Here is a 57,368-nt window from a genome sequence, read left to right on the forward strand (position 1 = left end):
CGTTGGCGGTTCGATCCCACCCATACGCGCATCGGATTTTCCACCCGCCACGCAATGGTCACCAAAGTTCGTGGAGCTTTCAATGACTTCGAAGGCTTGATCACGGTCGACGCCGATAACCCGGAACGCTCGAAGGTTGAGCTGGCTGTCGAGGTCGGGAGCATTGATACCCGCAATGCCGACCGCGATCAGCACCTGCGGACCAACGATTTCTTTGACGCCCCCCGGTTCCCGGAGATCACCTTCGTGAGCAGCCGGGTAGATCAGGTGGACGAGGGCCACTTCATTGTCAGCGGTGACGTGACCATCCGAGGCGTCACCAAGGAGATTTCCATCCCGATCGACTTCATCGGCGTCGAGCGGGATCCCATGGGCAACCTCCGGGCAGGCTTCGAGGGATCCCGTCGAATCGACCGCCAGGATTTCGGGCTCAAGTGGAACACCGCCTTGGACTCCGGCGGTGTGCTGGTGTCGGACAAGATCACCCTGGAGTTCGAGGTGTCCGCTATCAAGAGCGAGGTTAGTGCCGGAACCCCCGAGGGCTAAGGCAGCACTGGCCCGGCCAACTCAGATGACTCAGAAGGAGTGCTCGGGGCCGGGGAACTGCCCTGAACGCACGTCCTCGCCGTAGGCCTTGGCGGCGTCGCTCAGCGAGGTGCGCAGATCCGCGTACTGCTTGACGAACTTCGCCATCTTGCCGCCGCGCAGACCCGCCATGTCCTGCCACACCAGCACCTGGCCCGTGGTTGCGTTGCCCGCGCCGATGCCGATAGTCGGAACCGCCACCGCCGCGTCCACGGCGGCCGCCGTCTCGGCCGGAACCATTTCCATCAGCACGGAGAAGGCGCCGGCATCGGCCAGCGCGACGGCGTCGTCAATCAGCCGCTGGGCATCATCGCCGCGGCCCTGGACCCGGTAGCCGCCGAGCGCGTGTTCGCTCTGCGGGGTGAAGCCGATGTGCGCCATCACCGGGATGCCGGCCTGGACCATGGCCCGGACAGTCTCGGCGTAGAACGTGCCGCCCTCGATCTTGACGGCGTGCGCGAGGCCTTCCTTGAGGAACCGCACGCCGGTGGCCACCGCCTGCTGGGGGGAGACCTCGTAGCTGCCGAAGGGCAGGTCCGCGACCACCAGGGCGCGCCTGGCCGAGCGCGCGACGGCGCGGCACAGCGGGATCAGCTCGTCCACGGTCACCGGGAGGCTGGTCTCGTTGCCGAAGACGTTGTTGGAGGCCGAATCGCCTACCAGGAGGACTTCAATGCCGGCCTGGTCAAAGATCTCCGCCGTGTACTGGTCGTAGGCGGTCAGCATGGCAAAGCGTTCCCCGTTGAGCTTCGCGTCGCGCAGGTGATGGGTGCGGATCCTGGCGGCAGGCTTCCGGGAGGCGTCCGGCGCCGCGTCCGCTCCTGCGCCGGGCGTCGCGGGACTGATGCCTGCCGGGCCGTTGCCGTAGGGTGCCGCAACTTCTGCGGGCGTGCTTGAATCGGGGCTGATGCTTGTGGCCATGGCACGAGCGTAGTGCGATACCGCGCGTACTAGCTACCGGGTACCAAAGCGGGAACCGGTGAATCGCGTCACAACGGCGCGCGGAAAACGTCCCCGCTCCGGACCGGCCGGGGCGTATTTCCGGTTCCTTGTGTTAACGCTGTGTTACGCGGGGCGGCTGCTCCAGCAATCGGTGGCAATGCTTAGTAAAGTGAACGGTGAGCAGCTGCGGACCCATGCACGAAGGGCCTGGGGCACGGACGAATGAACCGGAAAGAGGCCAGTATGGACCGCCAGCAAGAGTTTGTCCTGCGGACGATCGAAGAGCGCGATGTGCGGTTCGTGCGTTTGTGGTTCACCGACGTCGTGGGATCGCTGAAGTCCGTGGCGCTGGCGCCGGCGGAAGTGGAGGGCGCCTTTGAGGAAGGCCTCGGCTTTGACGGCTCCTCCATCGAGGGACTGGCCCGCGTCTTCGAATCGGACATGCTGGCCCAGCCGGACCCCGCCACCTTCCAGATCCTGCCCTGGCGCGGTGAGACGGAAGCGACGTCGCGGATGTTTTGCGACATCCTGACGCCCGACGGCGAACCCTCCGCCGCGGATCCGCGCAATGTGCTCAAGCGCAACCTGGCCAAGGCCGCGGACATGGGGTTCACCTGCTACACGCATCCCGAGATCGAGTTTTACCTGCTGAAGTCCCAGCAGCCCGGACCCGACGGTTCGCCGGTCCCGGTTGACGAGGGCGGCTACTTCGACCACGTCCCGGGCGGCGTGGCCCAGGATTTCCGCCGCACGGCCGTGACCATGCTCGAGTCGGTCGGCATCTCGGTGGAGTTCAGCCACCACGAGGCTGGCCCCGGGCAGAACGAAATCGACCTTCGCTACGCCGATGCTTTGCAGACCGCGGACAACATCATGACGTTCCGCACCGTGATCAAGGAAGTCGCGCTGCAGCAGGGAACCTACGCCACCTTCATGCCGAAGCCCTTCACGGCGCATCCGGGATCCGGCATGCACACCCACTTCTCGCTCTTCGAGGGCGACACGAATGCGTTCTACGAGGCCGGTGCCGAGTTCCAGCTCTCCGAGACCGCGCGGCAGTTCATCGCCGGCATCCTCAAGCACGCCCCGGAATTCACCGCCGTCACCAACCAGTTTGTGAACTCCTACAAGCGCCTGTGGGGCGGGGGAGAGGCACCGAGCTACCTCAGCTGGGGCCACAACAACCGCTCCGCCCTGGTCCGGGTGCCGCTCTACAAGCCCGGCAAGGGCCAGTCAGCCCGGATCGAGTACCGCGGCATCGACTCCGCCGCCAACCCCTACCTGGCCTACGCCGTGCTCCTGGGCGCCGGGCTCAAGGGCATCGAGGAAGGCTACCAGCTGCCCGCCGCGGCCGAGGACGACATCTGGTCGCTGAGCTCGGCCGAGCGCCGCGCCATGGGCCACGACCCGCTCCCGGCCAGCCTGCACGATGCCATCCGGACCATGGAGGACTCCGAGCTCATGCCGCAGATCCTCGGCGAGCAGGTATTCGAGCACTTCCTGCGCAACAAGCGGGCCGAATGGCAGGACTACCGCCTCCAGGTGACGCCCTACGAACTGCAGCGCAACCTCGGCATCCTTTAGGCGCCCCGGTGAGCCTGGCACGACGCCTCATTGCCGCCGGATTCAGTGATCTGGAGAAAGGCGAACGGTTCCTGGCCGCCCCGGAACTGGAGGGACTGGACCAGGAGGTCCTGTTTGCCGGGCTGCAGCTGGCGGCCAACCCGGACACCGCCCTGCAGTCGCTGGTCCGGCTGATCGAGAAGCACCCGGCGCTGCGGAAGCTGGCCGCGGCGGAGCTGGAGACCAGCGAACCGCTGTACCGGGTGCTGGGCGCCTCCGAGGCGCTGGGTGAATTCCTGATCCGCCACCCCGAGCACCTCGACGCCTTCGAGGTGACGGCCAGCCCGGAGCCCCGCGCGGCCGACACCGCGGTCCTGCGCGCCCGGCTGCTGCAGTCCGTGCGCGCCGATCCGAAATCCGCCCGGCCGGTCGCCGGCCTCTTGGGGCAGGAGGGCTACGAAGCGCTCCGCACGGCCTACCGGCGCGGCCTCGTCGAGCTCGCCGTCAAGGATCTCTGCGCCGCCGATCCGCTGGACTTCCTGCCCGCCGCGGGCGCCGAGCTGGCCGACCTCGCCGGCGCCGCCATCGAGGCGGCCCTCGCCGTTTCCCGGGCCGAGGCCGCCGAGCACTTCAGCGCCGCCGAAGTGGCCGACGTCGGGCTCGCCGTGATCGGCATGGGCAAGTGCGGCGCCCGCGAACTGAACTACATTTCCGACGTCGACGTCATCTACGTGATCGAATCTGAGCTGGAGGATTCCCGCGCCAACACCATCGGCACCGCCCTCGCCTCCGGCATCTCGCGGGCCATCATGTCCACCGGCCGCGAACCCGGGCTGTGGGAGGTCGATGCCAATCTGCGGCCGGAGGGAAAGTCCGGCCCGCTGGTCCGGACGCTGGCCTCGCACGAGAGCTACTACGCCCGCTGGGCCGAGAGCTGGGAGTTCCAGGCCCTGCTCAAGGCGCGGACCATCGCCGGCGACACCGACCTGGGGGCCCGCTACGAGGCGGCAGTCGCACCGCTGATCTGGTCCTCGGCCGGCCGCGAGGGATTCGTGGAATCGGTCCGGTCCATGCGCCGCCGGGTCACCGAGCACATCCCCGCCGAGGAGGAACAGCGCCAGATCAAGCTCGGCCGCGGCGGGCTGCGCGATGTCGAGTTCACCGTCCAGCTGCTGCAGCTGGTACACGGAAAATCCGACGAATCGCTGCGCCGCCGCGACACCACCTCCGCCATCGCCGCGCTGTCAGCCGGCGGCTACATCGGCCGCTCGGACGCCGCCGAGTTTGACCGCGACTACCGGTACCTGCGGCTGCTCGAACACCGGATCCAGCTCTTCCAGCTGCGCCGCACCCACCTGATGCCGGTCCAGGAAGCATCGCTGCGCGCCCTGGCCAAGTCCGTGCTCGGACCATTTTCCAGCGAGCGGCCCAAGCCCGATGCCCTCGTCGACACGTGGCGCAGGACCAAGCGCTCCGTCCGCGAGCTGCACGACCGCATCTTCTACCGGCCGCTGCTCAACACGGCCGCGATGCTCAGCAGCGAAGAGGCCCGGCTGACCCCGGAGGCCGCGCAGGGGCGGCTCGCGGCACTGGGCTATCTTGATCCGCAGGGCGCCATGCGGCACATCGAGGCGCTCACCGCCGGCGTCAGCCGCCGCGCCGCGCTCCAGCGCCAGCTGCTGCCGATCCTGCTGGGCTGGCTCGCGGACGGCGTGGATCCCGATGGCGGGCTGCTGGCCTTCCGCCGGGTCAGCGAGGCGCTGGGCACCACGCACTGGTACCTGGGCCTGCTCCGGGACTCGACCGCCGCGGCCGAGCGCCTCTGCCACGTCCTCGCGAACTCCCGCCTGATTGCCGACCTCCTCGAGGTCTCGCCCGAATCCGTGGCCTGGCTCGGCTCGGACAAGGAACTCGTGCCGCTGAGCTTCGAGGCGCAATGGCAGGAGATCGCCTCCAAGATGTCCCGGCACGCGGAACCGGAAAGCGCCATGCGCCTGATCCGGCTGATCCGACGCCGGGAAATCCTGCGGATCGCCATCGCCGACAGCGCCGGGCTGCTCGACCAGGACCAGGTCGGGACTGCGCTGGCGGACACCGACCGCGCCGCCGTGCTGGGGGCCCTCCGGGTGGCGGAAACCATGGTCACCGCGGAGGAGCCGCTCAAGACGCACGTGCTCGTCGTGGCCATGGGACGCCAGGGCGGACGGGAAATCGGCTACGGCTCCGACGCCGATGTCATGTACGTCCACCGCGGCCTGCCGGGCGTTCCCGACGAAGAAGCCCAGAACCAGGCCGCCCAGATCGTCGGCAGGCTTTCCAACCTCCTCACCCAGCCGCTGAGACCGGCCATCCTCGCCGAACGCGTGCTGGCGGTCGACGCCGACCTGCGGCCCGAGGGCAAGAGCGGGCCCAGGGTGCGATCCCTGGATTCCTACGCCGAGTACTACCGGCGGTGGTCCCTGATCTGGGAGGCCCAGGCGCTGTTGCGTGCCCGGCCGATGGCCGGCGACGACGAGCTGGCCCGCGATTTCGTGGCGCTGATCGACCCCATCCGCTACCCGGCTGAGCTCTCCGAGCACGACGGGCGGGAGGTCCGCCGCGTCAAGGCGAGGGTCGAGTCGGAGCGGCTGCCGCGCGGAGCCGACCCCGCCCGCCACCTGAAGCTTGGCCGCGGCGGCCTGAGCGACGTCGAATGGCTCACCCAGCTGCTGCAGCTCCAGCACGCCGGACGGTACCCGGAGCTGCGGACCACCTCCACCGTGGAAGCCCTCGAGGCGGCGGCCGGCCTGGGGCTGCTGGCGGAGGACGACGTCGACGTCCTGCTCCGGTCGTGGCGGCTGGCCAGCCGGATCCGGTCCGCCAACGTGATCTGGACCGGCCGGGCCTCGGACCTGCTGCCGTCCTCCCGACGGGACCTTGAGGCCGTGGCGCGCTGGTGCGGTTACGGCCAAGGAAATGCCGCCGCGCTCGAGGAGGACTACCTGCGGCTCAGCCGGCGCGCCCGGGGTGTGTTCGAGCGGGTCTTCTACGGCCAGTGAACCCTGTCCAGTGAACCTGGCCGGCGGGGGTGCACGAAGGCGTCCGCTGAAATGCGGGTAGCCTCTATAGGTACTTTGCCGGTCTCCTGAGTCCGGCTGCCGCACCTTATCCGCACATTAGCTCCGCACTTTAAGAAGGAGTGGTTACTCTTGCCCAGAATTCAGCAGACCGGGGCCGCCAGACCGCGGACCGCCCCGGTCATCGGAGCGTTGCTGGCACTTGCCGCAATGTTTTTCGGTGCCGCCGGCGCCGCCGCCGCACCGGACAGCGCACCGCCAGTCACAGCTCCACAAGTCACAGCAGCGCAGGCCGGCCCGGCGCCGTCGAGCCTTTCCGGAAAGACTTACGTCATCGGCACGGACACCACGTTCGCGCCTTTTGAATTCCGCGACGCCGGCGGTGAACTGACCGGCATCGACATGGACATCATCCGTGAGATTGCCAAGAGCCAGGGCTTCGCCGTCGAGATCAAGTCGCTCGGCTTCAACGCCGCCCTGCAGGCGCTGTCCTCCAACCAGGTGGACGGCGTCATTGCCGGGATGTCCATCACGGAACCGCGCAAACAGATCTACGACTTCTCCGATCCGTACTTCGAGTCGGGCGTACAGATGGCAGTGGCCAAGTCCAACACGGACATCAAGGGCTACGGGGACCTCAGGGGAAGGACCGTCACCGCCAAAACCGGCAGCGAGGGCGAGACGTTCGCCAAGTCGATCTCCGGGCAGTATGGCTTCACGGTCAAGTCCCTGGACCAGTCGGCCACGATGTATGAGCTGGTCAAGTCCGGCAACGCCGTCGCGGTGTTCGACGACTACCCCGTGCTGGCCTACGGGATCAGCCAGAACAACGGGCTGAAGGCCGTCTCCGAGAAGGAGAAGGGCGGCTCCTACGGCTTCGCCGTCAACAAGGGCCAGAATCCCGAGCTGCTGCAGGCGTTCAACACCGGACTAGCGGAGCTGAAGTCCAGCGGCAAATACCAGGAAATCCTCGACAAATACCTGAAAGACCCCACCCAGGTGGCCCAGCCCAGCTTCTGGGACCTGCTGGTCAACAGCTTTCCCGCCCTCCTGAAGGGCCTGGGCAACACCGTGCTGGTGACCGCCATTTCGTTCGCCGCCGCCATGGTGATCGGCCTCTTCATGGGCTTCCTCAAGATCTCCACCAACGTGGTGCTGCGCGGAACCGCCACCACCTATGTCAGCATCTTCCGCGGCACGCCGCTGCTGGTCTGGGCTTTCTTCTTTTACTTCGGCATCCCACAGCTGACCGGCCAGCCGATCGACATCTGGGTGGCAGGCGTGCTGACGCTGAGCCTCAACGCCGGCGCCTACATCACCGAGATAGTCCGCGGCTCGATTCAGTCCGTGGACCCCGGCCAGCTCGAAGCCAGCCGGAGCCTGGGCCTGGGCTACGCCAAGTCCATGGAGAAGGTGGTGGTCCCGCAGGCCTTCAAGATCATGACGCCCTCGCTGATCAACCAGCTGATCATCATGCTCAAGGACAGCTCGCTGCTGCTCGCCATCGGATTCGCCGAACTGCTCTACCAGGGCCAGCAGATCTACGCAGGGAACTTCCGGATCACCGAAACCCTGCTGATCGTCGCCGTCCTGTACTTCGTGGTCATCATGCTGCTGACCAAGCTGGCCAACGTCGCAGATAAGAGGTTCAACAAATGAGTACGGCAATCACGGCACCCAGCAAGATCTCCGTCAAAGGCCTGAAGAAGTCCTTCGGAGCCAACGAGGTCCTCAAGGGCATCAATGCCGAAGTCGCCGAAGGCGAGGTGGTCTGCGTGATCGGTCCCTCCGGTTCCGGCAAGTCGACCTTCCTGCGCTGCCTCAACAAGCTTGAGGACATCACCGCCGGGCACGTGACGGTGGACGGCTTCGACGTCACGGACCCCAAGGTGGACATCAACGAGGTCCGCCGGCACATCGGCATGGTGTTCCAGCACTTCAATCTGTTCCCGCACATGAGCGTGATCGAAAACATCATGCTCGCCCCGGTCGAGTCCAAGAAACAGAGCACGGACGAGGCCCGCGCCAACGCCGTGAAGCTGCTGGCGCGCGTGGGGCTGGCAGAGAAGGCGGACGCCCGCCCGGCGTCGCTCTCCGGCGGACAGAAACAGCGCGTCGCGATCGCCCGGGCGCTGGCCATGAGCCCCGACATCATGCTTTTCGACGAGGCGACGTCGGCTCTGGACCCGGAAATGGTGGGCGAGGTGCTGCAGGTCATCAAGGACCTGGCCGGCGAAGGCATGACCATGGTGCTGGTCACCCACGAGATGGGCTTCGCCCGCGAAGTCGCAGACCGGGTGCTGTTCATGGCGGACGGCGTCATCTGCGAGGAAGGCCGCCCGGAGGAGCTGTTCGGCAGCCCGCAGCAGCAGCGGACCCAGGATTTCCTCTCCAAGGTTCTCTGACCGGGAAACACTGACCGGGAAACACTGCCCGGAATCACCGCCGGGACTCACTCCGGGGATTGACTCCCTGGAGTGGCTGCCGGGATCGACGGGGAGCGTTGGGTGCTGACAGGCGCCGGGCCCGGTGCTATTTTGGGCCCATGGCCAAGCAAATGTTCCTCAACCTCCCCGTCCAGGACCTCGACAAATCCGTCGCGTTCTTCACCGCGCTCGGTTTCTCCTTCAACCTCGACTTCACCGATGAGAACGCCACGTCCATGATCATCAACGACGACGCGTTCGTGATGCTGCTGGTGGAGGGCTACTTCAAGACCTTCACCTCCAAGCCGATCGCCGACGCCAGGAGCACCACCGAGTCCATCATGTCCTTCTCCCTGGACAGCCGCGAGGCCGTCGACGAGATGGTAAGGAAGGCACTCACCGCCGGCGGCACACCTTCCGAGGAAGCCCAGGACTACGGTTTCATGTATACCCACGGCTTCCAGGACCCGGACGGGCACCTCTGGGAAGTCTTCTGGATGGATCCTGCCGGACCGCCCAAGGACGCCGCCCTCTAGCGCGATCCACGCGCCCGACGACGCAGCGCACCTCCCGCTTGGGTACGCTTCTGTCATGTCTGAAAATGTGTGGCTGCTTCCGCTGAAGAACCTCGACGACGACGCCCGCGCCATCAAACTGGGGGAGATCGCGGAGCTTGAACTCGGAGAGGACCAGCGGAACTTCGTCGGGGATCCGCTGCGGATGGTGCTGATTGCGCTGGAAGAGGAATCACGCTACCCGTTTGCAGTCGACTCCAACGGTGCCGCCGTGGGGGTGCTGACGCTGCAGGCCGGTGCCGCGACCCTCGCGGGGTGGCCGGATGACGATTCCGTCTGGCTGCTCCGCGGCTTCCTGATCGACCGCCGGCATCAGGGAATGGGTCTCGGCACCCTGGCCGCCGAGGCTGCCGTCCGGGAGGCCGCCAAACTGACGGCAGCGCTCGGCGGCGACCAGACCGGCGTCGTGCTTTCCGTCAACGAACTCAACCCGGCCGGGCAGTCCGCCTACCGCAAGGCCGGCTTCGAGGACCGCGGACTGTACGTCGGCGGCAACGCCGGCCCGCAGTGGACCAAGTACCGGGCGTTCTGAACCGCCGGGCCGGGGACGGGCGGGCACAGTAACACCACCGCCCGCGCCGGGACCAGGTCCCACGGGTGGTTGCGCGCGCCCTATGCGCGCGAGTTTCGCTGCGGTGTCGTCGCCGTGGCCTCGCCGGCGCGGCGCGCCCATGTATGCGCGGCCCAGATGACCAGCAGCAGGGCCACGAGGGCGAGCCCGGCGTGGCCGAGGTCGAGCTCGGCCAGGAAGGTCGTCACCGGGTCGGTGAGCCCGAGAACCCGGTGCAGAATCCCGGAGATCGTGATCGCCGAGATGAACAGGGCAGAGGCCGCGGAGACGCCCGTGATGACCATGTTGAAGCCGATACGGCGCGCTGGGTCGACAACGGCGCTTCGGTACATCTTCATCATCGCGACGCCGTTCACCGTGTCGCACAGTGTCATCGCCGCCATGAATCCGAGGGGAAGGGTCATCAGCGCGGCCGGGGAGATGCCGGCGAGGGCGGCCGTCGCCGTGAGCAGCAGGAAAGCGATCGTCGAGGCCGTGTCGAAGCCGAGGCCGAAGAGGAACCCCAGCACGAAGATGTCGCGTGGGCGCTTGACTCGGGAGAGAGGTTTGTCCAGGATGCGCGCTATGAGACCGGTCGGCGCGAGCCCCTCGCGAGTGACATGCGCGCCGCCCTTAACCCGGCGATACAACACGACGGTACGGCGGAACGCGGCGGCGTTGTAAACACCGATGGTGAGCAGGAACAGCGCCGATACGGATGCCCCGGTGAGGCTCAGGACAAAATTCGCCGCCGATCCGTCGTTCAGCAGGTTCTTCATTATTCCGGCGCCGCTGACCACGAATACCCCGGCGAGCACGACGACCATGCTGTGGCCCATGCTGAAGGCGAACCCGACACTCACCGGGGCGCGGCCCTGGGCGGCGAAGCGGCGGGTGGAATTATCGATCGCGGCGATATGGTCCCAGTCGTAGCTGTGTTTCACTCCGGCCAGGTACGCGGTGATGAGCAGGCCGAGGGCGAGAGGGCTGGTATTGGTGCTGAGCGAAAAGGCCAGCAGCGCGAGCACGACGCCGTGGAGGGCGGCGACGGCCGAAAAGGTCACCGCCAGACGGCGGACTGCCGGGAGGGTTTCCCGCTCTCGGTAGTTCAAGACGGCCTTCATCAGTACTTCCGAAGGTTGAGGCAGGGCTGGCCGAACCAGCGAACTCGCAGAAAGTCGATCCCGGCGCGGATCACCGCATCCAGCGGCTCGGTGGCGTGGGACAGCGCCCGCACCACCAGGCCGCCGTCGAGAAGTGACATGCCCAGGTTGCAGCCGCCGGCAAGCGGCAGGAGCAGGTCATGCAGTTCGTTGAGTAGGGCGGCATCGACGCGGGCGTCCATCACCAGGAGGGAACCGAGGTGGGTGTAGTCCTCGAGAAAGGCCATGCCGACGGCCGGGGCGCCGCCGGACCCTGGGCGGATCAGCAGGTTGTCGAGCACTACCAGCCGACCGTCAACAGCGATCTCGTTCCGCAAGCGAATCTCGTCGTAGCGGAACAGGGTGCCGTCCGGCGACCAACCCGGGGTGACCACCTCGGCCATAACGAGCGAGGCGCTCGGGTGCATCTCAATCACCGTGGCCTGCCGGTAGGTTGCCCCGCGATACGCGATCAACTGGTCAGGCACGGATTCCAGGCTGGCGTGGGGCCCGAGCCGAATGTGCATCCTTTGTTCGGCTCGAGTGCCGGGAGTGCGGTAGACCTTCGTTGCGGCCTGTGTGGTCAGCAGGAGTCGGGCGTCCGCTTCGACGGTGATATCGATTTCGTACTCGTCGCCGCCGACGTACCCGCCACCGGGATTGACCACCACGTAGCAGACCTGGCCGGTGTCATCCAGGTAGTGCGGGCGCAGGATGCGGAGCGCTCCCTGATGGTACTGGCTCGTGGCGACGCAGCGTTCGCCACGCACGCCCACCACAAGTGAGAGAACTCCGGCGAGTTCGACAGCGGCGCCAGGCACAGGGAAAACAGTCGCAGGCGCCCCCGTCACTGGGAGAGGTCAAGCATGAGCACGTCGCGCCTGATCCAGTTGATGACGTGCTCCAAGCCCTCGTCGGTCTTGAGGTTCGTGAAGCAGAAAGGCTTGTCGCCGCGGAATTCGAGGGAGTCGGCCTCCATCACGGAGAGGTCCGCGCCCACATACGGGGCCAGGTCCATCTTATTGATGATGAAGAAGTCGGACTTGATCATTCCCTGGCCGGCCTTGCGCGGGATCTTCTCGCCCTGCGCCACATCAATGATGTAGATCGAGAAGTCCACGAGCTCCGGGCTGAACGTGGCGGAAAGGTTGTCTCCGCCGCTTTCGATGAAGACGATCTCGAGGCCGGGGTGCCGCTGCCGAAGCTCCTCCACCGCGGCCGAATTCATCGAGGTGTCTTCCCGGATCGCCGTGTGCGGGCAGCCGCCGGTTTCGATTCCGATGATGCGGTCGAGGGGCAGGATCCCGTTGGCAGCGAGGATCTTGGCGTCTTCGATGGTGTAGATGTCGTTCGTGATCGCGGCCATCGAAACTTCGCCGCTGAGGTGGCGGGTGAGGCGTTCCACGAGCTGGGTCTTGCCTGCTCCGACGGGACCGCCGACGCCGATCTTGATGAGTTCCATGGTGCTCCTTGCTGGGTGTGGGGGTGCGGCGGACCGCGGACGTCTAAGACATGAACATGCGGACGCGCTGGCGTTCGTGGCGCATCTGGGCGATTTCAAGGCCAGGGGCCGCAACCCCGAAGTCATCGGGTTCGAGCAACTGGATGCGACGGACGGCATCTATAACCTCGTGGTGGGCGCCCAGAAGCACGCGCTGCCCGGCGTTCTGCCCAATCGGGATAGCGCGAATGGCGTTCTGGGTCAGTGACGTTACCGTGGCGAAGAGGTAGCTCGCGAGCAGTTCCCCGAGTGGCACGCCCAGGTGCCGGCCTGCCACGGCGAACGCCACAGCCGGATGCCCAGTGCAGCGCTCCGACACCACATCGGCCGCGTACGCCGCGAGTTGGGCACTCGGCGCCACCGTGCCCGCGATGGCGAGCATCCGCGCGCCCATCTTGGTTCCTGCCTCGCGAACTTCACGGGGCAACGCCGCCGCGGCGAGCATTCGGTCGACCCGGGCGAGCTCGTCGGCCGAAGTCGCCTCGAACGCCAGGCGCAGGGCGAACCCGTCGCTGTGGGTCAGTTGGACACGCACAAACTGGCACAACCAGACGGCGAAGCTCGCTTCGCCATCGACGAGCCCACGTTCCAGGAACGTCTCCATTCCGAAAGAATGGCTGAAGCCCCCGGTCGGGAGCGCGGAGTCAGACAGCTGCAACAGCGGCAGCAGGTACGACGGCGCCTGGCTCACGGGGTCAGTGGGCGTGCTCGGCGTGGCGGAACGGCACGGGCATGACGCGCTCCTGGCGTGAGTACGGCACGGCAGCGTGGATCAGGTAATCCTCGATCGTGTGGTCGTACTGCACCACCATCACCTCGGCCGCGTACTCGCTGTCGGCTCCGAAAAACTGCGCCTGCATGTGCCGGTTGCCGAGGTTGTGCGCCACAACTCCCATTTCACGGATGCTGCGCGCGGCAATAACGAGAACGTCCGTTGCGATGACTGACACCACGATGGCCGACACGTCGTCGCGGAACAGGATGTCGCCGTCGCGGAGATCCCGCACCGGTCCCGCCACGCTGCTGAGCCGGATGCCCAGCTCACGACCGTGGTCGGTCGTCACTCGCTGGATTCTTTTGACGAGCTCCGCACTCGGCAGGACGACCCGTTCCTCGTGAAGGCCGGCGAGCTCGTCGGCGGGGAGATCATGCCGGTTGGCGATGACGTGGTCGATGATCATGCGTACCCCCTTGGGGAATCGTGTCTAAAAGAGGAAGTAGCGCTGCGCCATGGGCAGCACCGTCGAGGGCTCCGCCGTGATCCGTTCGCCGTCGACGGTCACCGAGTAGGTTTCCGGGTCGACCTGGATGTCAGGGGTCGCGCCGTTGTGTTTCATGTCGGCCTTGGTGAGGGTGCGGATACCGCTCACCGGCCGGATCACTCGGCGCAGGCCCAGCTGACCGGGGACGCCTGCAGCGATCGCGGCCTGGGAGAGGAAGGTGATAGATGAGGAGTGCACGGCCGTGCCGAGTGCCCCGAAGTTGCCTCGCAGGAGGCGTGGCTGCGGGGTGGGGATCGATGCGTTCGGATCGCCCATGACGCTCATGACGGCCTGGCCGCCTTTGAGCACGAGCTCGGGTTTGACGCCGAAGAACATCGGGTCCCACAGCACAAGGTCCGCGAATTTCCCTTCCTCGATACTTCCGACCGAGTCCGAGATGCCATGGGCGATCGCCGGGTTGATCGTGTATTTGGCCACATAACGCTTGAGCCGGAAGTTGTCGCCCACCTCGGGGTCGCCCTCGAGCTTGCCTCGCTGGCGCTTCATGGCATCCGCCACCTGCCACGTTCGCAGTACCACCTCGCCCACCCGGCCCATGGCCTGGGAATCGGAGCTGGTGATGGAGAAGATGCCCATGTCGTGCAGCACGTCCTCCGCTGCGATGGTCTCCGTGCGGATACGCGAATCCGCGAAGGCCACATCTTCGGGGATGTCGGGGCTCAGGTGGTGGCAGACCATGAGCATGTCGAGGTGTTCGTCGATGGTGTTGACCGTGTACGGCAACGTCGGGTTGGTCGACGCCGGCAGCACGTTGGGAAGCGCCGCTATCTTGATGATGTCGGGAGCGTGGCCGCCCCCGGCGCCCTCGGTGTGGAAAGTGTGGATGACGCGGCCCGCGATGGCCCGCACGGTGTCTTCGACGAAGCCGCACTCGTTGAGCGTGTCGGAGTGGATGGCCACCTGCACGTCGTACTCGTCGGCAACACGCAACGACATGTCGATCGAAGACGTGGTCGCGCCCCAGTCCTCGTGAACCTTCAGCCCGATGGCGCCGGCCCGGATCTGCTCGGCGAGGGGCTCGATCGCGCTCGCGTGCCCCTTGCCAAGCAGGCCGATGTTGATGGGCAGGTTGTCCGTGGCCTGCAGCATGCGTGAAATGTGCCAGGCGCCCGGCGTCACGGTGGTGGCCTTGCTCGCGTCGCTCGGTCCAGTACCGCCACCGATCAGGGTGGTCACTCCCGAAGCCAGCGCCACCGGCACCTGGTCCGGACTCACGAAGTGCACGTGCGTATCGATGCCGCCAGCGGTGAGGATCTTTCCCTCTCCCGCGATGATGTCGGTTGCGACGCCGATGACGATGTTGACCCCCCGGGAAATCTGGGGGTTTCCCGCCTTGCCGATCTTGAAGATGTGCCCGTCGCGCAGGGCCACATCTGCCTTGTAGATGCCGGTGTAGTCAAGCACGATCACGTTCGTGATCACCGTGTCGGGAATGTCATCGTCGCGAACCAGCTGCCCGTTCTGGCCCATGCCGTCACGGATGACCTTGCCGCCGCCAAACACGACCTCCTCACCGTAGTTGGTGTGGTCGTGCTCAATCTCGAGGAACAGATCAGTGTCAGCAAGGCGCACGGCGTCTCCCGTGGTGGGACCGTAGAGGTCCGAGTATTGCTTGCGACTCAGCTGGAAACTCATTTGGTGTCATCCTGAAGCGAAATGAGACCGCGACTGTGCTCGAGCGGGCCGTTCACACGGTCCCTCAACCCGTAGACCTCCCGCTCGCCCGACAGGGCGAGCAGATTGACCGTCTTGGCGTCGCCCGGCTCGAAGCGCACTGCGGTGCCCGACGGGATGTCCAGCCGGAAGCCGTAGGCCGCCTCCCGGTCGAACTCGAGGGCATCGTTCACCTCGAAGAAATGGTAATGGGATCCCACCTGGATGGGGCGGTCACCGCGGTTGATCACGGCCAGTGCGCGGGGAATGCGGCCCGCATTGCAGGTGATGGGCTCCGGGCGGAGGATGTATTCGCCGGGTTTCAAGGGGTGTCTCCTTCGCCTAGCGAATGGGGTTGTGCACGGTGACGAGCTTTGTGCCGTCGGGGAACGTCGCTTCGACCTGGACGTCCCGGATCATGTCAGCGACACCCTCCATCACGTCTTCCCTGGTAAGGATGGTCGTACCGTAGCTCATGAGGTCGGCGACCCGGCGTCCATCGCGGGCGCCCTCGACGAGCTCATACGTGAGAATCGCGACGGATTCCGGATGGTTGAGCTTCAGCCCGCGTTTCTGCCGGCGCCGTGCAAGATCGGCGGCAACCACGATCATCAGCTTTTCGTTTTCCCTGGGCGACAAATGCATAGAGAACTCCTTGGTTCGCGATACTTCGCGAGTCCCCACCCGTTATCTACAACCGGCCTAAGGAGTGGCCGGGAGGACCGTGGATTACCGAACACTATCAGAGTCTCACCGGCAATCAACTCAAACTCAACACCCGCTGGGAGAGCCGGAGCCGGGGCTGGGAGCGCCCGCCGTCAGGCCTCGTACCGCAAGCTCAGGATGTGGTCGAACGTGCGGTCAGGAAGGCGCGGTTCTATAGAACCTTTTCGAGAAAGGACTGGATGCGCGGATTCGTGTTCAGGTCCGAGAAGAACTCCTCAGGAGGGAGATCGGAGGCGATCTTCCCGCCGTCGATGAATAGCACGCGGTCGGCCACTTTACGGGCGAAACCCATTTCGTGGGTGACAACGACCATCGTCATGCCGTCGGCGGCGAGCCCAGCCATGACCTCCAGGACGTCGCTGACAACCTCCGGGTCCAGAGCGCTCGTTGGCTCATCGAACAGCATCACCTTGGGGTTCATGGCTACCGCGCGGGCAATGGCGATCCGCTGCTTTTGGCCGCCGGAGAGCCTGTTCGGATAGACGTGGGCGCGATGGCTCATACCCACCTTGTCCAAGAGTTCCATAGCCCGGGTTTCCGCTTCCTTCTTGCTGACCTTGAGGACGTCCATCTGCGGAAGCATGACGTTCTTCAGGGCCGTCATGTTGGGAAACAGGTTGAATTGCTGAAATACCATGCCCATGCGGGAGCGGAGGCGGTCCAGATCCACCTTCGGCGATAGGAGGTCCTCGCCGTCGAATATTACGTGGCCGGAGCTGGGCGTCTCCAGCAGGTTCAGGCACCGCAGAAACGTGGATTTGCCGCCGCCGCTTGGACCGATGACGGCAACTACTTCCCCGGGCTCGATGCTGAAGTTGATGCCCTTGAGCACATGGTGGTCACCGTAGGACTTGGTGATCTCTTTTGTTTCCAGGAGAGCCATTAGATGTAAACCGCCATCTTCTTCTCGAGTGTGTTTGCGGCCAGGCCGATGATGTTGGTGAGGATGTAGTAGACCGCGCCGATGAATACGTAAACGGTCAGGGCGTCAAAGGTGCGGGCGATGATTGTCTGGCCCACGAGGAACAGTTCGCTGATCGTCACGAAGGAAACCAGCGCCGAGTTTTTGGTGAGGGAAACGAATTCGTTGGCAAGCGGGGGGAGCATGCGCAGGAAGGCCTGCGGGATGACCACATGGCGGAGCGCGGAAGTGGAGCTCATGCCGCAGGAGCGGGCGGCCTCCATCTGGCCAATATCGACGGACTGGATGGCGCCGCGGACGATTTCCGTGACGTAGGAACCGCTGTAGAGGCCAAGTGCCAGAATGCCCGCCACCATCGGCGAGAGCTGCACGCCCAGCTGAGGCAAGCCGAAGTAGATGAAGAACAGCTGGACGATGAACGGTGTACCGCGGATAACGGAAACGTATGCCTTGCCGATCCAGCGGAGGGGGCGGATGTGGGAGAGCTTGGCGAAGCCGCCCAGCATGCCAAATGCGAGACTCAGGCACAGTGACAGCCCGATGATTTGCAGCGTAGTGGCCAGGCCATTCATGAGCGGACCCCAGGAATTGGTGATCGAACCGATGTTGAACAGGCTGTGTTCCTTGCCCGACGACGTCGCGGCCTGGGTTTCATCGCCGAACCACTGGCTGGAGAGCTTCGTGAATTCGCCCGAACCCTGGATGTCTTTCAGAGCGGTGTTGAAGGCATCGCGGATATCGGAATCGCTCTTCTGGAAAGCGAACCCGTAGTTCTCGTTGGTGAGGCGTTCGCCCACCTGCTTCAAACCGCCCTGCTCATGAATGAAATAGCGTCCACCAGGCTGGCCGGTCACCACGGCATCTGCCTGGCCGAGCTTCACGGAGGAGAACATCTGATCGTTCGTCTGGACCTGCACCAGTTCGGCCTTGGGCTGGTTCTGCTGCAGCCACTCCACGGATTTGGTACCCACCTGGACAGCGACCTTCTTACCGGCCAGGTCCGCAAGGGATGTCACGGAGTCGTTTGATTCGCCAACGAAGAGGCCCAGGCCGCCGGGATAGTAGATCTCCGAGAAATCGACAACCTTGGCGCGGGCCTCGCTGATGTAGATGGCGGAAGCCCCGACGTCGATCTGGTTCGCCTGGAGCGCCGGAACGATGTTGCCGAACGGCATCTGGACGAACTCGACATTCTTTATGCCGGCTTTGGCGGCCAGAGTGCGGACGACGTCAATGTCGAAGCCGATCTTCGTACCGTTGGCGTCAGTGAACTCGAACGGCGGGAAGGAAGCATCGGTGCCGACCTTGAGTGTGGTCTTGCCGGAGCGCAAATCGGCCATCTTGTTGACCGAGGGGGACGGCGGCGTCGTTGCAGCTTGGGCCGGTGCGGAGAGTCCCAACAGGGCGATCAGAACGGCCAGCCCCGTGGCTGCCCATCCGATGCGCGGGATTCGGTTCTTCATGTGTGCTCGTTTCAGGGAGGTGGGGAGGAGGGGAGCGCGCGGCGGCTATGCCGGCACCTGCCCGGATGCTTCGCGGAAGGCGGTTCCGGACTCCAGACGTTCGGAAGCAATCGTGTGGATCAGGCGGGCGGCTGCGCGCGCTGTCCGGGAGTCGACGTCGAACCGTGGGTTAAGTTCCACGACGTCGACGAGCGCCAGCTTGGGGGAGCGGGCGAGCTGCCGGCACACAGCCAGCAGGACGCTGAGCGGTACGCCGTACGACGCCGGGGCGCTGACGCCGGGAGCGACGTGGGCAGGGAGGACGTCGAGGTCGATGGTCAGGTAGGCAGCGTCCACGGTGTCCGTGAACGCCCCCGTGAACGCGAGGACCTGGTCAAGACGGGCTTCGGAGCAGTCCTCATCCAGCATGTAGGTCACACCGAGGTCTCGCGCCGTCTGGAACAAGGCCTGGGTGTTGCCGGGCTTGCTGATGCCCACCACGGAGTAGTTGAAATCGTGGCCGTTGGTCCGCTCGGACTCGGCCACCTGCCGGAACGGGGTCCCTGAGGACGCTACGGATTCGGCGCGGAGATCGAAATGGGCGTCCAGGTTGATGATGCCCAGGCGCTTGCCGACGGTCACGGGGCTGGATCGCAGCCCGATGTACCCGCCGAAGGCGGTCTCGTGCCCGCCGCCCAGAACGATCGGCAGGTGGCCTTCGTCCAAGGCGCTTGAGACGGCCTGCCCCAGACGGAGCTGCCCATCCTCCAGCCGCCCGTCCAGAACCTCGGTGTCACCGAGGTCATGGACAACCAGTGCCGCCTCGGCGGCCAGGGGGGCCAGCGCGGAGCGGATGCTGGCGGGGCCGTCGACTGCGCCCACGCGGCCCTTGTTGCGGCGCACGCCTTCATCGCTGCGGAAGCCGAGAAGGGCGACGCCAGGCGTTCCGGGAACAGCCGATTTCACCGCGTGGTGCCAGCGGCGGTGTTCAGCACCGGGGCCTTCGTCGCGGGCTGTCCAAGGGTTCGGGGCGGTTGCGTTGGTCATCGGGGTCCTGTCCCTTCTTGGGCAAGTGCGGCGGCGGCGTCCCGTGTGCTGGCGATGAGTTGCTTTTCGCGGCCGACGGCGCGCCCGGCCGGGGCCATGGAGCTGACCGCCCCCAGCAGATGCCCGTCGTGATCGAAAACCGGAAAGCTCACACCCCACACGCCGGCGTCCACCGCGCCGTAGCTGAGGGCAAAACCGCGCCCCTGGATCAGCTGGAGCTCCCGCCCCAAGGACGCCGTGGCGTCGGCATCAAGCCCCAGGCCGGAAATCACCGCGGCGCGTTCCTCGGCGCCGATGTAGGCCAGCAGAGCCAATGCGCTTGCTCCCCTGTGCAGCGGCTGGGAGCGGCCGGGCGAGTAACTGCAGCGCAGCATCTGCGGGCCTTCGACGGCTTCGAGGCACAGGGCCTCGGAGCCGCTGATCACCAGATAGGCAGCCAATTCCTGCGTCTCGTCAGAGAGCAGCTGGAGCTGCCGGGTGATGCGGCCCTTCAGCATCGCTTCCTGCCGGAAATTGGCGGCGAGCCTGAGGGATTCCGCGCCCGCACTGTACTGGCCGCGACGCTTGGTCTGCGTTACCAGGCCGGACTGCACCAACGTCGTCAGATGACGGTAGACGGCGCTGGCCGGGATGCCCGTCACGGTGGTGATCTGCGCCGCGGTCAGGGTCCGGTGAGAGGCGAAGGTCAACAAGATCTCCACGACACGCGAGGCGTTGTTGTCCCCTATCACGTTGGTCGACTCTGCATTCATGGATTTCACGTTAGTGGCTGGAATCACAGACAGGCGAAACTTTTTCCCGATGACTGGGAAAATATTTTCCGTGACGTGGGAACAAGCGTGCCACCGCTTCTGCCTCAGCGCCCTGACAGGGCCACAAGCAGCCTTCGTTTCCGCAAGAAACTATGGGAGGACCTCCCGCAACCGAAAGGGACTAGTGCGTGTCCACGGCCTCGATCGAGGTCGCGCTGGCCCTGGATCAGGGCGGCCGGGAGGCGCTTGCGGCGCAGGCCGTCGTAGTAGGCCAGCGAGGAGGAGAACACCGGCACCGGGATGCCGAGCTGGACAGCCGTGGAAACAACCCGGCGCCAGGCCGGAAGGACCTCGGCGATCGCCTTGGTGAAGGCGGGCGCGAAGAGCAGGTTGGCCGGCTTCTCCGTTGCGGCGTAGGCCTTGGTGATCTCCTTGAGCAGCTCCGCCCGGATGATGCAGCCGCCGCGCCACAGCGAGGCGATCTCGTCCAGCTTCAGGTCCCAGCCGTATTCCTTCGCGGCCGAGGTGAGCATGTCCAGTCCCTGCGCGTAGGAGACCAGCTTGGAGGCGTACAGCGCCTGGCGCACGTCTTCGACGAAGGTCCCGGGGACCTCGACGTCGGCCCCTGCGCCGGCCAGGAGTTCCTGGGCCAGCACACGCTGCTCCGTCTGGGAGGACAGGGCCCGGGCGAAGACCGATTCGGCGATGCCCGACGTCGGCGATCCCAGTTCGAGCGCGGAGATGACCGTCCAGCGGCCGGTGCCCTTCTGGCCCGCGGCGTCCACCACGACGTCGACGAACGGCTTGCCGGTCCTGGCGTCGACGTGGCCGAGGACCTCGGCGGAGATTTCGATCAGGAAGGAGGCGAGCTCGCCCTGGTTCCACTCCTCGAAGATCTTGGCCTGTTCCGCCGGTTCGATCCCCGCGCCGGAGCGCAGCAGGTCGAAGGCTTCGCCGATGACCTGCATGTCCGCGTATTCGATGCCGTTGTGGACCATCTTGACGAAGTGGCCGGCGCCGTCGGTGCCGATCCAGGCGCAGCACGGCTTGCCGTCCACGTGGGCGGCAATTTTTTCCAGCAGCGGGCCGAGGGCGTCGTAGGACTCCCTGGAGCCGCCGGGCATGATCGAGGGGCCGTTCAGGGCGCCCTCCTCGCCGCCGGAGACGCCGATGCCGACGAAGTGCAGGTCCTTCTTGGCCAGCGCGGCCTCGCGGCGGCGGGTGTCCTCGTAGTGCGAGTTGCCGGTGTCGATGATGATGTCGCCCGCCTCCAGGAGCGGCTCGAGCTGCTCGATCACGGAGTCCACCGGCTTGCCGGCCTTGACCATGATCAGCACGCGGCGCGGCTTCTCCAGCGAGTCGACGAGTTCCTGGAGCGTCTCCGTGCGGACGAAGTCTCCGTCCTGGCCGTGCTTTTCCAGGAGCGCGTCGGTTTTCTCCACGGACCGGTTGTGCAGGGCAACGGTGAAGCCGTTCCGGGCCAGGTTGCGGGCGAGGTTGGCCCCCATCACCGCAAGGCCGGTGACACCGATGTGTGCTGACATCAAAACTCCAATTCATTTCTGTGCAACGAGTGCATTGAGTCCCGCACATCCTGCGGAAGGATGCCTCCCGGTCAGGCCGCGTTCTCTTCCAGAGTCAGGTCGCGGTCCTTCGTCTCCGGAGTCTTCAGGGCTTGGACGAGGGAGATCCCGACTATGACCATCATGTAGAGCGCGATTGGCCAGTAAGAATTTGTCGCCCAGACCAGAAGTGCGGAACAGATGATGGGAGCAATACCCCCGCCGAAGATGGCTGAGAACTCACGTGCGATGGCGACACCGGCATAACGGTACTTGGAGCCGAAGAGCTCGGCGTACATGGCGGACTGCGCTGAGATTCCGCCTTCCACGGCGAATGTGAACCCTACGGCATAGACCAGTGCGATCAGCCAGACGTTACCGGTGCTGCTGAGCCAGAACGCAGGAAAAGAGAACAGGAACAGGAAGGACAGGATGAAAACGTTAACTGGTTTACGGCCCCAGCGGTCGGTGGCCCGCCCGGCGATCAGCGCGGCCGGGATGGCGAAAAGCCCGCCGATGGCCAGCATCTGAGGGATCAGTGCCTTGTCGATGTTGACGACGGAGATCAGGAACGTGCCAAGGAAAGCCTGGTAAATGTAGGAGTGGGCATGTGTTCCCATGTTGATGAGGAAAACCTGGCGCAGCGGACGGCGGCCCTTCTGCAGAACTTCCTTGATCGGTGAGGCAGCCTGGACCTGCTCACGTTTCAGCTCCGCAAAGACCGGGGACTCTTTCATGTGCCGACGGATAAAGTAGGCGGCGACCGTGACCACGGCGCTGGAGAGGAAGACGAGGCGCCAGCCCCAGGATTCCAGGTCTTCACGAGGCAGGAGCTGGACCAGGATCCAGGCGAGTGAACCGAAGACGGAGCCGACGGCGGCTCCTGCCCACACGAGGGACGTCATGGCGCCACGTTTGCCTCTGGGCGCGAATTCGGCAAGAAGTACCACTGCGCTTGCCATTTCCGCCCCCGCGCCGAAGCCCTGGATGAACCGGAGCACGGTCAGCAGGATCGGCGCCAAAATGCCGGCTGTCTCGTAGGTAGGGAGCAGGCCCATGGCGAATGTGGCGGTCCCCATCAGGGCGAGGGTGGCCACGAGAACAAACTTCCGCCCGATCTTGTCGCCGAAGCGTGAGAAGAACAGGCCGCCCATGGGGCGGGCAATGAATCCGACGGCGTATGCGCCGAAGCTGGCGATGAAGCCTACTGCGGGGGAGACATTCGGGAAGAAGAGGGTGTTGAAGATGATGGCTGTTCCGACACCGTAGACAACCATGTCGTAGTTTTCCAGGACAGTACCGATGAAGCCGGCCCACCCGGCACGGCGCAACTCCTTGCTGGAAGGTTCGGGAGGGGAGCCAATCGCAGACCGCACCGGCTGAGCTGAGGAAATTGAGGACATTGCATTCCTAATCTGGAGAAAGCGGACCACTGCGTCCGCGACCCTGCAAGTCTAGTGACTATGGCCACAAATGGCAACCGATTGCCGCACTAGAGCCAGTACGTCGCCTCTGAGTCATTTGTCGGTAAGGGTCGTCGGTAGGATGGGGCTGTGACCGAACTCGCGAAGCCTGACTCTGCCCCAACACCCCGAGACGCCAAGAATGGCGCCCGCGAGGGCAGAGGCAACGCCACGATTTACGACATTGCCAAGGTTGCAGGGGTTAATCCGTCCACGGTGTCCCGGGCTCTGAGCAAGCCCGGCCGGGTAAGCCCCAAGACGCAGAAACTGATCGAGGACGCGGCCGCCGGACTCAATTACCATGTCAATCCGTTTGCGCGCGCGCTGCCGACCGGCCGCACCAGCACCCTGGGGCTGATCGTCGCGGATATCACCAATCCGACGTTCTTTGACATCATCCGGGGGACAGAGAGTACAGCTGCCGTGCGCGACTACACCTTGGTCCTCGCCGAATCGGCCGAATCCGCGGTAACCGAATTGATGACAGCCCGGCGATTAATGGCAACCGTGGACGGCCTCATCCTCGCCAGCCCGCGGATGGATGATGACAACATCCGGGCGTTGGCCCGGGACAAGCCCGTGGTTGTCATCAACCGCGAGGTCGAGGGAGTGCCGTGCGTAGTCCCTGATGTCAACAAGGGCATCGGTGAGGCGGTCCGCAGCCTGGCCGCCCACGGCCACCAGAAGATTGCCTTCGTCGCCGGGCCGCCGCAGTCCTGGATGTCTGGCCGCCGCTGGGAGGGCGTCCAGGCCGCCTGTGACTGGTCCCGGCTCGAGGCCGTGCGGCTGGAATCCACAAAACCAACGATCGAGGGGGGCAGGCAGGCCGCGCGCGCTGTCCGCGCCAGCGGCGCCACGGCGGTCCTGACCTACAACGACCTCCTGGCGATCGGACTCATGCAGGAGCTCCAGGCGGCAGGCATCGAGGTGCCCGGGCAGATCAGCATTGTCGGCTTTGACGACATCTTCGGGGCCAACTTCACGACGCCGCCCCTCACCACGGTGCGGGCACCGTTGCGCCAGAGCGGTTCAGATGCCGCAAAACTCCTCTTGCAGATACTGCACGGCGGGACGGAGGATTCCTTTGTGGTGCAAGCAGAAAGCGAACTGGTCATCCGCGGCTCCAGCGGACCGCTCTTCACCCGCTGACGCTGCTCCAGCACCTCCGTCCGCAGCCGTGCGGACCAAAACCCGCAAAGGGTAAAGCACTCAGAGCCGCCCTGGTTGGCAACCGATTGACAAAAATTGCCAAAGGAAGGACTATTGCTTTATGTCAGAGTCGATTGCCGCTAATCCCGACCGGCTCCTCCCCGCGGATCCCGGAACGCGCAGTATTGCCCGCGCGCTTCTGGAGCGGGTGCAGGACCTTCCCATCATTTCTCCGCACGGCCACGTTGACGCCGCCGTCATCGAACACAACACGCCGTTCCCGGACCCGGCCGCGCTGCTGGTCAGCCCGGACCACTACGTCACTCGCCTGATCCATGCCAGCGGAGTGCCACTGGACCGGCTGCGCGCACCCAAGCCGGGGCATACCGCGGCTCCAGTACTGAAGCCCCGCGGTGTCTGGCGCGAGTTCTGCAACTCGTGGCCGCTCTTCGAAGGAACGGCGTCCGGCTACTGGCTCCGCCACCAGTTCGAGAGCGTGTTCGGCCTCCACCAGGAGCTCAGTGCCGAGACCGCTGATGCAACGTATGACGCCATCAGCGCCAGGCTGCAGGAGCCCGGCTTCCGCCCCCGCCAGCTGTTCAAGGACTTCAACATCGAGGTCCTGGCCACCACCGACGACCCGCTCGATGACCTCGCCAGCCACAGGGCCATCGACGAGGATCCCACCTTCCATGGCCGGGTCCTGCCCACGTTCCGCCCGGACCAGTACCTGAACATCGCGCACCCGCAGTGGCAGGCGAACGTCGAGCGACTCATGGCGGCAGCGGCCGACGGCGGAACCGGCTATGCCGGGTACATCAGCGCGCTGGAGAACCGGCGTCGTTATTTCGTGGACCACGGGGCCGTATCGGCGGACCACGGCGTCCGCACGCCCGCAACGCTGAAGCTTGACGACGCCGAGGCGGCCAGGCTGTTCGAGCGGGCCCGCGCCGGCCAGGCCACGGCGCAGGACCGCGAAAACTTTGAAGCCCACATGATGTACCAGATGGCGCGGATGTCGGTCGAGGACGGGCTGGTGATGACCATCCACCCGGGTTCGTACCGCGACCACCACGGGCCTACGTTCAACGCCTACGGCGCGGACACCGGCCACGACATTCCCTTCGCGGTGAACTACACCGAGGCCATCCGCCCCCTCCTGCAGGACTTTGGTACCGCCAAGGACTTCCACCTCGTGCTCTTCACGTTGGATGAGACTGTATTTTCCCGCGAGCTGGCGCCCTTGGCCGGCTTCTACCCGTCTGTGTACCTCGGTGCCCCGTGGTGGTTCCTGGACGCACCGGATGCCATGCTCCGCTTCCGTGCCGCCGTGACTGAAACGGCCGGCTTCTCAAGGTCGTCGGGCTTCATCGACGACACGCGTGCGTTCTGCTCGATCCCGGCCCGGCATGACGCCTCGCGCCGGATCGAGGCCGCCTTCCTGGCGCGCCTTGTCGCCGAGCACCGGGTCAGCGAGGACCGCGCGCACGAGATCATCGTCGACGTCGTCGATTCCGCTCCGAGAAGGGTCTTCAAGCTGTGACCATCGAGCTGCAAATCGGCGAGCAGGCGCCTGTGCCGGCAGCGCTGCCCCGGTTGAACAGGTCCCTCCGGCCCAGCGCCAAGGCGCCGGTCCGGATTGTCCACCTTGGACTGGGCGCCTTCCACCGGTCCCACCAGGCCTGGTACACCCATCAGGCAGGCGACGCCGCCGAGTGGGGCATCGCCTCCTTCACGGGCCGCAGGCCGGACGCCGCGCTGGCGCTTGCCGGGCAGGACGGTCTGTACACCGTGGTGGAGCGTGCCGACGGCGGTGATTCGTTCGAGATTGTTAGCAGCATTGTTGAGGCCGTGGACGGCGCCAACGTGGGCCGCCTCGCCGAGCTGGTTGCCGCCCCTGCCACGGCGGTCATCACCCTGACCATCACCGAGGCCGCCTACCGCCTTGACTCGGACGGCCAGCTCGACCGCACGGCTCCCGACGTCGTCGCAGACCTTGCGCTTTTGGCCGGTACTGCGGCTGGCGGCGGCACACCGACGACGCCGCTGGGCCGGCTGGTCTTCGCCCTCGCTGCCCGCAGGACCGCCGACGGCGGCCCACTAGCCGTCGTCTGCTGCGACAACCTCTCCAACAACGGAAGCGTTGCCCGCAGCGCGGTGCTTGGCCTGGCCGCGGCATGGGACGCTGGACTGGCTGCCTGGGTTGACGCCAACGTCAGCTTTGTCAGCACCTCCGTGGACCGCATCACGCCGCGGACCACCGACGCCGACCTCGAGGCCGTGGAGGCCGCATGCGGCTACCGCGACAACTCACCGGTAGTGGCCGAGCCCTTCCGCAGTTGGGTACTGAGCGGGGCCTTCCCGGCCGGCCGGCCGCGCTGGGAAGACGCAGGCGCGGTTTTCGTGGACGAGATCGAACCGTTCGAGAACCGCAAGCTCTGGCTGCTTAACGGTGCCCACTCGCTGCTTGCATACGCAGGGCAGCTGCGCGGCCATGCCACTGTGGCCGAGGCATTGGCGGATCCCGCGTGCCTGCACGCCGTCGAGGCTTTCTGGGACGAAGCCGAGGCCAATCTGGCAAGTGCCGGGCTCAAAGGTGCCGAGCTGCGGATTCCGGAGTACCGTGCCGAACTCCTGGACCGCTTTAGGAACGCACGCATCGCCCACCACCTCGCCCAGATCGCCATGGACGGCAGCACAAAACTGAGGATGCGCGCTGTACCGGTGCTCTTGGCCGAACGCTCCCACGGCAGGTCCGGCGCCGCCGCCGCGCTCATGATTGCCGCATGGATGGACTTCAGTGTCCACGCCGGAACCTTGCAGGATCCGCTCGCAGACGAAGTGGATGCCGCCAACGCGTTGACCGGCACCGGGCGCATCCGCACCCTGTTGGCTCTCCTCAACCCGCAATTGGCAGAGGACCATGCCATCACCGAACTCATTGAAGGCCTGAGCGGCACGTTCACGGAACCAGCAATCGGCCCCTAGTTTTCCCTCATCAGCACGGCCGTATTCAGAGGGTCGGAGCCTGGAGCAACGGTCGTCCCCGTTGCTCCAGCCATGTAGCCACCGCCGGCGCGCCGACCGGTAATTACAAAACACCGAGACTTACTCGGATTGGAAGGATCTGCCATGAAAATCATTGCCGCGGAAGTCTTCGTGACGAGCCCGTCCCGTAACTTCGTCACCCTGCGCATCACCACCGAGGACGGTGTCACCGGGATCGGGGATGCGACCCTGAACGGCCGGGAGCTGGCCGTGGCCGCGTATCTGAAGGAGCATGTCGCGCAGCTGCTGATCGGGAAGGACCCGCACCGGATCGAGGACACCTGGCAGTTCCTCTACCGGTCCTCCTACTGGCGCCGGGGTCCGGTCACGATGGCCGCGATTGCCGCGGTGGACATGGCGTTGTGGGACATCAAGGGCAAGGTCGCGGGGATGCCGGTGTACCAGCTGCTGGGCGGGGCGTCCCGGAACGGGCTGCGCGCCTACGGCCACGCCTCGGGGGCGGATCTGCCCTCGCTGTTCGATTCGGTCCGGGAGCACCTGGAGCTGGGCTACAAGTCGGTCCGGATCCAGACCGCGGTGCCGGGCATCAAGGCCGTCTACGGGGTCGCGGCGCAGGCGCAGGCCTCGGGGGAGCGCTACGACTACGAGCCGGCCGGCCGGGGCGCGTTCCCGGTCGAGGAGGACTGGGACACCCGGGCGTACCTGCGGCACCTGCCCTCGGTGTTTGAGGCGGTCCGGAACGAGTTCGGCCCGGAGCTGCCGCTGTTGCACGACGGGCACCACCGGATGACCCCGATCCAGGCCGCGAAGCTGGGCAAGGCCCTGGAGCCCTATGACCTGTTCTGGCTGGAGGACTGCACGCCGGCGGAGAACCAGGAGGCGCTGCGCCTGGTCCGCCAGCACACCACGACGCCGCTGGCGATCGGGGAGATCTTCAACACCGTGTTCGACTACCAGACCCTGATCAAGGAACAGCTGATCGACTACGTCCGGGCCGCGTCGACGCACTTCGGCGGGATCTCGCCGCTGAAGAAGGTGATGGACTTCGCCGCGCAGTACCAGATCAAGTCCGGCTTCCACGGGCCCACGGACATCTCCCCGGTGGGCTTCGCCGCGCAGCTGCACGTGGGCCTGGCGATCCACAACTACGGGATCCAGGAGTACATGCAGCACTCGGACGCCACCAACGAGGTCTTCGAGCAGTCCATGACCTTCGTCGACGGCTACCTGCACCCGGGGGAGGCGCCCGGCATCGGCGTCGAGTTCAACGAGCAAGCCGCCGCGGCCTACCCCTACCAGCAGGCCTACCTGCCCTACAACCGCCTCGTCGACGGAACGGTCCACGACTGGTGACGAACAATCAATCCCCCACTCCGAAAGCCGGCGTCACACCTGGCGCCGCGCCCGCCCGCCGCGTTGTTGTCATGGGTGTCTCCGGCTGCGGCAAGACCACCATCGGTGACCTCGTGGCGCGCGAACTCGGCGTCCCGTTCCTCGACGGCGATTCGCTCCACCCGGTGGAAAACGTCGCCAAGATGGCTGCCGGCAGCCCGCTGACGGATGAGGACCGCTGGCCCTGGCTCGCCACCGTCGGCAACGCACTGGCCGGTGCCGGTGCGGGCGGCCTGGTCCTGGCCTGCTCCGCGCTTCGCCGCAGCTACCGGGACGCCATCCGGGAGCAGGCGCCGGACACCGTGTTCCTGCACCTCGACGGCAGCAAGGACGTCCTCGGCGCCCGGCTGGAGGGCCGCAGCGGACACTTCATGCCGGCCACGCTGCTTGACTCCCAGCTGGCAACCCTGGAACCGCTGGGGGCGGATGAGGCCGGGGTTGTCATGGACATCGCGTCCCCGGTCGAGCGGGTGGTCCGTGATGCTGTGGCCGGCATCAACGGCGAAGAGCAAGACCTACGGGCACGTCTACCGTGATTGATCGGCCACATCGGCGCGCCGGAGCTTTCCCGGCATATCCGTCCCGGCATCGCTGAACAGAACCTCCTGCCGGCTACCCTTGCGCCAGAACTGCTCCAGGACCTGCTGCTCCAGGAACTGCTCCGCGGCGAGCTGGCCATCCACGGCATGATCCCACCGACGCCTCCCTGATGATTGGCGCCAGTTGCAGTGCTGGGCGCCAGTTGCAGTGCTGGGCGCCATTGGAAGCGAAGCCCACCGTACAATCGCCGCCCGGATCGCGGACAAGACAGTCACGCTGGTCAAGGACACCGCGAACAACCTGCCTACTAAGCCGGAGCCGCACAGACGCAGGTGCAGCGGTGAACTTCTACATCCAGATTGTGCTTGGCTTCGCACCGTTCCTCGCCGGGCTTGCGTCCCTGCCCATGACCGTGGTGCTGATCATCCAGGCGGGATCGTGGCGAAGAACCTGCCGAAACTGGGTGCGAAGATCCCGACGGCCGTGGGGCCGGTCTTCATGGCGGCTGCGATGCTGTGGCTCACGCAGGTCAGCGCCGAGGGCAGCTACCTCGTCAACATGCTGCCGGCGTTGCTTCTCATGGGCGTCGGGCTGGGCATGGTCTTCGTGCCGATGCAGAACCTCGCACTGTTCGGCGTGGACAAGGATGATTCCGGTGTCGCCGGCGCTTTGGTCAACGCCTCGCAGCAGATCGGTGGTTCCCTGGGCATCGCCCTGTTCAGCACCATCGCTGCCGCAGCCACAGCCGGTGGTGTGTCGCTGGCGTCCCTCTCCGCGGGCTACTCCATGGTCTTCCTCTGGGCCGTGGGAGTTGCGATCCTGATCGCACCGATTGCTCTGCTTCTCATCAACATCGACCGCAAGAAGTTCACCGGAACCGACGGTGACGCCCCCATCGTCCATCTGGGATGAACCCGTCCTAACGGAGATAAAGGATCACTGGCCTGCCGAATGACGACGGCGGCACTCAGCGAGTGCCGCCGTCAGCAAGTCCCGGTGGACCCAGCGCCGTGGTTCACGCAGCTTCCCATTGACCGGCCGCAGTCGCTTGTAGGCGTCGGTGTCGTTGAAGGAATGCAGATGCGAATCCCGCCACCCGACGGCCGCTTGGATGATGTCGTGGATCCTGTCCAGCGTCAGGGAAGAGTCGACCTCGAGGAGCCGCCAGATGACAGGTTCGCTGCCCACTATCGACACCTTCACCCGCAGTAACGCTGAACCAGGATCTCCATCTACATCGCGTATCGTCACAGCACCATCCTGCCAATTCCGGGTCTCTAAGAGGCGGCCGCTACTCTGGCTAGGCGCTGTCCGAGGCCGTGAGGAACAGGAGGCATTCCGGGACGGGGTCGTCGAGGGGCGCTGGCCAGCCCGGATCGTCCGTGTCTGCCGCGGGCAATGAGTCCCAGGCCGTGAATGAGTCCCAGGCCGTGAATTGGTGCCAGTCCGGGAAGGGGTCCGGGGGCAGTTCCGGTTCGGGATCCCGGCCGGGTTCCTGGCCGGGGTCCTGGCCGGGATCCGGGCCGGGGTGCCCGGTTGGCGCCGGGTCCGGCTGGTGTCCCGGATCCGCGGGCAGGCCTTGGTGCGTGCCGGTGTTCGTGGCCAGGATGTGGTGTGGCCAGCGGGGTGGTTCCCAGTCCTGGTGTTCGCTGGGGTGGTGCCGGCCTGAGGGTGCGGTCCACCCTGGTGGGTTGTCTTTGCTGGCTCCGGTTGGTGTCCAGGCGGAGCTGTGTTTGAGGCGGTGGTGTCGGGGGCAGGGCTGGCCGAGGTTGGAGATGCCGGTGTTGCCTCCGTCGGCCCAGGCCAGGAGGTGGTCTGCTTCGTTGTCCAGGGAGTGGTTGCTGCAGCCGGGGAAGGGGCACTTGCCGTCGCGGAGCCGGAGCCATTGACGCTGGGCCTTCGTGACGCGGTAGCTGGTCCGTCCGATTTCCAAGGGTGCGCCGTCGCGGGGGTCGGTCAGGACGCGGTGGAAGGAGTCGGCGCCGTCGGCGATCAGGCGGCGGGCCATCGACGGCGGGATCGGCCCGTACCCGTCCAGGGTGGCTGGTTCGTCGGTGGCGCCCAGGAGGGACAGGACCGGGACGGTGATCAGGACCTGCGCCCGCGGGGACGGGACACCCCCGGCCACACCCGCGCCCGTGCCGGTTCCGCCGCCGGCCGTTCCGCCGCCGGCCGTTCCGCCGGTGGTGCCGGTGCCGGTGGTGTGGCTGGTGAGGAGCCAGGTGGCGGTGATGTCGGCGCGGAGCTGGGCCAGGGGCCGGGTCTCGGCCGGGCCCTGGAGGGCGCGGGCGGCGGCGGTGGTCCGTTCCCAGATCCCTGCGGCGGTAGCTGCCGGGAGGTAGGCGGAGAGCCAGGCCATGCCGTCCCGGTCCGGATGTAGTCGACCCGGCGGTCCTCGGCGCTTTTGGTGTGGCGTTTTTCGATGCTGACCGGGTGGTGGCGTTCCCGCCAGGCGCGTGCCTTGGCGCGGAACCGGGACGGGACGAGGTCCCCGGCCTGGCACCCGCGGGCGGGGTTCGGGGCGCCGGGGTCCAGGAAGTGGGCTTCCAGCGCGGCCGCTCCGGCGGGATCCAGGCTGGTGGTTTCGTCGACGATGATCCGTGCGTGCTGCCAGGAGATCGTCCCGGCCTGAAGGGCCGTCAGGGTCAGCGGCAGCGCCGTCGTCAGGGCCTGGCATTCGGACAGGAGGGCTCCGGCGGTCCGTTCGCTGACGGTCAGGACACAGGCGACCTCCGCGACCAGGGCCATCTCCTGGGCGGTGCGTTCCTGCGGGGACGCCGCCGGTGAGGCCAGGGCCCTGGCCGCCTGCACGTATTCGGCGGCCAGCCTCACCTTCAGCGCGGCGGTCCGGGCTTCCAGCCGGGCCACCTCGGCGAGACCGTCCAGGCAAGCATCCGCCAGATTCCGCAGCGGATCGGTGTCTCGCAGCGGATCGGCGGCGGGCGGATCAGGGCGGTCCGCGCCGGCGCCGGTGAAGGCAGCAAGCACAGCAGCGGACGCGGCGACGGCCGCCAGGGCCTCCCTGCTTTCCGCACTCCAGGCTGTTCTGCTTTCCATACCCAAAGCATCTCAGGAGGCACCGACTTTAATGATGGAATGAGTGGTACCGCGGTGTGACTCAGGCACCGACTGACGGCTTCTGGCCTGTCTTCTAAATGATCAGTCCACCGCGGTACCACCGCAGGAAACGCGGCGGCCAGGTGGACATGACTTAATAGAATGGTTCCAAAAGACCCATTACCGTCTTGTCTGCCCACCCGGCACTACCGACGCACGCACCCAGGATTCAGATCCACTTGGGTGCTGCCGGTACCTGGCCGAGGGCTGCGCCGTTCTCTGCGGTGACGCCGCCGCTGCCACGGCCTGCGGCCCATTCGACCACTGCGGCCAACGATCCGGATACCACTGTGGGGGACGCCGACGTGGAGTCCCCGAACGTGAGATCGCGGTCAGTTACCTTAACCACGAGGCCCTCGTCCGTGCCGCGGGCCTGCCAGGCGCCGGTGATATCCCGGAGGAGCCGCTCCAGCACGGGTACCGGGATGTCCCCGAAGGCGGCGCCGTTGGCCAGGTCGACGGCGTGCATCCAGACTTCTCGGCTGCGCATCCAGACCGTTTCCGTGGCAGGCACTTCCCGGCCCTGGATCGTCCGCACTTTGTGGCGCCAGGCGTCCTCCAGCAGGTCGCGCCATTCGACGTTCAGGTGCACGGCGGAGTGGTCAAACAGGTTCCGCAGCGCGATCGGGCTCAGCGTGGCGCCGAAGTCGATCTCGTGGTCACGGACCGCGGTGGACGGGTACATCGGGGATTCCACTCCGGTGGCCGCCCACTCGATGAGCCGGGCGATGGCCCGGGCGTTGTAGCCGATGTGCGCCGTGATGTGGCGGCGGGTCCAGCCCGGCAGCAGCGAATCGCCGTCGAGCTCCGCGTCACTGAGTTCGTTGAGCTTGCGGGCGAAGAACGCCGTGCCCCGGCGCGCCTGCAGCAGTGCCGCAAGCAGCTCTGGGTCCGTGGTCTGGTCGTGGCGGGCAACCATCAGGCTTCCTTGACCACACGGTTCTTCAGCTGGCCCAGTCCCTCGATGGTGGTAACCAGGAGCTGGCCTTCCTGCAGGTAGCGCTTGGGGTCCTGGGCGTGGCCAACACCGCCGGGGGTGCCGGTGGCGATCACGTCGCCCGGGTTCAGCGTGATGATGGTGGAGATGTAGGAGACCAGGTACTCGGGAGTGAAGACGAGGTCGCCGGTGGGGGTCTGCTGCTGGACTTCGCCGTCGACCTCGGAGGTCATCAACGGGCCGGCGGTGAATTCGTCCTTGGTGACAAGTGCGGGCCCGAACGGGGTGGACTTTTCCCAGGTCTTGCCCTGCAGCCACTGGATGGTGCGGAACTGGTAGTCCCGCATGCTCACGTCGTTCAGCACGGCGTAGCCGGCGATGTGGTCCGCGGCGTCGGCTTCGCTGATCCGGCGGCCTTTCTTGCCGATGACGACGGCGAGTTCGGCCTCCCAGTCGACGGCGTCGGATTCCTGCGGGAGGGCCAGGTCATCGTTCGGGCCGATCAGGGATTCCTGGTACTTGGCGAACAAGGTGGGGAACTCGGGGACTTCCCGGCCCATTTCCTTGATGTGGTTGCGGTAGTTGTGGCCCACGCAGATGATCTTGCCGGGGGAGGGGACGACGGCGTCGAGGTCCGCGCCGTCGAGCGGGTGCGTGGCGCCGTTGGCTGCCTTCGCGGTCGCCTCCCAGCCTGCTGAGCGGAGCAGCTCTCCGACGTCGGCAAAGCCGTTGATCTCGGTCAGGGTGTCGCCGTCCTGGCGGACGGCCTGGGTTACTGTTTTGTCCCCCTGGGGGAGGCGGAGGGTGAGGAGTCTCATTTGTTGCGTCCTTCGATGTAGGTGCGGTTGAAGTTCAGCCGTTCGAAAATGGGGGCGTCACTGAAGCGGAAGAGATCGAACCCGGTGTCCGCCTGCAGGTCCGCCTGCAGCTCGGCCCGGAGGGACCATTCTGTCCAGGACGGGACGACGAAGAGGTCGCCCTTTTCCAGGGTCCTGGTTTCGCCGTTCAGGACCACGGAGCCGGAGCCTTCGAAGACCTGCCAGACGCTGGAGCCGACTTCGCGGACGGCTTCGGTGGAGGCGCCGGCGCGGAGGCGGTGGAATTCGGCCCTGATGGTCGGCATCACGTCGCCGCCGGTGGTGGGGTTGGTGTAGCGGACGGCGGCGTGGCCCTGGGACACAGTGGCCGGGTGGCCCTCGTCCTCGAGCAGCAGCTGCTCGCGCAATGCCCGGTCCGTGTGTTCCCAGCGGTAGGCCGCGATGGGGGAGCTGGTGGTGTCATCCAGGCCGGAGAGCGGACGCAGGCCCGGGTGGGCCCAGAGCCGCTCGGCCCGGGAGATGTCCGGGGTGGCCTCGTCCGTGACGCGCTCGGTGCCGAACTCGAAGAAGCCGGCGTCGGCGTAGTGCACAAAGGGGATGTCCAGGCCGTCGATCCAGGCCATGGGCTCATCGGTGTCGTTGTGGTGGCCGTGGAAGTTCCAGCCCGGGGTCAGCAGGAAGTCGCCGCGGGACATCCGCACCGGGTCCCCGTTCACCACCGTCCAGACGCCTTCGCCCTCGACGACGAAGCGGAACGCGTTCTGGGAGTGGCGGTGCTCGGGCGCGGTCTCGCGGGCGCCGAGGTACTGGATGGCTGCCCACAGCGTGGGGGTCGCGTAGGGCGTGTTCGCCAGGCCCGGGTTGGCCAGGGCAATGGCGCGGCGTTCGCCGCCGCGGCCCACCGGGACAAGATCGCCCGCCCGGGCAGCCAGCGGGTACAGGTCGCTCCACCGCCAGACGTGGGGCACCGCCTTGGGGGTCGGGACCATCGGCATCAGGTCGGCGATCCCGGTCCAGAGCGGGATCAGGTTCTCGCGGTCAAAATCCCGGTACAGCTCCTTCAGCTGGGCAGCCTCTTCGGGCGTCGGCTCCGGAGCAGTGTGCCCCGCGGCCACTGATTCATGAGTCGTGTTCTCGGCGCTGATGGACACGTGGGCCTCCTCGGTAGGTCAGAACAGTTCTTTGGCGTAGTTCGACTCTACGGACGCAGGTATGTGATCCCGAGCATATTCTGCTGGTCAGAATTGATTGACTGTTCCTGCTGGGTGGCCAGCCAGGTGCTCAGTCCGGCCCGGCCGGATTCGCCGCGATATCGATCTCCAGCTGCCGGCAGGTTTCCCGCAGGGCGGGGACGAGCCCGGCGTCGAACACCCGGCGGAAGCGGGTCGCGGGAGTGGCGACGCTGAGCGCGCCGACCACCTGCCCGTGCCGGTTGTGCAGGGCCATCCCGAGGGCGCTCACACCCTCCTCCGTGCCTTCGAAATTGGCCGCGAAGCCGTTGCTGCGGACGGACTCCAGCTCGCGCAGGAACGCCGGGTAATCCGTCGCCGGAATGGTGTCCCCGCCAATCTCGGCATTGTTGCTGCGGAAGAGCTGGTCGATCATGTGGAGTTCCAGTTCGGCGAGCATGGCCTTGCCTCCGGAGGTCTTGTTGGCTGGCATCACCGTCCCCTGCCGGTCACCAACCCGTAACACATTGTCCCCTTCCACCGTGGCCAGGAACCGCACTTTCGTACCCACCCGCACCATGAGGTTGACGGTCTCGTTGAGTTGCGCGGAGAGCAGCTCCATGTGCGGCTGGGCGAGCGAGCGGAGCAGCCTGGTCCAGCTCAGCCCGGCCGGCCCGACGCCCATTGCCGGGCCGGGGACATAGCGGCGGGTTTCATCCTGTACGGCGAAACCCCGGTAGACCAGCATCGCCAAGAGGCGGTGGGCGGTGGACGGGGCCACGCCCAGCTCCTCGGCGGCGTCCTTGAGCCGCAGTGCGCCGCCGTCGCGGAGCAACTGGAGGAGCTGCAAGGCGTTGTCGACTGCCTCGATGGAATAGGTGGGCCGCTTCTGTACGGGCATCCGGGCGGACTTGGCTGATGGGTTGTTCTGCACATCAGAATTGTATTGTGGTTCACCTGTGACCGCTACGACAGTAGTGGGATGAATCACACACCTTCCGCCGTAGCACCGCAACGGTCCTCGCCGGGGGCTCCCGCCCCCACTACCGCCGATGGGCCTGCATCAGGGTTCTCCAAAGGCTCGGCAGCAGCCGTCCTCGTCTGCTGGCTATTGGTGGTCTTCGATGGCTACGACCTCATCGTCTACGGCACCGTCCAGTCCTCCCTGATCTCCGAGACCGGCTGGGGCCTGAGCAAGGCCACCGCCGGGACCATTGGATCCATGGCCTTCCTCGGCATGATGATCGGTGCCATCTTTGCCGGCCGGATGGCCGACTCCTGGGGCCGCCGCCGCACCATCCTCGGCTGCGCCATCATCTTCTCGATCTTCACCATCCTCTGCGCCTTCGCCCCCAACGCCGCCGTCTTCGGGGCACTGCGGCTCCTCGCCGGCGTCGGGCTTGGCGGACTGGTGCCCTCGGCGAATGCACTCGTTGCCGAGCTGGTCCCCACCAAATGGCGGTCCACCATCGCTACCCTGATGATGTCCGGCGTCCCGATCGGCGGATCCATTGCGGCCCTCGTCGGCATCCAGCTGATCCCCGCCTTCGGCTGGGGGTCCATGTTCCTCGTGGCCGTGCTCGCACTGATGATCGTGGTGCCGCTCGGACTGAAATACCTTCCGGAGACGCTGGCCCCGGTCCGCGCCACAGGCAGTGCAACAGGCAAAGCTGCACGCAAGGCAGCCGGCAGCGGTCGCAAGATCATGGAGCCGTCAGGCTTCAAGTCCCTGCTCCGCGCCCCGTACCTGGGGGTCAGCGTGCTTTTCGCCCTGGCGACGCTCGCCACACTGTTTGCTTGGTACGGGCTGGGCACCTGGCTGCCCAACCTCATGCAGCTGGCCGGGTACAACCTGGGCTCCGCCCTGACCTTCGCCCTTGCCCTTAACCTCGGGGCGGTGGCCGGCTCGGTCATCACGGCCTGGGCAGGCACCCGCTTCGGTCCGATTCCGACCGCCATCGCCGCGGCCGCCGTCGCCGCCGGCGCGCTGGTGGTCCTGGTCGCGGGACCGCCGGTCAGCGTCGTGTACCTCATGCTGGTCCTCGCCGGCGTCGGCACCCACGGCACGCAGTGCCTCATCATCGCCGCCGTCGCGAGCCACTATCCCGGACACCTGCGGGGGACCGCGCTGGGCTGGGCGCTGGGGACCGGCCGCATCGGCGCCGTCGCCGCACCGCAGGTAGGTGGCCTCCTGCTGGCCGCCGGGCTGGGTGTCAGTTCCAATTTCCTCGCATTCGCCGGTGCCGCCGCGATCGCCGCGGTCCTGCTGGCCGCTGTCGGCCTCAAACTGAAGTCAAAACTCTCCATCTCACCCTCACCAACAGGAGCAAGCAATGTCTGAGCACGCCACGTCCACCGATGTCCTCGTCATCGGAGGGGGAATGGCCGGACTGGCCGGAGCCCTCGCGCTGCGGGAAAACGGCGCCAACGTCACCCTCGTGGAGCGGGCCCCTGAATTCGGCGAGGTCGGCGCGGGGCTGCAGATGGCCCCCAACGCGTCCCGAGTCCTCAAACGCTGGGGCCTGCTGGAAAAGGCACTGGAAATCGGCGTCCAGCCCAAACACCTGGTCTTCCGCGACGCCGTCACCGGCGAGGAGCTCACCCGCCAGAGCCTCGGCGGGGAATTCGCGGAACGCTACGGCGCACCGTACGTTGTGATCCACCGCAGCGACCTGCACCGGGTCCTGCTCGAAGGCTGTGAGGCGGCCGGCGTCAAGCTCGTCAACGACGTCCTAGTCGAAAGTGTTGAGACCGTGAACGGCCGGGGTGTGGCCCACACCGCCGCAGGCGTGGACTACGAGGCCGACGTCGTGATCGGCGCCGACGGACTCAAGTCCACCCTGCGCCCGCTCGTCGCCACCGACCAGCCGGTCCCCTCGGCCTACGTGGCCTACCGAGGCACCGTGCCGATCACCGAAAACACGCCCAAGGCCGACCTCGAGGACGTGATCGTCTACCTCGGACCGGACTGCCACCTCGTGCAGTACCCGCTGCGCAAGGGCGAGCTGCTGAACACCGTGGCCGTTTTCAAGTCCGCCTCCTTCGAACGCGGCGAAGAGCAGTACGGGGGAGTGGACGAGCTTGAGGCCGCCTACAAGGATTGCGTCCCGGCCGTTCAGGAAGCGCTGAGGAACCTGGGCACCGGCATCCGCTGGCCCATGTACGACCGCGACCCGATCGAAAACTGGGTCGCCGGCCGGATGGTGCTGATGGGCGACGCCGCCCATCCCATGCTCCAGTACCTCGCCCAGGGCGCCTGCCAGGCGCTCGAGGACGCAGCCGTGCTGCAGGACGTCAGCAACGGCACCGTGTTCACCCCGGACGGCGTCAACCAGGAAGCCTGGGACGACGCCATCAAGGAATTCAACAACCTCCGCGCCGGGCGAACCGCCCGGGTCCAGCGCACCGCCCGCATCTGGGGCGAATCCTGGCACGTCTCCGGACTGGCCCGGACGCTGCGCAACCTGCTCTTCAAGAGCCGGAAGGACAACGACTTCCAGTACAACGACTGGCTGTACGGCCAGACCGGCGATGGCGTGCCGGCCGTTGACGCGACTCACTCCAGTCTGGCGAACCGGATTTCTGCCTGACCTGGCGACGGGTCCCCGGTCTGGAGTACGGTCCGAGCCACACTTGGGCCCACGATTCCCCCTCGACAGCCCTCCGGAAGTCTGGGCACGTGCTGTATCTAGCGCAGTAGGACAACTAGCGCAGTACGACGGTCCGGTTGCCTTGGAGGAAAACGCGTCCCTCGCAGTGCCAGCGGACGGCGTTGGACAGTGCTTTGCACTCGGTGTCCCGTCCGGCGGCCACGAGATCGTCGGGCCCGTAAGTGTGGTCCACCTCCACCACCTGCTGGGAGATGATGGGCCCTTCATCGAGCTCCGCGTTGACATAGTGGGCGGTGGCGCCGACGGTCTTCACGCCGCGGGCGTGCGCCTGGTGGTAGGGCTTGGCGCCCTTGAAGCTGGGCAGGAAGGAGTGATGGATGTTGATGGCGCGGCCGTCCAAGCGGCGGGTGAGTTCGTCGCTGAGGACCTGCATGTACCGGGCCAGCACCACCAGTTCGACATCCAGCCGGTCGACGAGCTCCAGGAGGCGTTCCTCGGCTGCCGGCTTGGTGTCTGCCGTGACGGGCACATGAAAGAAAGGGATGCCGTGCCATTCCACGATCCCCCGGTGGTCCGGATGGTTCGAGACGACTCCGACAGTATCGATGGGCAGTTCACCGATGCGGGCGCGGAACAGCAGATCGTTGAGGCAGTGCTCGAATTTCGAGACCATGATCAGGACCCGGCGTTTCGTCCCGTGGGCGCGCAGTTGCCACTGCATGCCAAATTTTTCGGCTACGGGCACGAAGGCATCCCGGAGCGTATCAGTGATGGCAGGTTTGCCGGCCGGGTCTCCGTCCGAAGCAAAGTGGATCCGCATGAAGAAGTGGCCGTCCACCTCTGAGTCGAATTGCTTGCTTTCCAGGATGTCGCAGCCTTGTTCCATCAGGAACCCGGACACGGCATGGACGATTCCCCGTGTTTCCGGGCAATCGAGTGTCAGAACGTATTCAGGGGCGCTGCTATTCGGGGTGTCCACGGTTCAGCACTCGATCACGTTCACGGCGAGGCCTCCGCGGGAGGTTTCTTTGTACTTGGTTTTCATGTCCGCTCCTGTTTCACGCATGGTCTTGATGGCTTTGTCCAGCGACACTTTGTGGCTGCCGTCCCCGTGGAGGCACAGGCGGGCGGCGTTGATCGCTTTCACGCTGGCGATGGCGTTGCGTTCGATGCAGGGGATCTGCACCAGTCCGCCGACGGGGTCGCAGGTCAGCCCGAGGTTGTGTTCGATTCCGACTTCAGCGGCGTTTTCCACCTGTGCAGGGGTGCCGCCCAGGACTTCGCACAGCCCGGCTGCCGCCATGGAACAGGCCGATCCCACCTCGCCCTGGCACCCGACTTCCGCGCCGGAGATGGAGGCGTTGATCTTGAAGAGAATTCCGACGGCGGCGGCCGCCAGCAGGAAGCGGATGACGCCGTCGTCGTTGGCTCCGGGGACGAACTTGACGTAATAGTGCAGGACGGCCGGCACGATGCCCGCGGCGCCGTTGGTGGGAGCGGTGACAATCCTGCCCCCTGCGGCGTTTTCCTCATTGACGGCCAGTGCGAACAGGTTCACCCATTCCATGGCCCGGAGTGGGTCGGTAACGCCGGTATCCGCCGTCAGCGTGCGGAACAACGACGGCGCGCGGCGCCTGACGTTCAATCCGCCGGGCAGGATCCCTTCCGCGGCGCAGCCGTTCTCCACGCATTGGCGCATGACCGCCCACAGTGCCAGGAGCTCCTCGCGGAGTTCCGCTTCGCTGCGCCAGACGAGTTCGTTGGCCAGCATGACGTCGGAGATGGACATGCTCTCGCGGTCACAGATTTCCAGGAGCCCGTCGGCTGTCGTGAAGGGGTAGGGCAACACCGTGTCGTCTGCCACCACCTGGTCAGCGCCCTGTGCGGTGCCGTCAACGACGAAGCCGCCGCCGATCGAGTAGTAGCTGCGTTCCCGGAGCACTGTCCCGGCGTGGTCCAGGGCCCGGAAGGTCATGCCGTTGGGATGGGCGGGCAGGGACTTGCGGCGGTGCAGCACCACGTCTTCGTCCCAGTTGAAGTCCACGCGGTGGTGGCCGCCGATCCGGAGCTCGGCATCCAGGGCGGCGGCCGCCACCTGGTCATCGGCGGTTCCCGTGTCCACAGTCTCGGGGTCCTGGCCCTGGAGGCCCAGGACCACGGCCTTGTCCGAACCGTGGCCCCGGCCGGTGGCGCCGAGGGAACCGAAAAGCTCGGCCTGGATCCTGGCCGTGGCCGGAAGCTGGCCAGCGTCGCTGAGCCCGTCGGCGAAGCGTTTTGCCGCTCGCATCGGGCCGACCGTGTGGGAGGAGGACGGCCCGATGCCAACAGAGAACAGGTCCAGGACGCTGAGCGCCATCAGGTGACCTCAGGGGACGCAAATTCACGCATGGCATCGAGGAGCCAGCGGCCGAGGAACTCCGCAAAGGATGCACGCGGGAAGATCCGGTAGTTCTCTTCTGCGGTCTTCCAAAGAATGGCCGGGATGCCGCCGATTTCAGTCGACAATGCCGTCCCGGGCTTCAGGACGCGGGGGTGCAGGTCCAGGGAGCAGCCCTTCTCCAAAACGGCCCGCGCCCGCGGACCGGAGAGTTCGAGCGTGGTGCGGTTGGCGGAGAGATCCACCACCTGGCCCTCGCCGGCCCCCAGTGCTTCAATGAGCGTCCTGGGAAGGTCGCCGCCCAGACTTTCGTGGGATTCCGCGGGGGCCACGAGCAGGAATTCTGCCGGACCCAGCCACAGCACTGCGGTGTCGCCGCTGCTGCGGACGTCCCCTGAAGCGGATGGCAGGCCTCCCGTCAGGGTTCCCAGCCGCGCCCCGGCTTCGCCGGCCGGATTGACCCGGATTCCCGCCATGGTCAGAAACGGCACTTCCCGCAGCTCCACGGCGCCGGCCGCCGATCCGGAGACAAATGCTTCCCGCAGGTGCGATGCCGGGCTTTGCCGGAGAGTCCGGATCTTCTTGGAATTATCGAGTGCTGCTGTTTCAGCCATCTTTACGGGTCCCTTCAGAGTCAAAAAGTACGGTTTCTGCCACAACAACGTCCACCAGCTGGTCGCCGGCGGCAGCCACCAGGGTTTCGCCGATGCGGTTCCGGCCGTTCTTGATCAGCGCGAGGGCGAACGATCTGCCCAGTGCCGCGCTGTGGTAGCTCGAGGTCACGAACCCCTGCATGGGCACGGGGCCGTAGGCGGGGTTGACGGTGATGCCCTGCTCCACCAGCTGGGTACCTTCCGGCAACCGGAACGTACGGTCCACCGGTAGGACACTGACCAGGTGTTTCCGGTCGGTCCGGCCGGCGTCCTTGCGCGCATAAGAGCGTTTGCCGATGAACTCCTTGGCCTTGGACACCACCCATTCCATCCCGGCGTCCTGCGGGGTGACGGTCCCGTCGGTGTCCTGGCCGACGATCGGGTAGCCCTTCTCGGCACGCAGAACGTGCATGGTTTCGGTGCCGTACGGGGTGATGTTGAACTCCGCACCCGCGGCTGCCACGGCTTCCCAGGTGCTCAGCCCGTACCAGGAGGGGACGTTGATCTCGAAGGCCAGTTCACCGGAGAACGAGATCCTGCAGATCCGTGCCTGGACACCGGAGGCAAGGGTCGTTTCCCGGAAGGTCATGAAGGGGAAAGCCTCGGCGTCGAGCCCGCCGTTTGCCGCCAGTTCCGGAGCCAGTTTCGCCACAACTGCGCGGGACTTCGGCCCGACGACGGCGATGGTGGACCACTGTTCCGTCACGGAGGTGCAGTGCACGTCCAGGTCCGGCCATTCGGTCTGCAGCCATTCCTCCAGCCAGTCCAGCACCTTGGCGGCGCCGCCGGTGGTGGTGGTCATGAAGAACCGGTCCTCATCGAGACGCAGCGTGACGCCGTCGTCGAAGATCATTCCGTCCGGCGTGCACATGACGCCGTACCGGGCCGAGCCCGGCGCCAGTTTCTTGAATGCGTTGGTGTAGATGCGGTTCAGGAACTCGCCCGCGTCCTTGCCGCGGATCTCGATCTTGCCCAGCGTGGTGGCGTCCATGAAGCCCACGGAGTCACGGACGGCGGCGCATTCACGCAGCACCGCGGTGTCCATATCCTCCCCGTCCTGCGGGTAGTACCAGGGCCGCTTCCACTGCCCCACGTCTTCGAAGAGCGCCCCCCTCGCGACGTGCCAGGCGTGGATGGAGGTGAGGCGGGCAGGGTCGAAGAGTTCGCCGCGCTGGCGTCCGGCCAGGGCAGCGAACGCCACCGGGGTGAAGGGGGCGCGGTACGCGGTGGTGCCGATTTCCCCGATGCCGCGGGAGGCTTCGCCGGCCTGCCGGAGCGCCGCGGCAATGACGCCGATCGCATTCACCCCGGAGGTCTTGCCCTGGTCGTTGGCGGTGCTGATCGAGGTATAGCGCTTGACGTGTTCCACCGAGCGCATGCCGGCCCCGGTGGAGCGGAGGACGTCGGCCACGGACTGGTCCCGCTGGAAGTCGACGAAGTGGTGGTGCCAGTCCTCCGGGCCGCCTTTCTGCCCGGGGACCAGCCAGAGCTGGCGGGTCGGGGCAGACGCTTTCGGCTCGTCCAGGACGGAGGTCGGGACGGGTGCAGAGTTTTCGGTGTCGAAACCGGCTGCGCCAACGGCGGCCGCGCCGGCGGAGATGCCCTCGGACACGCAGTCCTCGAGCGCAAAGCTGCCGCGGCCCGCACCTGGCACGTACTGGTTGGGGACCACGCTGCTGGGGACGAACGCCGCCAGGTCATCGTCCCAGCGGATCTTGCCCTGGCGTTGGGAGTGCAGGTGCACCACGGGTGACCAGCCGCCGGAGACGGCCAGCAGGTCGCAGGCCAGCTGCTCGACGCCGGAGGTGAGTTCGCCGTCGTCGTTGATGCTCCGGACGGTGACGCCGGTGAGCTGGCCGCCTGTTCCGGCAGTGTCGGTTCCGGCGGTGGTGTTGGCGACGGCGCTGCCGACCAGGACACGGGTGCCGGCCGCGGCTGCGGCGGCGGTTTCGCTCAGCTGCGGACGGGCGTCCACGACGGCTTCGACGCGGATGCCGGCGGCCTTCAGGTCCGCGGCCAGGGCGTAGGCGCTGTCGTTGGTTGTGCTGATGACCACGCGGGATCCGGCGGCCACGGCGTAGCGGTTGAGGTAGCTGCGGACCGCGGAGGCGAGCATGATGCCGGGGCGGTCGTTGTTTTCGAAGACCAGCGGGCGTTCGTGGGCGCCGGGGGCCAGGATGACCTGGGCGGCGCGGATGTGCCAGATCCGCTGGCGGGACACGCCGGGCGCGGCGGGACTGGACAGGTGGTCGGTCCGGTTCTGGGCCGCGATGACGTAGTTGGAGTCGTAGGAACCGAACGCGGAAGTGCGGTTCAGGACCGTGCACTCGGCCGCGGAGATCAGTTCGGCTTCAACATTGGACACCCAGTCCAGGGCGGGCACACCTTCGATGGTCTCGGCGAGGGCCGGATCGGTGGATCCGGAGAGCAGCGAGCCACCCAGCTCGGGCTGGTCGTCCATGAGGATGACGCGGGCGCCGCTGCGGACGGCTTCGCGTGCCGCGGCCAGGCCGGCGGGTCCGCCGCCGACCACGAGGACGTCGGTGTGGACGTACTTCTTGTCGTACTCGGCGTGGTCCTCCTCGGGGTCAAGCTTTCCGAGCCCGTTGAGCAGTTCGGCGCTGAGCCCGTCCACCAGGGTCACCGTGGTGGCGGGGAGCATGGACTCGGCCACGTGGCCCGGGAAGCGGGCGGCGACCTTGACGAGGGCGTTGGATTCCTCGACGCCGGCGGACATGATGCCGCGGGGCCGGTCCTCGTACAGCGAGTTGCCGGCGGCGATCCGGCCGTTCGCCAGCAGGGCCGAAGCGAGGGTGTCGCCGGGGTGGCCGGTGAATTCCTCGCCGTCCAGGGTGAAGCGCCAGGTGACGCTGCGGTCAATGCGTCCGCCGGTGGACAGACGCGCGGGCTGCGGCTGAGCGGTCATTTGACTGCTCCTTCCGGGGAGACGGGGCTGGGAACGGTGGGGGCTGTGGTTCCCGTGGCTGCGTTTTCCTTGTCAGGGCGCGGCTGGCCCATCGGGTAGACGGCCTGGATGTCGTAGGTGACGGTGTCGCGGAGCATGTTGAACCATTGCCGGCAGCCGGTGCTGTGCAGCCAGCGTTCGGCGAACGCGCCTTTGGTGTTGTCGCGGTAGAACAGGTACTCGGCCCATTCGCGGTCGGTGAGTTCTGCCGGGTTTTCGGGGTAGGCAATGTGGGCCTGGCCGCCGTACTGGAATTCGGTTTCGTCCCGGGGGCCGCAGTTGGGGCAGGGGATCAGGAGCATGTCCATACCTCTTTCTAGTGGGCCACGGCGGCGGCGCCGTGTTCGTCGATCAGGGCGCCGGTTTCGAAGCGTTCCAGGGCGAAGGGTTGGTTGAGTTTGTGCGGCGTTCCGGTGGCGATGGTGTGCGCGAACGTCAGCCCGGCCGCCGGGGTTCCCTTGAATCCGCCGGTTCCCCAGCCGCAGTTGACGAACATGTTCTCCACCGGGGTGGTGCCGACGATGGGGGAGGCATCGAGGGTGGTGTCCACGATTCCGCCCCAGGTCCGGAGCACATGGGCCCTGGCGAAGATCGGGAAGAGTTCGACGGCGGCTGCCATCTGGTGCTCGATCACGTGGAAGGATCCGCGCTGGCCGTAGCCGTTGTAGGAATCCACGCCGGCGCCCATGACCAGTTCGCCCTTGTGCGCCTGGGAGACATAGACGTGGACGTGGTTGGACATGACCACGGTGGGGTGGACGGGCTCGTGGAGCTCGGACACGAGCGCCTGGAGGGGGTGGGACTGGATGGGGAGCCGGAACCCGGCCATTTCCGCCAGCACCGAGCTGTGTCCTGCCGCGCAGAGGCCGACCTTTTCGGTGTGGATGGTGCCGCGGTTGGTCTTGACGCCCACCACGCGGTTGCCGTCCTTGACGAAGCCGGTGACTTCGCAGTTCTGGATGATGTCCACGCCGAGCTCATCGCATTTACGGGCGAACGCCCAGGCGACGTGGTCGTGCTTGGCGATGCCGGCGCGGGGCTGGTAGGTGGCGCCCATCACCGGGTAGCGGATGTTGTCGTTGATGTTCAGGATGGGGCAGAGTTCCTTGACCTGCTGCGGGTCCAGCCACTCCGCGTCCACGCCGTTGAGCTTGTTGGCCCCGACACGGCGGATGCTCTCGCGCACGTCGCCGAGGGTGTGGGCCAGGTTCATCACGCCGCGCTGGCTGAACAGGAAGTCGTATTCGAGTTCCTCCGGCAGGATTTCCCAGAGCTTCAGGGCGTGCTCATAGATCGCCGCGCTCTCGTCCCAGAGGTAGTTGGAACGGATGATGGTGGTGTTCCGGGCCATGTTGCCGCCCGCGAGCCAGCCTTTTTCGAGGATGGCGATGTTGGTCATCCCGTGGTTCTTGGCCAGGTAATAGGCGGTGGCCAGTCCGTGGCCGCCGCCGCCGACAATCACGGCGTCATAGGATGACTTGGGCTCGGGGTTGCGCCAAAGGAAGTCCGGGTGTTCCGGAAGGTGTTCCGTGGTCATTGTGCTGCTCCAATCAGTTCTGCCTCAAGCCCGGATGCCGCTGCCTTGCCGCCAAGGTGCGGGTACAGAGGGAATCGTGCCGCCAGGGAGGCCACGCGCCTGCGGAGGCCGGCGGCGGTTTCGTCGCTGAGTTCGTTGTCTGTTGCCGGTGAAATGAGTGCGGAGGCGATGATGTCAGCCACCTCCGTGAATTCCGGGGCGCCGAAGCCGCGGGTGGCCAGGGCGGGGGTGCCGATCCGCAGTCCGGAGGAGACCATGGGCGGGCGGGGGTCAAACGGAACGGCGTTGCGGTTGACGGTGATGCCGATCCGGTGCAACCTGTCCTCGGCCTGCTGTCCGTCCAGCTCCGAGTGCCGCAGGTCCACGAGGACCAGGTGAACATCGGTGCCGCCGTTGACCACGGAGATCCCGGCTGCGGCGACGTCATCGCGCAGGAGCCTTGACGCGAGAATGCGGGCACCCTCGAGGGTGCGCTCCTGGCGTTCCTTGAACTCGGCCGAGGCGGCGATTTTGAAGGCAACGGCTTTGGCCGCGATCACGTGTTCCAGCGGACCGCCCTGCTGGCCGGGGAACACGGCGCTGTTGATCTTGCGCGCATACTCCTCTTTGCTCAGGATCACCCCGCCGCGCGGGCCGCCGAGGGTTTTGTGCGTGGTGGTGGTGACGACGTCGGCATACGGCACCGGGTTCGGGTGCAGCCCGGCGGCGACGAGTCCGGCGAAGTGCGCCATGTCCACCATCAGGTAGGCGCCCACGAGATCCGCGATCCGGCGGAACTCCGCGAAGTCCAACTGCCGGGAGTACGCCGACCAGCCGGCCACGATCATCTTGGGGCGGTGCTCGAGGGCCAGGGCCTCCACTTCCGCCATGTCCACCACGTGGTCGTGCTCGCTCACATGGTACGGGACAACGTTGTACAGCTTGCCGGAAAAGTTCAGGCGCATGCCATGGGTGAGGTGTCCGCCGTGTGCCAGCGAGAGTCCCATGATCGTGTCGCCCGGATCAAGCAGAGCAAACATGGCGGCTGCGTTGGCCTGGGCGCCCGAATGCGGCTGCACGTTCGCGGCTTCGGCGCCGAACAGGGCCTTGACCCGGTCGATGGCCAGTTGTTCGATCACGTCCACGTGCTCGCAGCCGCCGTAGTAGCGCTTGCCCGGGTAGCCCTCGGCGTACTTGTTCGTGAGGACCGAGCCCTGCGCCTCCATGACCGAGGCAGGGGCGAAATTCTCGGACGCGATCATCTCCAGGGTGGACTGCTGGCGTTCCAATTCAGCGGTTATGGCGGCGGCAATGTCGGCGTCCACCTCGGCGAGGGAACCTGTGAGTGCTTCCAGCATCATTTCTCCTTTGAAGAGTTTGCCCTCGGGCTGATCAACAACTGATCTCTAACTGATATATTAGCTGTCGTGCAATAGTATGTTGAACGTCACAGCACGTCAATAGCAGTGTTTGTCCCAGCCGAATGCCCTACCGGGCCAGAATTAAGGAGCCCTGATGACCTTGACGCTGGAGAATCAGCTCATCGCAGGAAATCCGGACCTCTCGCTGGCCGAGCGGGCTTACCGGCATCTGCGGGACAGGCTCATAATGCTTGAGATCCGGCCGGGCGAGGCCATCAATGACGGCCAGCTGGCCGCCGAACTCGGCATTGGCCGCACACCCGTGCGGGAGGCGTTGAAGCGGCTGGAAAGCGACCACCTGGTGGTCTCCTATCCCCGCAGGGGAACGTTCGCCACGATCGTGGATATCACCGAACTTGCCGACGTCTCGGATGTCCGTGAGTTATTGGAACCACTGGCGGCCCGCCGCGCCGCAACCAACGCCAGCGCAGACATGCGCGCGGAACTCCGCAACGTGGCCCGCACCATCTCCGGCATCGATGCCAAGCCCGATGACAAGCGCGAGCTCATGCGCTACGACCTCACCGTGCATCGGCTGATCTACCGTGCCGCAGGCAATCCCCACCTGGAAGACACCTTAATCCGCTACGACAACCTGGCCACCCGGATCTGGTGCCTCGTCCTGGACAAGGTGCCCTCCGTGACGGGGCACATCACCGAACATGTGGAATTACTGGAAGCAATTGCCGACGGGGATGCGGACCGCGCCGGTCAGCTGGCCCTGGCGCACGTCAGCAGTTTTGAGCAGGCCGTCCGCAGCGTGCTTTAGCGCGTGCTTGTCTGAGGACCGGCGGGGCCGATGGCCAAGACGGGCCGAGACGTTACGAGCGGTTGCCAGCACACTGCCGGAGAGTGCGGTGATGCGGTCCGGCCCTGTCCTGGACCGTGGTGCCGACATCGTAATGCAACCCGCCACCTCCTTCCGCCCTCCAGCAGTCCTCTACCTTGGCAAACGGAAGCTGGGCCAGGAATACGCGCACCGGAGAGCTTTCACAAAGGTTGTACCGCGTCCCGATGGCAGCTGTGTGTTTCACCTCCCGCCACATACCTCACGGTGATTGCCGCCGCGGCGTTGCTGGCCGCTTTCCTCCTGCCGGAAACCAGCGGCCGTTCGATGCGGACGTCATCAGCCGCAGATTTCGGGCCAACGCTGCGGCAGCTCCCGGCAACGAGACCGCGCACAGGGGCTGAGCTCCGACAACACAGTACTGCAACGGTGTTGTGCTTATCGCAACCCGAAATGGTTTCGGCTGTACGGGCTCATCCTGCCCGACTCACGGCCAGCCTGGTCGTTCTCCCAGCTTTCACAGCACAGATATTTACTGCCGCCACCAAAAAACCATTGACTGTGGTCCGCATCACTCTTAGTCTGGTGCAACAGCGTTGCGTTCATTGCAACCCCAAAAATCATTGGTGGATCTATGAGTAACGAAACAACTTCCATGGCTGCATCGGCGTCATCGCCGCTCGGCGGCCAGCCCGTACCCGTCAACGGCGACGACATCAGCAAGGACACCCGGCGCAGAGTCATCGCTGCCAGCTTCATCGGCAACTTCGTCGAATGGTTCGACTACGCCGTTTACGGCTATCTGGCCGCAACAATCGCCGTGGTCTTCTTCCCCGGATCCAACCCCCAGACCGGGCTTCTGCTGACTTTCGCACTGTTCGCAATATCGTTCCTGGTGCGGCCGCTCGGCGGTTTCGTCTGGGGCCATATCGGCGACAAGGTCGGCCGGCGGACCGCACTCTCCCTGTCAATCCTGATCATGTCCGGGGCGACCTTCTGCATAGCACTGATCCCCGGATACAACACGATCGGCATCTGGGCTCCGATCCTGCTCCTGGTCGTCAGGGTCGCGCAGGGCTTCTCCGCCTCCGGTGAATACGCCGGAGCGTCGGCCTTCCTGGTGGAGTACGCCCCGGCCAACAAGCGCGGCCTGTACGCCGCGGTCGTTCCCGCCAGCACCGCCGCGGGCCTGCTCCTCGGCTCCCTGATTGCGGGCCTGCTGACAGTCCTGCTCAGTCCCGAGGCAATGCAAAGCTGGGGTTGGCGCCTGCCGTTCCTGCTGGCCGCCCCGATGGGACTGATCGGACGCTACATCCGGACCAAGCTGGAGGACACCCCGGTGTTCCGCGAACTGGCAGCGGAGGGCGAGGCCGTCAAGGCTCCCGTGTCCAGCCTGTTCCGGACCCACTGGCGGCAGCTGCTGCAGGCCGTCGGAGCAGTGCTGCTCAACGCCGTCGGCTTTTACGTGATTCTCAGCTACATGCCGACCTACCTGTCCTCGGAACTGGGCCTCGGCGAAACCGAGTCCTTCCTGGCCACCACCATCGCCCTGCTGACGTACATCGGGTTCATCTTCCTGACCGGAATGCTCTCGGACCGCTACGGCCGCAAGAAGGTGCTCATCAGCGCATCCATCACCTTCATCGTGCTGACGGTGCCCGCCTTCGCGCTGCTGGGCACCGGGAACTTCCTGGTGATCGTCCTCGTCCAGATCCTGCTGGGCGCCATGCTCACCCTCAATGACGGCACACTGCCGAGCTTCCTGGCGGAAATGTTTCCAACCCGCGTCCGCTACAGCGGCTTCGCGGTCAGCTTCAACCTCTCCAACGCGCTCTTCGGCGGCACGGCTCCGTTCATGGCCACCCTGCTGATAGCGGCCACTGCCAACGATCTGGCTCCGGCCTGGTACCTCGTCGGCGCAGCGATCATCTCCCTGATCGCCGTCGCCCTCTCCCGCGAAACCTGTAAAGAACCGCTCCGCCACGAATAGTCCGGCCTGCTCCAAAATTCTTCATCTACGGAACCGCACCAAAGAAAGGCATCACCACAATGACCACCACAGCATCCGAGAACGCCACGTCCATCGCCGAACTGGAGCGCCTGAAGGTCCTGCACAATGGCCAGAAGGAAAAGCTGACGTTCTCCACCGCCGAATTTGAGCGCCGGCTCGCCGGCCTCCGCCGGATCATGGCCGAGAAGAACCTGGACGCCGTCGTCCTGACCAGCTACCACTCCATCAAGTACTACTCCGACTTCCTCTTCACCTACTTCGGCCGCTCCTACGCCATGGTGGTCACCAAAGACGACACCGTGACCGTCACCGCCAACATCGACGCCGGCATGCCGTGGCGCCGCAGCTACGGCGACAACGTCGTCTACACGGACTGGCGCCGGGACAACTATATCTTCGCCATCCAGGAGGCGCTGCGCACGCGGGGCATTTCCGTCCGCCGGCTGGGCGTCGAAGACGACTCACTGCCGCTGGACAACCGGAACAAGATCCAGTCGGCCTTCGAATCGGCCACCCTGGTGGACGTCGCCCAGGCAGCCATGCGCCAGCGGATGATCAAGTCGGCCGAAGAGATCGAGGTCATCAAGCACGGTGCCCGCATCGGCGACCTGGGCGGAGAAGCCATCCGCAACGCCATCACCGCCGGGATCACCGAATACGAGGTCGCCCTGATCGGTACCGAAGCCATGGTCCACGAAATCGCTAGGACCTTCCCGGACTCGGAAATCCGGGACACCTGGGTCTGGTTCCAATCCGGCATCAATACCGACGGCGCCCACAACTGGGCTACCACCCGCAAGATCCAGGAACACGACATCCTGTCCCTGAACTGCTTCCCCATGACCTCCGGCTACTACACCGCCCTGGAACGCACCCTGTTCTACGGCGAACCCGACGCCCGCTCCCTGGAGCTGTGGAACATCAACGTGGAAGTCCACAAACGCGGCCTCGAACTCATCAAGCCGGGAGCTGTCTGCAAGGACATCGCCGCCGAACTGAACGAGATCTATGTGGGCCACGGGCTGCTGGCCAACCGGACCTTCGGCTACGGACACTCCTTCGGCGTCCTCAGCCACTACTACGGCCGGGAAGCCGGACTCGAGCTCCGCGAGGACATCGACACCGTGCTGGAACCGGGCATGGTTGTCTCCATGGAGCCGATGATCACCGTCCTGGACGGCCAGCCGGGCGCCGGCGGCTACCGTGAGCACGACATCCTGGTGGTCGGTGAGGACGGAGCCGAGAACATCACGAAGTTCCCCTTCGGCCCCGAATACAACATCGTGGGCGCCTGACCGGCCCACGCCCCCTGAAAGGGACGGACAGCAGAAGCGGCGCCACGTCCACCGTGGCGCCGCTTTTCGGCCCTCATACGGAATGATGGTAAACACCATGACCCCAGCAGAATCTCCCGACACCAACGGAAACGGCGACACCAAAGGCACCTCCGTCATCGTCAACGCCATCGCCGTCCTGCGGACGTTCACCGCCGATGAACCACTGCTCGGAGTCACCGAGATCGCCAACCGTGTCGGCCTGCACAAAAGTACCGTTTCCCGGATCCTTTCCACCTTCGAACAGGAACACCTCGTGGAACGGGACCCGGAAACGCGCCGTTTCCGCCTGGGCCTAGGGCTGATCGCGGTTGCCGGCCCGTTGCTCGCGGAACTCGAGGAACGGCGCGTGGCATACCCGGTCCTGCGGGAACTCACCGAACAGACCGGCGAAACCAGCGCACTCATGGTGTGGAACGGCACAGAATCGATGTGCGTGGAACAGATCGCCAGCCACCAGCAGATCAAACACACCACCCCGCTGGGAGCCCGGTACAAGGACGCTATGAGCGCGTCCGTTCAGGTCTTCCTTTCCGCCGAACCCGCCGAGCGTGTCCGCGCCCTGCTCCGCAGCGGAGCCATCACCTATCCGGGGCTGGATGATGCCAGCCTTGACGGCTACCAGATCAAACTCGGCGACGCAATCCGCCGAGGTTGGGCTATCAACTACGGTGAATCATCCATCGACGAAGTCGGCGTGGCCGCGCCCGTCCATGACCACCGCGGCGATATCGTAGCCGCCGTCCTCATCCCGGCCCCCCGGTTTCGAGTTTCCCGCGAGCGACTGCAGGGTCTGGGCGAGGCATGCGCCGCTGCTGCGCACCTGGTCACCACCCGTCTGGGCGGACGTCCGCCCGGGAGCTCAGAATAAGCGGGCCAAGGCTAGGGCTCAGGCGAGTCTGGCAAGCCGGGTGGCCAGATGCAATGCTGCCAGCCGGCCCGTACTCCGGGGGTCACCGTCGCACAGTTCGAAGATCCGCCGCAGCCGTTGGTGCATCGACTGCCGCTCCACATGGAGCTCTCTGGCCGCGTATGCGGTGTTGCATCCGCATTCCATCCACATTGCCAGCGTATCGAGTAGCCGCGAATTGCGTTGCTCATCATGATCCAGGAGCGCTCCCAGTTGCTGGCCCACGAAGATCCGTCGTTGATCGGGGTCCAGAGATTGAACGGCGAGACGTTCCACTGCAAATGCCTCCGCGTCGACGACGGGATGGTGCGCACCGCCGGTTCCCGGCCGGGATCGCCCCGGGGAGTCCGCCAATTCCAGGGTGAGCTTGGCTTCGGACAGCGACCAGGGAGCTTCCGCCGACCACTCCCGCTTCGTCAGCACCGAAGTGCCCAAGCGAAAGGTCTACTTCGCCTCGGTCCTGGGCCAGTTCATCCCCGTCGTCTGGCTGGGTATCCTGGGCGCCAGCCTGGCCACCAACAGCGGCGAGATCGACCCCGGAAAGCTTATAGTTCAGAACTTCGGTGTCATGGCGCTTCCGGTGCTCTTAATGGTCCTGCACGGACCGATCGCCACCAACATCCTGAACATCTACACCTTTTCCGTAGCCACACAGGCACTGGACATCTCCATCAGCAGGCGCATGTTGAACCTGTTCGTCGGCGTCCTCTCCCTTGCAGCCGTGATCTTCTCTATCTTCCAGGACGATTTCGCCTCCGTACTGGATGCATGGCTGATTGGGCTGGTCGCCTGGGTGGCCGCCTGGGGCGGAGTCATGCTGGTCCACTACTTCTGGATCGAGAAGCGCTGGCCCGGCAACCCATCCAGGCTTTTCGACGCGGTCGGCACCAAGCGCCTGCCAGGCGTGAATCCGGCAGGCATCGCCTCCCTGATCATCGGCATCTTCGCGACCTGGCTGTTCATGTACGGGCTCGTACCTGCGATGCAGGGACCTATCGCCGTCGCCCTGGGCGGGTGGGATTTGTCCTGGCTCGCCGGGGGAGTGGCCAGCGCCGGAGCCTATGCCCTCATGGGGCGGCGTTTCCACCGAAAGTTCCTGCACTCGCCAAGCGCCGGCGAGGCGACCTCAGTATCAGCCCTGCCTCGCGTGACCGACGTCTCCGCCACCACAACCGCCCCAGTCGGCCTCTAGCCAGGAGATGAACACCATGGACTTGCCCGCTTTCCCTGACACCGCCCATCCAATCGCCTGGCCTGATGGCCATCGTGCGGCAGCGTCCTTCACCTTCGATGTGGATGCCGAGTCCTGCACCATTGCCCATAACCCGCAAAGCACCAGGCACATGTCGCTCATGACGCACCAGTCGTACGGGGCCCAAGGTGGCCGTTCCACGGCTCCTGCAGATTCTCCAGCGCCAGGATATCAAGGCGACTTTCTTCATCCCGGATTCACCGCGGAATGCTACCCGGACGTCGTCCGCCGGATAGCGGACGGAGGCCACGAGATCGCCCACCACGGATACCTGCACGAACCCATGCAGGGCATCGACGCCGCGACAGAGGCACGATATCTCGACCGGGGCCTCGATGCCCTCGCCAAGGCCGCGGGCATCCGGCCGACCGGCTACCGCGCACCATGGTGGGAGCTCAACTGGCACTCCGCAACGCTGCTCGCAGACCGCGGTTTCCTCTATGGGGGGCGGACGTGGGGTCCGCTTCAGGTGATTGCCGCAGGGCATGTTGGCGATGCGACTGGCCCGAAGTTTGGTTACAGCGATCCTTCCTACGTTTATGACGCCGAAGCCGGAAAAGTGTTCGCCTTCTTCGTCTATTCAAAGGACCAGGGTTTCGGAGGCAGCGCCTTTGGAAACGACGACGCCGACCGCTCGGTGATCTCCTCGGCGGTTGTGGAATCGGGCGATGGCGGGCAGACCTGGAGTTCCCCGCGGCTCATCACCAATGTGACCAAGCCCGGAACGAGTCGGACGGACCCTCAGCCGGGCGACATCCGGGCCAACTTCGCGGCCTCGGGGGAGGGGATCCAACTGAAGTACGGGATCCACAAGGGACGTCTCATCCAGCAGTACTCGGGCCAGGTCCTGCAAGCCAGCGGCACACAGGCCTTCCAGGCCTACAGTGTCTTCTCGGACGACCATGGCGCGACGTGGCAGAAGGGCACTCCCGTGGGCGCCGGGATGGATGAGAACAAGACGGTCGAGCTTTCGGATGGCCGGGTCATGCTCAACTCCCGCGACAGTGCCAACGGCGGGTATCGAAAAGTTGCCATCTCCAACGACGGCGGTGCCACCTACGGTCAGGTCGCCCAGGACACTGAACTTCCGGACCCGGCAAACAACGGCTCGATCGCCCGGATGTTCCCCGATGCCCCGGCGGGATCGGCTGACGCCAGGAAGTTGATCTTCACGAACGCCAATTCCAAGACAGCCCGCGAAAACCTATCCGCCAGGGTCTCTTGCGACGACGGGGCAACGTGGCCGGGTGTCCGCACCATCCGCTCGGGTTTCTCGGCCTATTCCACGCTCACCCGGTTGGAGAGCGGGCAGTTCGGTGTGCTGTACGAGGCCAACTACACCGACAACATGCCCTTTGCGAAGTTCAACGATGAGTGGCTCAACTACGTCTGTGCACCTGTCAGCGTGGACGCACAGGCCGTGACTCCCGGCGCGAGCAAAGCCGTCGCCGTGACGGTGACGAACCAGGAAGGCACCGTGCTCTCCGGCGGATCCGCGACAATCTTCACCCCCGCGGGGTGGTCCGCAACCACCGTGCCGATGCCCGACGTCGCTCCCGGCGCTTCCGCGACGGTCAGCGTGAACCTGACCGCCCCGGCAGGGGCCGCCGGCGCACAGAATCTCAACGCAGCGTTCACTGCCGCTGACGGCAAAGTTGCCCAGTACACGTTCGTCGCGACGGCGCCCCAGGCCCAGCAGCTCGGGCTCAGTATCACGGGCACAGCCCCGGACCGCGATGTCATCAGCTCGCCGTACAACGCCGGTGAGGTGCTGGCGTATTCGTTCACGATCCGCAACACCGGCAGCGTGACCTCGAACGCCGTCCCCACCGGGGGCAGCTTCGAAACCGGTTACCTCCCGCCGACCGCACCGAACTGCCGCTACAACAACCTCCCCGCCGGCTCCACCTATAGCTGCACGACGGCCAGGCATACCTTGACGGCAGAGGACATCTCACGCGGCTACTTCACGCCCCAGGCGACGTTCACGGTGACAGCCTCCGCTACTCCGTCCCTGACTCAAACGGCAGTCTTCAACGGCTCCAACATCGCCCTGCGCGACGGGCTGTCCGTGGCCCACATCGCCGGTCAGCGCAACGATGCCGGCAGGGACCTGACGCTGCAGCCCTACGCTGCCGGCGACCAGGTGCCCTACCTCTTCACCGTCGCGAACAGCGGTCCGCTTACCACCACCGTCACGCCGACCGCGGGGGACTTTTCGCCGCTGGTTCCCGACGGCGCTGGCAACTGCCGTTGGCGCAACCTGGCGCCCGCAGGGAAATACAGCTGCGATACCCCGCGGCACACCGTGACCCAGGCCGAACTGGACAAGGGCTTCTTCGTCCCGCTGACCTCGTGGACGCTGACGGCACCCGGACAGAGCCCGAGGGTGGTCGAAGTAGACGGCGGGGAAGTGGACCTGGTGGCCAGGAACGCGCTGCTTGAAGGTACGGCCACGGCCGCGTGGGACGATTCGAACGACGACGGCTACGCCACTGCCGGAGAGAATGTCACCTTCACCTACACGCTGGGGAACGCCGGAAACGTCGAGCTGTCCGGGCTGGAGGCGCCGGACATGGGTATCGCCGAACCAGTGTTTGCCGCCGGCGCAACCGCAACCCGGAACCCGGACTACATCCTGACTGCCGCTGATGTTGCCGCGGGGGAAGTGCCCGCCGCGGCCTTCGCCGTGACGGCCAGAAACGGGTCAAAGAGCGTTGAACTGGAGGTCACCCGGGAGACGCTGGTCCTGCCCGCCCAGCCGGCGCACCCCGAGGTCATGCCCGACCTCCGGACGCAGGATCTCGGCGGCCTGACTGCCCCGACAGACTTGGGCACCGAAGCAAAGTACCGGACGGGTCAGAAAGTAACGCTCCGAAACCTCGAGCACGGCCAGTGGTATTACGTCTACCTCAACGAAAGCCTGTACCGGCTCGGCTGGATCTTCCCGGGACGGAACGGCACCGTTGAATTCATTCTGCCGGACGACGTGAAGAATGGCCGTGATGACGTGGTGGTCCTCGATTCACGCGGACAGCAGGTCACCTTCGACCGGCTCCAGGTCACTCCGAAGGGCCAGTAGCCCTAAAGACACATCCGGGTGGCGGGATCCGGGCGTCGGGTCCCGCCACCCTGGTGGTGGGCGAAGATCCGCGAGGGGAAAAATCTTCTTGACGGCTCACAAGGAAAATGAGACATTGGACGTCCCAT

General features: G+C 65.8%; 49 protein-coding genes and 3 pseudogenes (1 of these 52 cut by a window edge). 22 read left to right on the plus strand and 30 right to left on the minus strand.

Annotated elements, in window-relative coordinates; translation table 11 throughout:
• A protein-coding gene (locus tag ACQCSU_RS19945) for a YceI family protein (protein WP_426977045.1) crosses the window boundary here: on the plus strand, window positions 1-546 show its 3' portion. The gene continues 30 nt to the left of window position 1, outside the view; the window shows 546 of its 576 coding nt (coding positions 31-576); the start codon falls outside the window, past its left edge; its stop codon occupies window positions 544-546.
• 30 nt (window positions 547-576) lie between these two features.
• Here the strand turns inward: ACQCSU_RS19945 and panB are convergent, their stop codons facing one another.
• Window positions 577-1,506 carry a 3-methyl-2-oxobutanoate hydroxymethyltransferase gene (gene panB / locus ACQCSU_RS19950; protein ID WP_426977046.1) on the minus strand — a complete coding sequence of 310 codons (930 nt, stop codon included), beginning with the start codon at window positions 1,504-1,506 and terminating at the stop codon, window positions 577-579.
• 264 nt (window positions 1,507-1,770) lie between these two features.
• On the opposite strand from panB, the gene glnA reads away from it, so the two are divergent.
• The 6 genes from glnA (at window position 1,771) to ACQCSU_RS19980 (ending at window position 9,679) form a co-directional block, all read left to right on the plus strand.
• Entirely contained in the window at window positions 1,771-3,111 is a 1,341-nt protein-coding gene (gene glnA / locus ACQCSU_RS19955) for a type I glutamate--ammonia ligase (protein WP_354190221.1), read from the plus strand.
• 8 nt (window positions 3,112-3,119) lie between these two features.
• Entirely contained in the window at window positions 3,120-6,128 is a 3,009-nt protein-coding gene (locus ACQCSU_RS19960; protein WP_426977047.1) for a bifunctional [glutamine synthetase] adenylyltransferase/[glutamine synthetase]-adenylyl-L-tyrosine phosphorylase, read from the plus strand.
• Window positions 6,129-6,356: 228 nt separating this feature from the next.
• Complete coding sequence (locus tag ACQCSU_RS19965) at window positions 6,357-7,805, plus strand: amino acid ABC transporter substrate-binding protein/permease (protein ID WP_426979870.1); 1,449 nt, start codon at window positions 6,357-6,359, stop codon at window positions 7,803-7,805.
• Window positions 7,802-8,551 carry an amino acid ABC transporter ATP-binding protein gene (locus ACQCSU_RS19970; RefSeq protein WP_426977048.1) on the plus strand — a complete coding sequence of 250 codons (750 nt, stop codon included), beginning with the start codon at window positions 7,802-7,804 and terminating at the stop codon, window positions 8,549-8,551. The genes ACQCSU_RS19965 and ACQCSU_RS19970 overlap by 4 nt, the downstream gene beginning before the upstream one ends.
• A gap of 140 nt (window positions 8,552-8,691) precedes the next feature.
• Window positions 8,692-9,108 (plus strand): VOC family protein, encoded by a 417-nt coding sequence (locus ACQCSU_RS19975; RefSeq protein ID WP_426977049.1) that lies wholly within the window; start codon window positions 8,692-8,694, stop codon window positions 9,106-9,108.
• 55 nt (window positions 9,109-9,163) lie between these two features.
• Entirely contained in the window at window positions 9,164-9,679 is a 516-nt protein-coding gene (locus tag ACQCSU_RS19980) for a GNAT family N-acetyltransferase (RefSeq protein WP_426977050.1), read from the plus strand.
• 80 nt (window positions 9,680-9,759) lie between these two features.
• Here the strand turns inward: ACQCSU_RS19980 and ACQCSU_RS19985 are convergent, their stop codons facing one another.
• From ACQCSU_RS19985 to ACQCSU_RS20050, 14 genes are all read right to left on the minus strand, one after another.
• Window positions 9,760-10,821, minus strand: coding sequence for a HoxN/HupN/NixA family nickel/cobalt transporter (locus tag ACQCSU_RS19985; RefSeq protein ID WP_426977051.1), 1,062 nt, complete (start codon window positions 10,819-10,821; stop codon window positions 9,760-9,762).
• Window positions 10,821-11,660 (minus strand): urease accessory protein UreD, encoded by an 840-nt coding sequence (locus ACQCSU_RS19990; protein WP_426977053.1) that lies wholly within the window; start codon window positions 11,658-11,660, stop codon window positions 10,821-10,823. Before ACQCSU_RS19990 ends, ACQCSU_RS19985 begins: the two co-directional genes overlap by 1 nt.
• A 26-nt stretch (window positions 11,661-11,686) precedes the next feature.
• Complete coding sequence (ureG, locus tag ACQCSU_RS19995) at window positions 11,687-12,301, minus strand: urease accessory protein UreG (protein WP_426977054.1); 615 nt, start codon at window positions 12,299-12,301, stop codon at window positions 11,687-11,689.
• A 43-nt stretch (window positions 12,302-12,344) separates the two neighbouring features.
• A complete protein-coding gene (locus tag ACQCSU_RS20000) occupies window positions 12,345-13,031 on the minus strand; it encodes an urease accessory protein UreF (protein ID WP_426977055.1) in 687 nt (228 codons plus the stop codon).
• Between the two features lie 4 nt (window positions 13,032-13,035).
• On the minus strand, window positions 13,036-13,521 hold the full coding sequence (gene ureE, locus ACQCSU_RS20005) for an urease accessory protein UreE (protein ID WP_426977056.1): 486 nt from the start codon (window positions 13,519-13,521) through the stop codon (window positions 13,036-13,038).
• Window positions 13,522-13,545: 24 nt separating this feature from the next.
• On the minus strand, window positions 13,546-15,258 hold the full coding sequence (gene ureC, locus ACQCSU_RS20010; protein WP_426977058.1) for an urease subunit alpha: 1,713 nt from the start codon (window positions 15,256-15,258) through the stop codon (window positions 13,546-13,548).
• Window positions 15,255-15,602 carry an urease subunit beta gene (locus ACQCSU_RS20015; RefSeq protein WP_426977060.1) on the minus strand — a complete coding sequence of 116 codons (348 nt, stop codon included), beginning with the start codon at window positions 15,600-15,602 and terminating at the stop codon, window positions 15,255-15,257. Before ACQCSU_RS20015 ends, ureC begins: the two co-directional genes overlap by 4 nt.
• 16 nt (window positions 15,603-15,618) lie before the next feature.
• Entirely contained in the window at window positions 15,619-15,921 is a 303-nt protein-coding gene (locus ACQCSU_RS20020; protein WP_426977061.1) for an urease subunit gamma, read from the minus strand.
• Window positions 15,922-16,153: 232 nt separating this feature from the next.
• Window positions 16,154-16,885 (minus strand): amino acid ABC transporter ATP-binding protein, encoded by a 732-nt coding sequence (locus tag ACQCSU_RS20025; RefSeq protein ID WP_426977063.1) that lies wholly within the window; start codon window positions 16,883-16,885, stop codon window positions 16,154-16,156.
• The gene (locus ACQCSU_RS20030; protein WP_426977064.1) at window positions 16,885-18,387 is read right to left on the minus strand and encodes an ABC transporter substrate-binding protein/permease; all 1,503 of its coding nucleotides are present in this window, start codon (window positions 18,385-18,387) and stop codon (window positions 16,885-16,887) included. Before ACQCSU_RS20030 ends, ACQCSU_RS20025 begins: the two co-directional genes overlap by 1 nt.
• A gap of 45 nt (window positions 18,388-18,432) precedes the next feature.
• Window positions 18,433-19,413, minus strand: coding sequence for a formimidoylglutamase (gene hutG / locus ACQCSU_RS20035; protein ID WP_426977066.1), 981 nt, complete (start codon window positions 19,411-19,413; stop codon window positions 18,433-18,435).
• Complete coding sequence (locus tag ACQCSU_RS20040) at window positions 19,410-20,165, minus strand: IclR family transcriptional regulator (RefSeq protein WP_426977067.1); 756 nt, start codon at window positions 20,163-20,165, stop codon at window positions 19,410-19,412. The genes hutG and ACQCSU_RS20040 overlap by 4 nt, the downstream gene beginning before the upstream one ends.
• A 104-nt stretch (window positions 20,166-20,269) precedes the next feature.
• The gene (gene gndA, locus ACQCSU_RS20045; RefSeq protein ID WP_426977068.1) at window positions 20,270-21,709 is read right to left on the minus strand and encodes an NADP-dependent phosphogluconate dehydrogenase; all 1,440 of its coding nucleotides are present in this window, start codon (window positions 21,707-21,709) and stop codon (window positions 20,270-20,272) included.
• Window positions 21,710-21,780: 71 nt separating this feature from the next.
• The gene (locus tag ACQCSU_RS20050; RefSeq protein ID WP_426977069.1) at window positions 21,781-23,130 is read right to left on the minus strand and encodes an MFS transporter; all 1,350 of its coding nucleotides are present in this window, start codon (window positions 23,128-23,130) and stop codon (window positions 21,781-21,783) included.
• Between the two features lie 150 nt (window positions 23,131-23,280).
• Between ACQCSU_RS20050 and ACQCSU_RS20055 the strand changes: the two genes are divergently transcribed.
• The 5 genes from ACQCSU_RS20055 (at window position 23,281) to ACQCSU_RS20075 (ending at window position 29,276) form a co-directional block, all read left to right on the plus strand.
• Window positions 23,281-24,339, plus strand: a complete 1,059-nt coding sequence (locus ACQCSU_RS20055) for a LacI family DNA-binding transcriptional regulator (protein WP_426977070.1) — start codon at window positions 23,281-23,283, stop codon at window positions 24,337-24,339.
• A gap of 121 nt (window positions 24,340-24,460) precedes the next feature.
• On the plus strand, window positions 24,461-25,882 hold the full coding sequence (gene uxaC, locus ACQCSU_RS20060; protein ID WP_426977071.1) for a glucuronate isomerase: 1,422 nt from the start codon (window positions 24,461-24,463) through the stop codon (window positions 25,880-25,882).
• Window positions 25,879-27,327: a mannitol dehydrogenase family protein gene (locus ACQCSU_RS20065; RefSeq protein WP_426977072.1), complete on the plus strand. Its 1,449-nt coding sequence runs from the start codon at window positions 25,879-25,881 to the stop codon at window positions 27,325-27,327. The genes uxaC and ACQCSU_RS20065 overlap by 4 nt, the downstream gene beginning before the upstream one ends.
• A gap of 144 nt (window positions 27,328-27,471) precedes the next feature.
• Window positions 27,472-28,701: a D-mannonate dehydratase ManD gene (gene manD / locus ACQCSU_RS20070; RefSeq protein ID WP_426977073.1), complete on the plus strand. Its 1,230-nt coding sequence runs from the start codon at window positions 27,472-27,474 to the stop codon at window positions 28,699-28,701.
• Entirely contained in the window at window positions 28,698-29,276 is a 579-nt protein-coding gene (locus tag ACQCSU_RS20075; protein WP_426977074.1) for a gluconokinase, read from the plus strand. Before manD ends, ACQCSU_RS20075 begins: the two co-directional genes overlap by 4 nt.
• Here the strand turns inward: ACQCSU_RS20075 and ACQCSU_RS20080 are convergent.
• Entirely contained in the window at window positions 29,268-29,423 is a 156-nt protein-coding gene (locus ACQCSU_RS20080) for a hypothetical protein (protein WP_426977075.1), read from the minus strand. The genes ACQCSU_RS20075 and ACQCSU_RS20080 overlap by 9 nt on opposite strands.
• A 295-nt stretch (window positions 29,424-29,718) precedes the next feature.
• Here ACQCSU_RS20080 and ACQCSU_RS20085 point away from each other — a divergent pair, with 295 nt between their 5' ends.
• On the plus strand, window positions 29,719-30,192 hold the full coding sequence (locus ACQCSU_RS20085; RefSeq protein ID WP_426977076.1) for a hypothetical protein: 474 nt from the start codon (window positions 29,719-29,721) through the stop codon (window positions 30,190-30,192).
• Between the two features lie 24 nt (window positions 30,193-30,216).
• Here ACQCSU_RS20085 and ACQCSU_RS20090 read toward each other — a convergent pair whose 3' ends face one another.
• The 6 genes and pseudogenes from ACQCSU_RS20090 to ACQCSU_RS20115 all read right to left on the minus strand — a co-directional run bounded on the left by ACQCSU_RS20090 (window position 30,217) and on the right by ACQCSU_RS20115 (window position 36,222).
• Window positions 30,217-30,468, minus strand: a complete 252-nt coding sequence (locus ACQCSU_RS20090) for an IS1096 element passenger TnpR family protein (protein WP_426977077.1) — start codon at window positions 30,466-30,468, stop codon at window positions 30,217-30,219.
• A gap of 112 nt (window positions 30,469-30,580) precedes the next feature.
• Window positions 30,581-32,337: pseudogene (locus tag ACQCSU_RS20095) on the minus strand (DUF222 domain-containing protein).
• A gap of 229 nt (window positions 32,338-32,566) precedes the next feature.
• The gene (locus ACQCSU_RS20100) at window positions 32,567-33,316 is read right to left on the minus strand and encodes a maleylpyruvate isomerase family mycothiol-dependent enzyme (RefSeq protein ID WP_426977078.1); all 750 of its coding nucleotides are present in this window, start codon (window positions 33,314-33,316) and stop codon (window positions 32,567-32,569) included.
• Window positions 33,316-34,152, minus strand: a complete 837-nt coding sequence (locus ACQCSU_RS20105) for a fumarylacetoacetate hydrolase family protein (protein WP_426977079.1) — start codon at window positions 34,150-34,152, stop codon at window positions 33,316-33,318. Before ACQCSU_RS20105 ends, ACQCSU_RS20100 begins: the two co-directional genes overlap by 1 nt.
• A complete protein-coding gene (locus ACQCSU_RS20110) occupies window positions 34,149-35,303 on the minus strand; it encodes a cupin domain-containing protein (RefSeq protein WP_426977080.1) in 1,155 nt (384 codons plus the stop codon). The genes ACQCSU_RS20105 and ACQCSU_RS20110 overlap by 4 nt, the downstream gene beginning before the upstream one ends.
• A gap of 130 nt (window positions 35,304-35,433) precedes the next feature.
• Window positions 35,434-36,222, minus strand: a complete 789-nt coding sequence (locus ACQCSU_RS20115) for an IclR family transcriptional regulator (RefSeq protein ID WP_426979871.1) — start codon at window positions 36,220-36,222, stop codon at window positions 35,434-35,436.
• An 81-nt stretch (window positions 36,223-36,303) separates the two neighbouring features.
• Between ACQCSU_RS20115 and ACQCSU_RS20120 the strand changes: the two genes are divergently transcribed.
• Together ACQCSU_RS20120 and ACQCSU_RS20125 are read left to right on the plus strand one after the other, a co-directional pair.
• Window positions 36,304-37,662, plus strand: coding sequence for an MFS transporter (locus tag ACQCSU_RS20120; RefSeq protein WP_426977081.1), 1,359 nt, complete (start codon window positions 36,304-36,306; stop codon window positions 37,660-37,662).
• A complete protein-coding gene (locus ACQCSU_RS20125; protein ID WP_426977082.1) occupies window positions 37,655-38,911 on the plus strand; it encodes an FAD-dependent oxidoreductase in 1,257 nt (418 codons plus the stop codon). The genes ACQCSU_RS20120 and ACQCSU_RS20125 overlap by 8 nt, the downstream gene beginning before the upstream one ends.
• A gap of 115 nt (window positions 38,912-39,026) precedes the next feature.
• On the opposite strand, the gene purU is transcribed toward ACQCSU_RS20125, so the two are convergent.
• From purU to glyA, 7 genes are read right to left on the minus strand one after another with little or no spacing between them, the layout of a single operon-like run.
• The gene (purU, locus tag ACQCSU_RS20130) at window positions 39,027-39,911 is read right to left on the minus strand and encodes a formyltetrahydrofolate deformylase (protein WP_426977083.1); all 885 of its coding nucleotides are present in this window, start codon (window positions 39,909-39,911) and stop codon (window positions 39,027-39,029) included.
• A 3-nt stretch (window positions 39,912-39,914) separates the two neighbouring features.
• Window positions 39,915-41,288, minus strand: coding sequence for an L-serine ammonia-lyase (locus ACQCSU_RS20135; RefSeq protein ID WP_426977084.1), 1,374 nt, complete (start codon window positions 41,286-41,288; stop codon window positions 39,915-39,917).
• Complete coding sequence (locus ACQCSU_RS20140; protein ID WP_426977085.1) at window positions 41,288-41,923, minus strand: sarcosine oxidase subunit gamma; 636 nt, start codon at window positions 41,921-41,923, stop codon at window positions 41,288-41,290. Before ACQCSU_RS20140 ends, ACQCSU_RS20135 begins: the two co-directional genes overlap by 1 nt.
• Window positions 41,916-44,888, minus strand: coding sequence for a 2Fe-2S iron-sulfur cluster-binding protein (locus ACQCSU_RS20145; protein ID WP_426977086.1), 2,973 nt, complete (start codon window positions 44,886-44,888; stop codon window positions 41,916-41,918). Before ACQCSU_RS20145 ends, ACQCSU_RS20140 begins: the two co-directional genes overlap by 8 nt.
• On the minus strand, window positions 44,885-45,229 hold the full coding sequence (locus ACQCSU_RS20150; protein WP_426979872.1) for a sarcosine oxidase subunit delta: 345 nt from the start codon (window positions 45,227-45,229) through the stop codon (window positions 44,885-44,887). Before ACQCSU_RS20150 ends, ACQCSU_RS20145 begins: the two co-directional genes overlap by 4 nt.
• Window positions 45,230-45,243: 14 nt before the next feature.
• On the minus strand, window positions 45,244-46,464 hold the full coding sequence (locus ACQCSU_RS20155) for a sarcosine oxidase subunit beta family protein (RefSeq protein ID WP_426977087.1): 1,221 nt from the start codon (window positions 46,462-46,464) through the stop codon (window positions 45,244-45,246).
• Window positions 46,461-47,801: a serine hydroxymethyltransferase gene (gene glyA / locus ACQCSU_RS20160; protein WP_426979873.1), complete on the minus strand. Its 1,341-nt coding sequence runs from the start codon at window positions 47,799-47,801 to the stop codon at window positions 46,461-46,463. The genes ACQCSU_RS20155 and glyA overlap by 4 nt, the downstream gene beginning before the upstream one ends.
• Window positions 47,802-47,958: 157 nt before the next feature.
• Between glyA and ACQCSU_RS20165 the strand changes: the two genes are divergently transcribed.
• The 4 genes from ACQCSU_RS20165 to ACQCSU_RS20180 all read left to right on the plus strand — a co-directional run bounded on the left by ACQCSU_RS20165 (window position 47,959) and on the right by ACQCSU_RS20180 (window position 52,867).
• Complete coding sequence (locus ACQCSU_RS20165) at window positions 47,959-48,633, plus strand: GntR family transcriptional regulator (RefSeq protein ID WP_426977088.1); 675 nt, start codon at window positions 47,959-47,961, stop codon at window positions 48,631-48,633.
• Window positions 48,634-49,285: 652 nt separating this feature from the next.
• On the plus strand, window positions 49,286-50,641 hold the full coding sequence (locus tag ACQCSU_RS20170) for an MFS transporter (RefSeq protein WP_426977089.1): 1,356 nt from the start codon (window positions 49,286-49,288) through the stop codon (window positions 50,639-50,641).
• Window positions 50,642-50,700: 59 nt separating this feature from the next.
• Window positions 50,701-51,957: an aminopeptidase P family protein gene (locus ACQCSU_RS20175; protein ID WP_426977090.1), complete on the plus strand. Its 1,257-nt coding sequence runs from the start codon at window positions 50,701-50,703 to the stop codon at window positions 51,955-51,957.
• Window positions 51,958-52,054: 97 nt separating this feature from the next.
• Complete coding sequence (locus tag ACQCSU_RS20180; protein WP_426977091.1) at window positions 52,055-52,867, plus strand: IclR family transcriptional regulator; 813 nt, start codon at window positions 52,055-52,057, stop codon at window positions 52,865-52,867.
• An 18-nt stretch (window positions 52,868-52,885) separates the two neighbouring features.
• Here ACQCSU_RS20180 and ACQCSU_RS20185 read toward each other — a convergent pair whose 3' ends face one another.
• Window positions 52,886-53,182: a helix-turn-helix domain-containing protein gene (locus tag ACQCSU_RS20185; RefSeq protein WP_426977092.1), complete on the minus strand. Its 297-nt coding sequence runs from the start codon at window positions 53,180-53,182 to the stop codon at window positions 52,886-52,888.
• 118 nt (window positions 53,183-53,300) lie between these two features.
• Here ACQCSU_RS20185 and ACQCSU_RS20190 point away from each other — a divergent pair.
• The 3 genes and pseudogenes from ACQCSU_RS20190 to ACQCSU_RS20200 all read left to right on the plus strand — a co-directional run.
• Window positions 53,301-54,098, plus strand: a pseudogene (locus ACQCSU_RS20190) (cytosine permease); the annotation flags it as partial.
• 16 nt (window positions 54,099-54,114) lie between these two features.
• Window positions 54,115-54,600 (plus strand): annotated as a pseudogene (locus tag ACQCSU_RS20195) (polysaccharide deacetylase family protein); the annotation flags it as partial.
• Window positions 54,601-54,627: 27 nt separating this feature from the next.
• The gene (locus ACQCSU_RS20200; protein ID WP_426979874.1) at window positions 54,628-57,240 is read left to right on the plus strand and encodes a DUF7507 domain-containing protein; all 2,613 of its coding nucleotides are present in this window, start codon (window positions 54,628-54,630) and stop codon (window positions 57,238-57,240) included.
• Window positions 57,241-57,368 lie beyond the last annotated feature (128 nt).

It is taken from the genome of Pseudarthrobacter sp. O4, from assembly GCF_050157025.1.
In the GTDB taxonomy this organism is placed as follows: domain Bacteria; phylum Actinomycetota; class Actinomycetes; order Actinomycetales; family Micrococcaceae; genus Arthrobacter.

What these genes read in the sequence shown, in the direction of transcription:
- panB (WP_426977046.1), bottom strand. Translation starts at nt 1,506, where the DNA reads ATGGCCACAAGCATCAGCCCCGATTCAAGCACGCCCGCAGAAGTTGCG.
- glnA (WP_354190221.1), top strand. Translation starts at nt 1,771, where the DNA reads ATGGACCGCCAGCAAGAGTTTGTCCTGCGGACGATCGAAGAGCGCGAT.
- ACQCSU_RS19965 (WP_426979870.1), top strand. Translation starts at nt 6,357, where the DNA reads ATGTTTTTCGGTGCCGCCGGCGCCGCCGCCGCACCGGACAGCGCACCG.
- ACQCSU_RS19970 (WP_426977048.1), top strand. Translation starts at nt 7,802, where the DNA reads ATGAGTACGGCAATCACGGCACCCAGCAAGATCTCCGTCAAAGGCCTG.
- ACQCSU_RS19975 (WP_426977049.1), top strand. Translation starts at nt 8,692, where the DNA reads ATGGCCAAGCAAATGTTCCTCAACCTCCCCGTCCAGGACCTCGACAAA.
- ACQCSU_RS19980 (WP_426977050.1), top strand. Translation starts at nt 9,164, where the DNA reads ATGTCTGAAAATGTGTGGCTGCTTCCGCTGAAGAACCTCGACGACGAC.
- ACQCSU_RS19985 (WP_426977051.1), bottom strand. Translation starts at nt 10,821, where the DNA reads ATGAAGGCCGTCTTGAACTACCGAGAGCGGGAAACCCTCCCGGCAGTC.
- ureG (WP_426977054.1), bottom strand. Translation starts at nt 12,301, where the DNA reads ATGGAACTCATCAAGATCGGCGTCGGCGGTCCCGTCGGAGCAGGCAAG.
- ureE (WP_426977056.1), bottom strand. Translation starts at nt 13,521, where the DNA reads ATGATCATCGACCACGTCATCGCCAACCGGCATGATCTCCCCGCCGAC.
- ureC (WP_426977058.1), bottom strand. Translation starts at nt 15,258, where the DNA reads ATGAGTTTCCAGCTGAGTCGCAAGCAATACTCGGACCTCTACGGTCCC.
- ACQCSU_RS20020 (WP_426977061.1), bottom strand. Translation starts at nt 15,921, where the DNA reads ATGCATTTGTCGCCCAGGGAAAACGAAAAGCTGATGATCGTGGTTGCC.
- ACQCSU_RS20025 (WP_426977063.1), bottom strand. Translation starts at nt 16,885, where the DNA reads ATGGCTCTCCTGGAAACAAAAGAGATCACCAAGTCCTACGGTGACCAC.
- ACQCSU_RS20030 (WP_426977064.1), bottom strand. Translation starts at nt 18,387, where the DNA reads ATGAAGAACCGAATCCCGCGCATCGGATGGGCAGCCACGGGGCTGGCC.
- hutG (WP_426977066.1), bottom strand. Translation starts at nt 19,413, where the DNA reads ATGACCAACGCAACCGCCCCGAACCCTTGGACAGCCCGCGACGAAGGC.
- ACQCSU_RS20040 (WP_426977067.1), bottom strand. Translation starts at nt 20,165, where the DNA reads ATGAATGCAGAGTCGACCAACGTGATAGGGGACAACAACGCCTCGCGT.
- gndA (WP_426977068.1), bottom strand. Translation starts at nt 21,709, where the DNA reads ATGTCAGCACACATCGGTGTCACCGGCCTTGCGGTGATGGGGGCCAAC.
- ACQCSU_RS20050 (WP_426977069.1), bottom strand. Translation starts at nt 23,130, where the DNA reads ATGTCCTCAATTTCCTCAGCTCAGCCGGTGCGGTCTGCGATTGGCTCC.
- uxaC (WP_426977071.1), top strand. Translation starts at nt 24,461, where the DNA reads ATGTCAGAGTCGATTGCCGCTAATCCCGACCGGCTCCTCCCCGCGGAT.
- manD (WP_426977073.1), top strand. Translation starts at nt 27,472, where the DNA reads ATGAAAATCATTGCCGCGGAAGTCTTCGTGACGAGCCCGTCCCGTAAC.
- ACQCSU_RS20100 (WP_426977078.1), bottom strand. Translation starts at nt 33,316, where the DNA reads ATGGTTGCCCGCCACGACCAGACCACGGACCCAGAGCTGCTTGCGGCA.
- ACQCSU_RS20105 (WP_426977079.1), bottom strand. Translation starts at nt 34,152, where the DNA reads ATGAGACTCCTCACCCTCCGCCTCCCCCAGGGGGACAAAACAGTAACC.
- ACQCSU_RS20115 (WP_426979871.1), bottom strand. Translation starts at nt 36,222, where the DNA reads ATGCCCGTACAGAAGCGGCCCACCTATTCCATCGAGGCAGTCGACAAC.
- ACQCSU_RS20120 (WP_426977081.1), top strand. Translation starts at nt 36,304, where the DNA reads ATGAATCACACACCTTCCGCCGTAGCACCGCAACGGTCCTCGCCGGGG.
- ACQCSU_RS20125 (WP_426977082.1), top strand. Translation starts at nt 37,655, where the DNA reads ATGTCTGAGCACGCCACGTCCACCGATGTCCTCGTCATCGGAGGGGGA.
- ACQCSU_RS20135 (WP_426977084.1), bottom strand. Translation starts at nt 41,288, where the DNA reads ATGGCGCTCAGCGTCCTGGACCTGTTCTCTGTTGGCATCGGGCCGTCC.
- ACQCSU_RS20140 (WP_426977085.1), bottom strand. Translation starts at nt 41,923, where the DNA reads ATGGCTGAAACAGCAGCACTCGATAATTCCAAGAAGATCCGGACTCTC.
- ACQCSU_RS20145 (WP_426977086.1), bottom strand. Translation starts at nt 44,888, where the DNA reads ATGACCGCTCAGCCGCAGCCCGCGCGTCTGTCCACCGGCGGACGCATT.
- ACQCSU_RS20150 (WP_426979872.1), bottom strand. Translation starts at nt 45,229, where the DNA reads ATGCTCCTGATCCCCTGCCCCAACTGCGGCCCCCGGGACGAAACCGAA.
- ACQCSU_RS20155 (WP_426977087.1), bottom strand. Translation starts at nt 46,464, where the DNA reads ATGACCACGGAACACCTTCCGGAACACCCGGACTTCCTTTGGCGCAAC.
- glyA (WP_426979873.1), bottom strand. Translation starts at nt 47,801, where the DNA reads ATGCTGGAAGCACTCACAGGTTCCCTCGCCGAGGTGGACGCCGACATT.
- ACQCSU_RS20165 (WP_426977088.1), top strand. Translation starts at nt 47,959, where the DNA reads ATGACCTTGACGCTGGAGAATCAGCTCATCGCAGGAAATCCGGACCTC.
- ACQCSU_RS20170 (WP_426977089.1), top strand. Translation starts at nt 49,286, where the DNA reads ATGAGTAACGAAACAACTTCCATGGCTGCATCGGCGTCATCGCCGCTC.
- ACQCSU_RS20175 (WP_426977090.1), top strand. Translation starts at nt 50,701, where the DNA reads ATGACCACCACAGCATCCGAGAACGCCACGTCCATCGCCGAACTGGAG.
- ACQCSU_RS20180 (WP_426977091.1), top strand. Translation starts at nt 52,055, where the DNA reads ATGACCCCAGCAGAATCTCCCGACACCAACGGAAACGGCGACACCAAA.